Source organism: Micromonospora sp. NPDC048898, from assembly GCF_043198035.1.
Classification (GTDB): domain Bacteria; phylum Actinomycetota; class Actinomycetes; order Mycobacteriales; family Micromonosporaceae; genus Micromonospora.
The window spans coordinates 750,114-806,239 of sequence record NZ_JBICUF010000001.1; the positions used below are offsets into that span (position 1 = coordinate 750,114).

54 protein-coding genes (1 of these 54 only partly in view) are annotated in these 56,126 nt (G+C 72.4%); 21 read left to right on the forward strand and 33 right to left on the reverse strand.

The features are described 5' to 3' along the window. The 3 genes in view from ACGFIQ_RS03515 to hutH are tightly spaced (each overlapping or abutting the next) and all read left to right on the forward strand, a layout consistent with a single transcriptional unit that may run on beyond the window. Positions 1–1,332, forward strand: partial view of a formimidoylglutamate deiminase gene (locus tag ACGFIQ_RS03515; RefSeq protein ID WP_393238547.1) — the 3' portion only. 36 nt of this gene lie to the left of the window's left edge; only the last 1,332 of its 1,368 coding nucleotides appear in the window; its start codon lies beyond the left edge, outside the window; the stop codon is at positions 1,330–1,332. Then, positions 1,329–2,525, forward strand: a complete 1,197-nt coding sequence (hutI, locus tag ACGFIQ_RS03520) for an imidazolonepropionase (protein ID WP_393238551.1) — start codon at positions 1,329–1,331, stop codon at positions 2,523–2,525. The genes ACGFIQ_RS03515 and hutI overlap by 4 nt, the downstream gene beginning before the upstream one ends. Next, positions 2,522–4,060, forward strand: coding sequence for a histidine ammonia-lyase (gene hutH, locus ACGFIQ_RS03525; RefSeq protein WP_393238554.1), 1,539 nt, complete (start codon positions 2,522–2,524; stop codon positions 4,058–4,060). Before hutI ends, hutH begins: the two co-directional genes overlap by 4 nt. Positions 4,061–4,178: 118 nt before the next feature. Here hutH and rdgB read toward each other — a convergent pair whose 3' ends face one another. The 11 genes from rdgB to ACGFIQ_RS03580 all read right to left on the reverse strand — a co-directional run bounded on the left by rdgB (position 4,179) and on the right by ACGFIQ_RS03580 (position 13,487). Further along, positions 4,179–4,796, reverse strand: coding sequence for an RdgB/HAM1 family non-canonical purine NTP pyrophosphatase (rdgB, locus tag ACGFIQ_RS03530; RefSeq protein WP_393238557.1), 618 nt, complete (start codon positions 4,794–4,796; stop codon positions 4,179–4,181). A 106-nt stretch (positions 4,797–4,902) separates the two neighbouring features. After that, a complete protein-coding gene (rph, locus tag ACGFIQ_RS03535) occupies positions 4,903–5,628 on the reverse strand; it encodes a ribonuclease PH (protein ID WP_393238560.1) in 726 nt (241 codons plus the stop codon). A gap of 9 nt (positions 5,629–5,637) precedes the next feature. After that, positions 5,638–6,807, reverse strand: coding sequence for a glycosyltransferase (locus ACGFIQ_RS03540; RefSeq protein ID WP_393238563.1), 1,170 nt, complete (start codon positions 6,805–6,807; stop codon positions 5,638–5,640). Continuing rightward, complete coding sequence (locus ACGFIQ_RS03545) at positions 6,804–7,949, reverse strand: glycosyltransferase family 4 protein (protein WP_393238566.1); 1,146 nt, start codon at positions 7,947–7,949, stop codon at positions 6,804–6,806. Before ACGFIQ_RS03545 ends, ACGFIQ_RS03540 begins: the two co-directional genes overlap by 4 nt. Positions 7,950–8,049: 100 nt before the next feature. After that, entirely contained in the window at positions 8,050–8,793 is a 744-nt protein-coding gene (locus ACGFIQ_RS03550; protein WP_357072165.1) for an MBL fold metallo-hydrolase, read from the reverse strand. Positions 8,794–9,017: 224 nt separating this feature from the next. After that, positions 9,018–9,983 carry a PLP-dependent cysteine synthase family protein gene (locus tag ACGFIQ_RS03555; RefSeq protein WP_393238569.1) on the reverse strand — a complete coding sequence of 322 codons (966 nt, stop codon included), beginning with the start codon at positions 9,981–9,983 and terminating at the stop codon, positions 9,018–9,020. Between the two features lie 11 nt (positions 9,984–9,994). Continuing rightward, positions 9,995–10,387 carry a MoaD family protein gene (locus ACGFIQ_RS03560; RefSeq protein WP_393238572.1) on the reverse strand — a complete coding sequence of 131 codons (393 nt, stop codon included), beginning with the start codon at positions 10,385–10,387 and terminating at the stop codon, positions 9,995–9,997. A 66-nt stretch (positions 10,388–10,453) separates the two neighbouring features. After that, on the reverse strand, positions 10,454–10,942 hold the full coding sequence (locus ACGFIQ_RS03565) for a Mov34/MPN/PAD-1 family protein (protein ID WP_393238575.1): 489 nt from the start codon (positions 10,940–10,942) through the stop codon (positions 10,454–10,456). 52 nt (positions 10,943–10,994) lie between these two features. Continuing rightward, positions 10,995–11,489, reverse strand: a complete 495-nt coding sequence (locus ACGFIQ_RS03570) for a DUF2017 domain-containing protein (protein ID WP_355033101.1) — start codon at positions 11,487–11,489, stop codon at positions 10,995–10,997. A 2-nt stretch (positions 11,490–11,491) separates the two neighbouring features. Next, positions 11,492–11,782, reverse strand: coding sequence for an ATP-dependent Clp protease adapter ClpS (clpS, locus tag ACGFIQ_RS03575; RefSeq protein WP_139583456.1), 291 nt, complete (start codon positions 11,780–11,782; stop codon positions 11,492–11,494). A gap of 148 nt (positions 11,783–11,930) precedes the next feature. Then, on the reverse strand, positions 11,931–13,487 hold the full coding sequence (locus ACGFIQ_RS03580) for a hypothetical protein (protein ID WP_393238579.1): 1,557 nt from the start codon (positions 13,485–13,487) through the stop codon (positions 11,931–11,933). 197 nt (positions 13,488–13,684) lie between these two features. Here ACGFIQ_RS03580 and ACGFIQ_RS03585 point away from each other — a divergent pair, with 197 nt between their 5' ends. Genes ACGFIQ_RS03585 through ACGFIQ_RS03600 form a run of 4 tightly spaced genes read left to right on the forward strand, consistent with a single transcriptional unit; the run spans position 13,685 to position 19,576 of the window. Then, entirely contained in the window at positions 13,685–16,363 is a 2,679-nt protein-coding gene (locus tag ACGFIQ_RS03585) for a LuxR C-terminal-related transcriptional regulator (RefSeq protein WP_393238582.1), read from the forward strand. Between the two features lie 16 nt (positions 16,364–16,379). Beyond that, the gene (locus tag ACGFIQ_RS03590) at positions 16,380–17,666 is read left to right on the forward strand and encodes a nicotinate phosphoribosyltransferase (RefSeq protein WP_393238585.1); all 1,287 of its coding nucleotides are present in this window, start codon (positions 16,380–16,382) and stop codon (positions 17,664–17,666) included. 37 nt (positions 17,667–17,703) lie between these two features. After that, positions 17,704–18,285, forward strand: coding sequence for an isochorismatase family protein (locus ACGFIQ_RS03595; protein WP_393238587.1), 582 nt, complete (start codon positions 17,704–17,706; stop codon positions 18,283–18,285). A 40-nt stretch (positions 18,286–18,325) separates the two neighbouring features. Next, a complete protein-coding gene (locus ACGFIQ_RS03600; RefSeq protein WP_393238590.1) occupies positions 18,326–19,576 on the forward strand; it encodes an MFS transporter in 1,251 nt (416 codons plus the stop codon). Positions 19,577–19,919: 343 nt separating this feature from the next. Here the strand turns inward: ACGFIQ_RS03600 and ctaD are convergent, their stop codons facing one another. Further along, a complete protein-coding gene (gene ctaD, locus ACGFIQ_RS03605) occupies positions 19,920–21,680 on the reverse strand; it encodes a cytochrome c oxidase subunit I (RefSeq protein ID WP_393238593.1) in 1,761 nt (586 codons plus the stop codon). Between the two features lie 130 nt (positions 21,681–21,810). Beyond that, on the reverse strand, positions 21,811–22,917 hold the full coding sequence (locus ACGFIQ_RS03610; protein ID WP_393238596.1) for an FAD-dependent monooxygenase: 1,107 nt from the start codon (positions 22,915–22,917) through the stop codon (positions 21,811–21,813). Between the two features lie 298 nt (positions 22,918–23,215). Here ACGFIQ_RS03610 and ACGFIQ_RS03615 point away from each other — a divergent pair, with 298 nt between their 5' ends. Beyond that, positions 23,216–24,325 (forward strand): cellulose binding domain-containing protein, encoded by a 1,110-nt coding sequence (locus ACGFIQ_RS03615; RefSeq protein ID WP_393238598.1) that lies wholly within the window; start codon positions 23,216–23,218, stop codon positions 24,323–24,325. A gap of 73 nt (positions 24,326–24,398) precedes the next feature. Here ACGFIQ_RS03615 and ACGFIQ_RS03620 read toward each other — a convergent pair whose 3' ends face one another. The 4 genes from ACGFIQ_RS03620 to ACGFIQ_RS03635 form a co-directional block, all read right to left on the reverse strand. Beyond that, complete coding sequence (locus ACGFIQ_RS03620; protein ID WP_393238601.1) at positions 24,399–24,989, reverse strand: hypothetical protein; 591 nt, start codon at positions 24,987–24,989, stop codon at positions 24,399–24,401. Positions 24,990–25,187: 198 nt separating this feature from the next. Beyond that, positions 25,188–26,150: an N-acetylmuramoyl-L-alanine amidase gene (locus tag ACGFIQ_RS03625; protein ID WP_393238604.1), complete on the reverse strand. Its 963-nt coding sequence runs from the start codon at positions 26,148–26,150 to the stop codon at positions 25,188–25,190. Then, entirely contained in the window at positions 26,150–26,302 is a 153-nt protein-coding gene (locus tag ACGFIQ_RS03630) for a hypothetical protein (RefSeq protein WP_393238607.1), read from the reverse strand. The genes ACGFIQ_RS03625 and ACGFIQ_RS03630 overlap by 1 nt, the downstream gene beginning before the upstream one ends. Before the next feature lie 126 nt (positions 26,303–26,428). Beyond that, positions 26,429–27,217 carry an aldo/keto reductase gene (locus tag ACGFIQ_RS03635; protein ID WP_393238610.1) on the reverse strand — a complete coding sequence of 263 codons (789 nt, stop codon included), beginning with the start codon at positions 27,215–27,217 and terminating at the stop codon, positions 26,429–26,431. 94 nt (positions 27,218–27,311) lie between these two features. On the opposite strand from ACGFIQ_RS03635, the gene ACGFIQ_RS03640 reads away from it, so the two are divergent. Together ACGFIQ_RS03640 and ACGFIQ_RS03645 are read left to right on the forward strand one after the other, a co-directional pair. Next, positions 27,312–28,361 (forward strand): DNA polymerase ligase N-terminal domain-containing protein, encoded by a 1,050-nt coding sequence (locus ACGFIQ_RS03640; RefSeq protein WP_393238613.1) that lies wholly within the window; start codon positions 27,312–27,314, stop codon positions 28,359–28,361. A 14-nt stretch (positions 28,362–28,375) separates the two neighbouring features. Then, positions 28,376–29,566 carry a threonine synthase gene (locus tag ACGFIQ_RS03645; protein ID WP_393238616.1) on the forward strand — a complete coding sequence of 397 codons (1,191 nt, stop codon included), beginning with the start codon at positions 28,376–28,378 and terminating at the stop codon, positions 29,564–29,566. Position 29,567: 1 nt separating this feature from the next. On the opposite strand, the gene ACGFIQ_RS03650 is transcribed toward ACGFIQ_RS03645, so the two are convergent. The 3 genes from ACGFIQ_RS03650 to ACGFIQ_RS03660 all read right to left on the reverse strand — a co-directional run bounded on the left by ACGFIQ_RS03650 (position 29,568) and on the right by ACGFIQ_RS03660 (position 32,435). Continuing rightward, positions 29,568–31,367 carry a glycoside hydrolase family 15 protein gene (locus tag ACGFIQ_RS03650; protein WP_393238618.1) on the reverse strand — a complete coding sequence of 600 codons (1,800 nt, stop codon included), beginning with the start codon at positions 31,365–31,367 and terminating at the stop codon, positions 29,568–29,570. Between the two features lie 48 nt (positions 31,368–31,415). Next, the gene (locus ACGFIQ_RS03655) at positions 31,416–31,808 is read right to left on the reverse strand and encodes a cupin domain-containing protein (RefSeq protein ID WP_357557251.1); all 393 of its coding nucleotides are present in this window, start codon (positions 31,806–31,808) and stop codon (positions 31,416–31,418) included. Between the two features lie 345 nt (positions 31,809–32,153). Beyond that, on the reverse strand, positions 32,154–32,435 hold the full coding sequence (locus ACGFIQ_RS03660) for an adhesin (protein ID WP_357072105.1): 282 nt from the start codon (positions 32,433–32,435) through the stop codon (positions 32,154–32,156). Between the two features lie 331 nt (positions 32,436–32,766). Between ACGFIQ_RS03660 and ACGFIQ_RS03665 the strand changes: the two genes are divergently transcribed. Next, positions 32,767–33,483 carry an MIP/aquaporin family protein gene (locus ACGFIQ_RS03665; RefSeq protein WP_393238622.1) on the forward strand — a complete coding sequence of 239 codons (717 nt, stop codon included), beginning with the start codon at positions 32,767–32,769 and terminating at the stop codon, positions 33,481–33,483. Positions 33,484–33,548: 65 nt separating this feature from the next. After that, positions 33,549–35,135 (forward strand): D-alanyl-D-alanine carboxypeptidase/D-alanyl-D-alanine-endopeptidase, encoded by a 1,587-nt coding sequence (gene dacB, locus ACGFIQ_RS03670; RefSeq protein ID WP_393238625.1) that lies wholly within the window; start codon positions 33,549–33,551, stop codon positions 35,133–35,135. A gap of 45 nt (positions 35,136–35,180) precedes the next feature. Here the strand turns inward: dacB and ACGFIQ_RS03675 are convergent, their stop codons facing one another. The 3 genes from ACGFIQ_RS03675 to ACGFIQ_RS03685 form a co-directional block, all read right to left on the reverse strand. Continuing rightward, complete coding sequence (locus tag ACGFIQ_RS03675; protein ID WP_393238628.1) at positions 35,181–35,510, reverse strand: hypothetical protein; 330 nt, start codon at positions 35,508–35,510, stop codon at positions 35,181–35,183. Positions 35,511–35,612: 102 nt separating this feature from the next. Continuing rightward, complete coding sequence (locus ACGFIQ_RS03680) at positions 35,613–36,509, reverse strand: hypothetical protein (RefSeq protein ID WP_393238631.1); 897 nt, start codon at positions 36,507–36,509, stop codon at positions 35,613–35,615. Between the two features lie 199 nt (positions 36,510–36,708). Then, complete coding sequence (locus ACGFIQ_RS03685) at positions 36,709–37,302, reverse strand: pentapeptide repeat-containing protein (RefSeq protein ID WP_393238634.1); 594 nt, start codon at positions 37,300–37,302, stop codon at positions 36,709–36,711. 97 nt (positions 37,303–37,399) lie between these two features. Here ACGFIQ_RS03685 and ACGFIQ_RS03690 point away from each other — a divergent pair, with 97 nt between their 5' ends. Next, entirely contained in the window at positions 37,400–38,632 is a 1,233-nt protein-coding gene (locus tag ACGFIQ_RS03690) for a serine hydrolase domain-containing protein (protein WP_393238637.1), read from the forward strand. A gap of 22 nt (positions 38,633–38,654) precedes the next feature. Here ACGFIQ_RS03690 and ACGFIQ_RS03695 read toward each other — a convergent pair whose 3' ends face one another. Together ACGFIQ_RS03695 and ACGFIQ_RS03700 are read right to left on the reverse strand one after the other, a co-directional pair. Beyond that, positions 38,655–39,119, reverse strand: coding sequence for a PPOX class F420-dependent oxidoreductase (locus ACGFIQ_RS03695; RefSeq protein ID WP_393238640.1), 465 nt, complete (start codon positions 39,117–39,119; stop codon positions 38,655–38,657). A gap of 42 nt (positions 39,120–39,161) precedes the next feature. Continuing rightward, on the reverse strand, positions 39,162–39,800 hold the full coding sequence (locus ACGFIQ_RS03700; protein ID WP_357072223.1) for a DUF6642 family protein: 639 nt from the start codon (positions 39,798–39,800) through the stop codon (positions 39,162–39,164). Positions 39,801–40,113: 313 nt separating this feature from the next. Here ACGFIQ_RS03700 and ACGFIQ_RS03705 point away from each other — a divergent pair, with 313 nt between their 5' ends. Beyond that, the gene (locus ACGFIQ_RS03705; RefSeq protein ID WP_393238643.1) at positions 40,114–40,893 is read left to right on the forward strand and encodes a D-Ala-D-Ala carboxypeptidase family metallohydrolase; all 780 of its coding nucleotides are present in this window, start codon (positions 40,114–40,116) and stop codon (positions 40,891–40,893) included. 87 nt (positions 40,894–40,980) lie between these two features. Here ACGFIQ_RS03705 and ACGFIQ_RS03710 read toward each other — a convergent pair whose 3' ends face one another. The 4 genes from ACGFIQ_RS03710 to ACGFIQ_RS03725 all read right to left on the reverse strand — a co-directional run bounded on the left by ACGFIQ_RS03710 (position 40,981) and on the right by ACGFIQ_RS03725 (position 44,995). Next, a complete protein-coding gene (locus ACGFIQ_RS03710) occupies positions 40,981–41,334 on the reverse strand; it encodes a hypothetical protein (protein ID WP_393238646.1) in 354 nt (117 codons plus the stop codon). A 145-nt stretch (positions 41,335–41,479) separates the two neighbouring features. Further along, complete coding sequence (locus tag ACGFIQ_RS03715) at positions 41,480–42,904, reverse strand: ATP-binding protein (protein ID WP_393238649.1); 1,425 nt, start codon at positions 42,902–42,904, stop codon at positions 41,480–41,482. A gap of 103 nt (positions 42,905–43,007) precedes the next feature. Beyond that, positions 43,008–43,763 carry a response regulator gene (locus tag ACGFIQ_RS03720; protein WP_393240337.1) on the reverse strand — a complete coding sequence of 252 codons (756 nt, stop codon included), beginning with the start codon at positions 43,761–43,763 and terminating at the stop codon, positions 43,008–43,010. Beyond that, entirely contained in the window at positions 43,742–44,995 is a 1,254-nt protein-coding gene (locus ACGFIQ_RS03725; RefSeq protein ID WP_393238652.1) for a sensor histidine kinase, read from the reverse strand. The genes ACGFIQ_RS03720 and ACGFIQ_RS03725 overlap by 22 nt, the downstream gene beginning before the upstream one ends. 132 nt (positions 44,996–45,127) lie before the next feature. On the opposite strand from ACGFIQ_RS03725, the gene ACGFIQ_RS03730 reads away from it, so the two are divergent. Genes ACGFIQ_RS03730 through ACGFIQ_RS03745 form a run of 4 tightly spaced genes read left to right on the forward strand, consistent with a single transcriptional unit; the run spans position 45,128 to position 48,166 of the window. Further along, positions 45,128–46,024, forward strand: a complete 897-nt coding sequence (locus ACGFIQ_RS03730; RefSeq protein ID WP_393238655.1) for an ABC transporter ATP-binding protein — start codon at positions 45,128–45,130, stop codon at positions 46,022–46,024. After that, positions 46,021–46,818: an ABC transporter permease gene (locus ACGFIQ_RS03735; protein WP_393238657.1), complete on the forward strand. Its 798-nt coding sequence runs from the start codon at positions 46,021–46,023 to the stop codon at positions 46,816–46,818. The genes ACGFIQ_RS03730 and ACGFIQ_RS03735 overlap by 4 nt, the downstream gene beginning before the upstream one ends. A gap of 2 nt (positions 46,819–46,820) precedes the next feature. Next, positions 46,821–47,570 (forward strand): hypothetical protein, encoded by a 750-nt coding sequence (locus tag ACGFIQ_RS03740; RefSeq protein WP_393238660.1) that lies wholly within the window; start codon positions 46,821–46,823, stop codon positions 47,568–47,570. A gap of 32 nt (positions 47,571–47,602) precedes the next feature. Beyond that, positions 47,603–48,166 (forward strand): SOUL family heme-binding protein, encoded by a 564-nt coding sequence (locus tag ACGFIQ_RS03745; protein ID WP_393238663.1) that lies wholly within the window; start codon positions 47,603–47,605, stop codon positions 48,164–48,166. 71 nt (positions 48,167–48,237) lie between these two features. On the opposite strand, the gene ACGFIQ_RS03750 is transcribed toward ACGFIQ_RS03745, so the two are convergent. Together ACGFIQ_RS03750 and ACGFIQ_RS03755 are read right to left on the reverse strand one after the other, a co-directional pair. Continuing rightward, positions 48,238–50,667 carry an FtsX-like permease family protein gene (locus ACGFIQ_RS03750; protein ID WP_393238666.1) on the reverse strand — a complete coding sequence of 810 codons (2,430 nt, stop codon included), beginning with the start codon at positions 50,665–50,667 and terminating at the stop codon, positions 48,238–48,240. Next, positions 50,661–51,434 (reverse strand): ABC transporter ATP-binding protein, encoded by a 774-nt coding sequence (locus tag ACGFIQ_RS03755; protein WP_393238669.1) that lies wholly within the window; start codon positions 51,432–51,434, stop codon positions 50,661–50,663. The genes ACGFIQ_RS03750 and ACGFIQ_RS03755 overlap by 7 nt, the downstream gene beginning before the upstream one ends. A gap of 169 nt (positions 51,435–51,603) precedes the next feature. On the opposite strand from ACGFIQ_RS03755, the gene ACGFIQ_RS03760 reads away from it, so the two are divergent. The 3 genes from ACGFIQ_RS03760 to ACGFIQ_RS03770 are packed head-to-tail and all read left to right on the forward strand — an operon-like array spanning position 51,604 to position 53,998. After that, positions 51,604–52,764 carry a sensor histidine kinase gene (locus ACGFIQ_RS03760; protein WP_393238672.1) on the forward strand — a complete coding sequence of 387 codons (1,161 nt, stop codon included), beginning with the start codon at positions 51,604–51,606 and terminating at the stop codon, positions 52,762–52,764. Beyond that, positions 52,761–53,429 (forward strand): response regulator, encoded by a 669-nt coding sequence (locus tag ACGFIQ_RS03765; protein WP_393238675.1) that lies wholly within the window; start codon positions 52,761–52,763, stop codon positions 53,427–53,429. The genes ACGFIQ_RS03760 and ACGFIQ_RS03765 overlap by 4 nt, the downstream gene beginning before the upstream one ends. A 29-nt stretch (positions 53,430–53,458) precedes the next feature. After that, on the forward strand, positions 53,459–53,998 hold the full coding sequence (locus ACGFIQ_RS03770) for a DUF1697 domain-containing protein (protein WP_393238677.1): 540 nt from the start codon (positions 53,459–53,461) through the stop codon (positions 53,996–53,998). A 40-nt stretch (positions 53,999–54,038) separates the two neighbouring features. Here ACGFIQ_RS03770 and ACGFIQ_RS03775 read toward each other — a convergent pair whose 3' ends face one another. Both ACGFIQ_RS03775 and ACGFIQ_RS03780 read right to left on the reverse strand, forming a co-directional pair. Continuing rightward, positions 54,039–55,016, reverse strand: a complete 978-nt coding sequence (locus ACGFIQ_RS03775; protein ID WP_393238680.1) for an MBL fold metallo-hydrolase — start codon at positions 55,014–55,016, stop codon at positions 54,039–54,041. Positions 55,017–55,169: 153 nt separating this feature from the next. After that, the gene (locus tag ACGFIQ_RS03780) at positions 55,170–56,090 is read right to left on the reverse strand and encodes a serine hydrolase (protein WP_393238683.1); all 921 of its coding nucleotides are present in this window, start codon (positions 56,088–56,090) and stop codon (positions 55,170–55,172) included. Between the last annotated feature and the right edge of the window lie 36 nt (positions 56,091–56,126).

Below are 56,126 nucleotides of genomic sequence, written 5' to 3' on the forward strand. Positions count from 1 at the left end.
GCCTGGCTGCCCGAGCACGCCGAACCCACGCCCGACGTGCTGATCGAGGTCGAGGACGGCCGGATCACCGCGGTCACGCCGCTGGCGGGGGCCGGCGGCCCCACCGCCGGAGTGGAGGTGCTGGGGGACGCCACCCGGCTGCCCGGCCTGACGCTGCCGGGCCTGGCCAACGTGCACTCGCACGCCTTCCACCGGGCGCTGCGGGGGCGTACCCACGGCGGGCGGGGTGACTTCTGGACCTGGCGGGACCGGATGTACGCCGTCGCGGACCGGCTGGACCCGGACACCTACCTGGCCCTGGCCCGGGCGGTGTACGCCGAGATGGCGCTCGCCGGGATCACCGCCGTGGGCGAGTTCCACTACCTGCACCACCGGCCCGACGGCGGCGCCTACGCCGACCCGAACGTGCTGGGTGCGGCGCTGGTGGAGGCCGCCGCGCACGCCGGAATCCGACTCACCCTGCTGGACGCCTGTTACCTGACCTCCAGCGTGGACGGTCGACCCCTCGCCGGGCCGCAGCGGCGATTCGGCGACGGCGACACGGCCCGCTGGGCCGAACGGGCGGCGGCGTTCCAGCCGGCGGACCCGCACGTCCGGGTCGGCGCGGCCGTGCACTCGGTGCGGGCGGTCCCGGCCGACCAGCTCCGTACGGTCGCCGACTGGGCCCGGGACCGGCGGGCACCGCTGCACGTGCACCTCTCCGAGCAGCCCGCCGAGAACGACGAGTGCCGGGCCGTGCACGGGCGAACGCCCACCGCGCTGCTCGCCGAGCACGGCGTGCTCGGGCCGGGCACCACCGCCGTGCACGCCACCCATCCGACAAGCGCCGACCTGACCCTGCTCGGTGAGAGCCGGACCGGGGTGTGCCTCTGCCCCACCACCGAGCGGGACCTCGCCGACGGGATCGGCCCGGCCCGGCGGATGGCCGACGCGGGGATCCGGTTGAGCCTGGGCAGCGACAGCCACGCCGTGATCGACCTGTTCGAGGAGGCCCGCGCGGTGGAGTTGGACGAGCGGTTGCGGACCCGCCGGCGCGGCCACTTCGCGCCGCTGGACCTGCTCACGGCGGCCAGCGCCACCGGGCACGCCGCGCTGGGTTGGGACGACGCCGGCCGGATCGCCGTGGGCGCCCGCGCCGACCTGGTGACGGTCCGCCTGGACAGCGCCCGCACCGCCGGCGTACCGCCGGTGGGGGTGTTCTTCGCGGCCACCGCGGGGGACGTCGAGCAGGTGCTCGTGGACGGCCGGGTGGTGGTGGCCGAGGGCCAGCACCTGAGCGTGGACGTGCCGGCCGAGCTGACGGCCGCCATCGAGGCGGTGATACCCGCATGAGCAGTCTGCTTGTCGACGGCATCGGGGAGCTGGTCACCAACGGTGCCGGCGAGGGTCCGCTGGGCATCCACCGCGACGCCGCCGTGCTGATCGAGGAGGGCCGGGTGGCCTGGGTCGGGCCGTCCGCGTCCGCCCCGGCCGCCGACCGGCGGATCGACGCCGGTGGGGCCGCCGTGCTGCCCGGCTTCGTGGACAGCCACGCCCACCTGGTCTTCGCCGGGGACCGGGCCGCCGAGTTCGCCGCCCGGATGGCCGGTGAGCCCTACACCGGCGGCGGCATCCGCACCACGGTCCGCGCGACCCGGGCCGCCACCGACGACGAGTTGCGGGCCACCGTGCGCCGGCTGCGCGGGGAGGCGCTGCGCCAGGGCACCACGACCATGGAGATCAAGAGTGGGTACGGGCTGACCGTCGCCGACGAGGCCCGCTCACTGCGGATCGCCGCCGAGTTCACCGAGGACACCACCTTTCTCGGCGCGCACGTGGTCCCCGCCGAGTACGCCGACCGCCCGAACGACTACGTGGGGCTGGTCTGTGGACCGATGCTGGCCGCCGCCGCACCGCACGCGAAGTGGATCGACGTGTTCTGCGAGCGGGGCGCCTTCGACGTGGACCACGCCCGGGCCATCCTGGCCTGCGGACAGGCCGTCGGGCTCGGTGTGCGGGTGCACGCCAACCAACTCGGCCCCGGACCGGCCGTGCAGCTCGGCGTGGAGCTGGGCGCGGCCAGCGTGGACCACTGCACCTACCTGTCCGACGCCGATGTCGACGCGCTCGCGTCCTCCCTGGTCGACTGCATGTGCCACGAGGGTCCGCACACCACCACCGTCGCGACCCTGCTGCCCGGCGCGGAGTTCTCCACCCGCTCGCCCTATCCGGACGCGCGCCGGCTGCTCGACGCCGGTGTGACTGTCGCGCTGGCCACCGACTGCAACCCCGGCTCGTCGTACACCTCGTCGATGCCGTTCTGTGTGGCCCTGGCGGTCCGTGAGATGCGGATGACCCCGGCGGAGGCGGTCTGGGCCGCCACCGCCGGTGGCGCGCGGGCCCTGCGCCGCGACGACGTCGGTGTGCTCACCCCCGGCGCGCGGGCCGACCTGGTCGTGCTGGACGCCCCCTCCTACCTGCACCTGGCCTACCGGCCCGGTGTCCCCCTGATCCGCCAGGTAATTCGCAACGGAGTAACGCCATGACGACCGTGACCATCCAGCCCACCGGGATCTCCGCCGACGACGTTCTCACGGTGGCCCGTGGCACCGCCACGATCGTCCTCGCCCCGGCCACCATCGAGGCGATGGCGACCAGCCGGGCCATCGTGGACGGCATCGAGTCGTCCGGCCGTCCCGTCTACGGGGTCTCCACCGGGTTCGGCGCGCTGGCCAACACCTTCGTCGCCCCGCAGCGGCGGGCCGAGCTGCAACACGCGCTGATCCGCTCGCACGCCGCCGGGGTGGGCGCGCCGATGCCGCGCGAGGTGGTCCGGGCCATGATGCTGCTGCGGGTCCGGTCCCTGGCCCTGGGTCGCTCCGGGGTCCGGCCGCTGGTCGCCGAGGCCCTTGTCGACCTGCTCAACCACGACATCACCCCGTGGGTGCCGGAGCACGGCTCGCTGGGCGCCTCCGGTGACCTGGCACCGCTGGCGCACTGCGCGCTGGTGCTGCTCGGTGAGGGCTGGGTCCTCGGGCCGGCCGGCGAGCGGCAGGACGCGGCCGACGCGCTGAGCGCCGCCGGGCTCACGCCGATCGAGCTGGCCGCCAAGGAGGGGCTGGCGCTGATCAACGGCACCGACGGCATGCTCGGCATGCTGCTGCTGGCCATCCACGACGCGGCGCACCTGTTCGCCATGGCCGACGTGACTGCCGCGTTGGCCATCGAGGCGATGCTCGGCTCGGAGCGCCCGTTCCTGCCCGAGCTGCACGCCATCCGGCCGCACCCCGGTCAGGCGGCGTCGGCGGCGAACATCCACCGGCTGCTGCAGGACTCCCGGGTGATGGACTCACACCGCGACGACCTGGCGCACGCCGTGCAGGACGCGTACTCGATGCGGTGTGCACCGCAGGTGGCCGGCGCGGCCCGGGACACCCTGGACTTCGTCCGCACGGTCGCGGGCCGGGAATTGGTGTCCGTGGTGGACAACCCGGTCGTGCTGCCGGACGGGCGGGTCGAGTCGACGGGCAACTTCCACGGCGCGCCGCTCGGGTTCGCGGCGGACTTCCTCGCCATCGCCGCCGCCGAGGTGGGCGCGATCGCCGAGCGACGGGTGGACCGGCTGCTCGACGTCACCCGTTCCCGGGAACTGCCGGCGTTCCTGTCCCCCGACGCCGGTGTCAACTCCGGGCTGATGATCGCCCAGTACACGGCGGCGGGGATCGTCGCCGAGAACCGTCGACTGGCCGCCCCCGCCTCGGTGGACTCGTTGCCCACGAGCGGGATGCAGGAGGACCACGTCTCGATGGGCTGGGCGGCGGCCAAGAAGCTGCGTACCGTCCTGGACAACCTCACCAGCCTGCTGGCGGTCGAGTTGCTGGCCGGCGTACGCGGCCTGCAACTGCGCGCCCCACTGGAGCCGTCACCGGCCGGCCGGGCCGCCGTCGCCGCGCTCGGTCCGGCGGCCGGCGAGCCCGGCCCGGACGTGTTCCTCGCCCCGGTGCTGGAGGCGGCCCGCGCCGTCGTCGCCGGGCCCGAGTTGCGCGCCGCCATCGAACGGGAGGTCGGCCCGCTGGGCTGACCTCCGTCGGGTCGCTGTCGCCCGCCGCGGGTCAGGCGGCGGGCGGCAGCACCTCGCGTCGCCCGTCAGACGGCGGGCGGCAGGGCCTCGCGCCCGTCAGGCGGCGGGCGGCAGGGCCTCAGGCTGCGGGCGGCAGGACCTTGGCGACCAGCTTGGCCAGCTCGCGCAGCGCCTTGCCGCGGTGGCTGATCGCGTCCTTCTCCGCCGGAGTCAGCTCGGCGTTGGTCCGGTCCTGTCCGTCGCCCAGGAAGATCGGGTCGTAGCCGAACCCGCCGTCGCCGCGCGGCGCGCGCAGCACCCGCCCGGACTGCCGGCCGTCGACCAGGTGCTCCTTGCCGCCCGGCAGCACCAGCGCCACCGTGCAGACGAACGAGGCCGCCCGCTGCCCGTCCGGCACGTCGCCGATCTGGTCCAGCACCAACTGGAGGTTGGCCCGGTCGTCACCGTGCCGACCGGACCAGCGGGCGCTGAACACCCCAGGCATCCCGTTGAGCGCGTCGACCGCGAGCCCCGAGTCGTCGGCGATGGTCGCCAGGCCGGTCTGCCGGCAACCCTCCCGCGCCTTGATCAGCGCGTTCTCGCCGAAGGTCAGGCCGGTCTCCGGCAGCTCCTCGTACTGCTCGACGTCGTCCAGCCCGAGCAGTGCGATCCGCTGCGTGCCGAGCGCGCCGTCCAGAATCCGCTGGAGTTCGACAAGCTTCTTACGGTTACGGGTGGCGAGCAGGACCTTGTTCATGCTGAATCACCTTTGTTCGCGACTGCGGGGCTCGCAAGCTCACTCCTCGCGCTCACCGCAACACCTTCGTTCGCGACTGCGGGGCTCGCAAGCTCACTCCTCGCGCTCACGCGAGTGCCTTGCGCTGGGCTTCGGCCAACTCCGCGCAACCCGCGACGGCCAGGTCGAGCAGGCTGTCGAGCTGGTCGCGGGCGAACACGCCCGCCTCGCCGGTGCCCTGCACCTCGACGAAGTCACCCGCACCTGTGCACACCACGTTCATGTCCACCTCGGCGGCGACGTCCTCGGTGTAGCAGAGGTCCAGCCGTGCCTCGCCGGCGATGATTCCCACGCTGACCGCCGACACCGACCGGTGCATCACCTTCTCCGGCTTGCCGGCCAACGCCTTGCGGGCGGCGAGCCAGCCCACCGCGTCGTGCAACGCCACGTACGCGCCGGTGATCGCCGCCGTGCGGGTGCCACCGTCGGCCTGGAGCACGTCGCAGTCGAGCACTATCGAGTTCTCGCCGAGCGCCTTGAGGTCGATGCCGGCCCGCAGGCTGCGGCCGATCAGCCGGGAGATCTCGTGGGTACGGCCACCGACCCGACCCTTGACGCTCTCCCGGTCGGAGCGGGTGTTGGTGGCCCGGGGCAGCATCGCGTACTCGGCGGTCACCCAGCCGAGCCCGGAGCCCTTGCGCCAGCGGGGCACCCCCTCGGTGACGCTCGCCGTGCAGAGCACCCGGGTGCCGCCGAACTCGACGAGCACCGAGCCCTCCGGATGGGTGCTCCAGCCTCGGGTCAGGGTCACCGGTCGAAGTTGATTGGGCCCTCGCCCGTCAGGTCGCGCCATCCCTGCACCTTATGCGGTCCGGCGATCCACCTCGCTCGGGGTGCCCCGGGGAACCTCCGCGCCGTGCACCCGGAGGAACCCGGCGACCGCTGCCGGCCAGCCGAACTCCTCGGCCCGTTCCCGAGCGACCCGCCGCCGCTGCGCCGTCGGCCGGTCCGCCAGGCGGGTCACCGCCCCGGCCATCGACTCCCCCGAGCCGTACGCGGCCAGCCCGGCAGCTCCGACCACCTCGGGCAGGGCACTTGCCGCGTTGACGACGACCGGGGTGCCACAGGCCAACGCCTCCAGCCCGGCGAGCCCGAAGGTCTCCACCGGGCCCGGCGCCAGCACGACGTCCGCGCTGGCCAGCAACGCGGCCACCGTGACGCGGTCCGGCAGGAAACCGGTGAACGTGACCGGCAGTCCCGTCGCCCGACGGGCCAACGCGCCGCGCAGCGGGCCGTCGCCGGCCAGCACCAGCACCGCCGGTACGCCCATCCGGCGCAGCTCGGCGAGCGTCTGCACCGCCAACTCCGGCCGCTTCTCCGGCGACAGCCGGGCGCAGTGCACAAGCAACAACTCGCCGGGGTCTGCGTAGCGGGCGCGCAGCCGCGGGTCGGCCCGGTCCGGGTGGAAGGTGTCCAGGTCCACCCCGAGCGGCACCAGGTCCACGTTGTCCGCGCCGATCCGGTCGAACTCCTCGGCCGCCCACCGGGTCGTGCAGACGATCCGGTCGTACGCCCGGCTGGTGGCCCGGTTGAGGCGGTCGGCGGTCGGGCGGCGCAGCGCGTCCGGCACGCCCCACTGGCCGAGCAACCCGGTCAGCGACTCGTGCGACACCATCACCGACGGCACCCCGTGCACCCGCGCCCACCGGCCGGTCCAGCGCAGTGACAACCGGTCGGAGACCTCCAACCGGTCCGGTGCCAGGTCGGCGAGCAGCCGGGCCAGCCGGCGTCGACCGGCGAGCAGCCGGTAACCGCCACTGCCCGGCACCTCCGGGCCGGGCAGTGTGATCACCCGCCCCCACGGGTGCGACTCGTCGGCGGCGGCGCGGCCGGGTATCACCAGCACCGGATCGTGCCCGGCCGCCCGGTAGCCCTCCCCGAGGTGCCGCAAGGCGGTCCGCAGGCCGCCGGAGCGTGCCGTCACGAAGTTGGCGAGCCGCACGATCCGCAGCCCGCCCGCCGCGCCGGTCACGACGCGGCCGGCAGGCCGACGGCGGCGGCCACGGCGCGTACCGCGTGGTAGTGCCCGATCAGCTCGTCGCCGACGGCCGCCCAGCTACGTCGACTGACCGCGACCCGGGCGGCCAACCCGTAGGCCCGCCGCCGATCGGCGTCCCCGGCCAGGTCGGCGACCGCGGCGGCCAGCGCGTCTCCGTCGTTCGGCGGCACCAGCAGCCCGGTCACCCCCTGGTCGACCAGGTCGACCGGGCCACCGCTGGCCGGCGCCACGACCGGCACCCCGGAGGCCAGCGCCTCCTGGATGGTCTGACCGAAGGTCTCGTGCGGGCCGGTGTGCACGAACAGGTCCAGGCTGGCGTAGAGCCGGGCCAGTTCCTCACCGTGCTGTACGCCGAGGAACGTCACCCGGGGCAGGTCCCGGGCCAACTGGCGGCAGGCCGGACCGTCACCGGCCACCACCACCCGCACCCCGGGCAGCCGCGACGTCGCCGCCAGCAGCTCCACCCGCTTCTCCGGGGCGAGCCGCCCGACGTAGCCGATCAGCAGCTCACCGTTGGGTGCCAGCCGCTCCCGCAGCGCCGCACACCGCTTTGCCGGATCGAAGCGGACGGCGTCGACGCCCCGGCGCCACAGCCAGATCCGCTGCACCCCGTTCGCGATCAGGTCGGCGGCGGCGCGGGTGGACGGGGCGAGGGTGCGCTGCGCCGAGTTGTGGATCTCCCGGAGCCGGCGCCAGGCCGCCGCCTCACCCCAGCCCACCCGGTACGCCCGCGCGTACGCCGCCACATCGGTCTGATAGACCGCCACCGTGGGCAGCCGGTGCCGGCTGGCCAGCGTGGCCGCCCGTGCGCCGAGGACGAACGGACTGGCCAGGTGCACCACGTCCGGCTCGGCCGACAGCAGCGCGCCGGTCAACCGGCTGGTGGTCGGCACGCCCAACCGGAAACCCTGATAGCGGGGCAGCGGCACGCTGGGGATGCGCACCACCGGGTACGGCAGCCGGTCGATGCCCCGCCGGCCGGCGCCGGGCGGGGCGGGCGCGATGACCACCGGCTCGTGGCCCTGGTCGAGTAGGTGCTCCGCCGTACGCACCACGGAGTGCGCGACGCCGTTCACATCCGGTGGGAACGACTCGGTCACGATGGCGATCCGCATGCCCACACCGTGCGGGTGGCACGGGTGCGCCAGACAACCGTCTGTTGACCAGGCGGCGAACAGTGCCGCACAACACCGCGGCCCGGCCCGCCCCAGCGGGTCAGATGTCGTAACTCGCGCCGGGCCGAACCACGTCGATCGGCCCGGTGTACGCGCCGGCGGCCGACTCCAGGGTGTGCGCCTCACTCCCCCAGGCGGGCACCAGGTGGGTCAGCAGGAGCCGACCCACCGCTGCCTTGGTCGCCGCCTCACCGGCCTCCCGGCCGGTCAGGTGCAGATCCGGCGGATTGTCCATGCCATCGAGGTAGCTGGCCTCGCAGAGGAAGACGTCGGCGTCCTGGGCCAGCCGCAGCAGCGCCGCGCAGGGCGCGGTGTCCGAGGAGTAGCACAACGACCGGCCGCCGTGCTCCAGCCGCACGCCGTACGTCTCGACGGGATGGTTGACCCGGTCGACGGTGACCGCGAACGGGCCGATCGGGAAGGTGCCCGGCTGGAGGGCGTAGAACTGGTAGACGTCCTCCACTGAGCCGTCGTCGCCGTACGCGGCGCTGAGCCGGTCCGGTGCGCCGGCGGGCGCGTACACCGGCAACGGTGGATAGGGGCCGTCCGGGGCGTACCGGCGCACGACCACGTACAGAACGGCGTCGAACATGTGGTCGCAGTGCAGGTGGGTCAGCAGGATCGCGTCCGGGGCGTGCAGTCCCGCGTACCGCTGGAGGCTGGACAACGAGCCGGAGCCGAAGTCGACAAGGAGCCGGAAGCCGTCAGCTTCGACGAGATAGGCCGAGCAGGGCGACTCGGGGCCGGGAAAACTGCCGGCGCTGCCCAGGACGGTCAGTCGCATCGAGTCGTCTCGCTGTCACTGTCAGTAGCATCCGTGTCGGCCATTGCCTCAGCCATGATCTCTACCGACGCGTACGTCACGCTGCGCAGCCTACGCTGGGGCACCGGGCGGCAAGAATCATCCGCCGGAAGTTGTCACGAACGTGACACACACTCACGGTGCGGGTGGATGCGCTACGGGCCGTCGACGCACGTCGACGGCCCGTAGCGGGAAGACCGGTGCGGTCAGGCCCAGAGCTGCCCTTCCAGGGCGTCCTCGGCATCGGCGAGCGTCCCGCCGTACGCGCCGGTGGACAGGTATTTCCATCCACCGTCGCAGACCACGAAGGCCACGTCGGCCCGCCGACCGTCGCGGACCGCCTCGTGCGCCACCGCCAGCGCGGCATGCAGGATGGCACCCGTGGAGAAGCCGGCGAAGATGCCCTCCACCTCCACGAGTTGGCGGGTACGCAGCACCGCGTCCCGGGTGCCGACCGAGAAGCGCCGGGAGAGCACCGAGGCGTCGTAGAGCTCCGGCACGTAACCCTCGTCGATGTTGCGCAGGCCGTAGACCAACTCGCCGTAGCGCGGTTCGGCGGCCACGACCTGAATGCCCTCGACCTTTTCCCGCAGGTAGCGCCCGGTGCCCATCAGGGTGCCGGTGGTGCCGAGCCCGGCCACGAAGTGCGTGATGTTGGGCAGGTCGTGCAGCAGCTCCGGCCCGGTCGTCTCGTAGTGCGCCCGCGCGTTGGCCTCGTTGCCGTACTGGTAGAGCATCACCCAGTCGGGATGCTCCGCCGAGATCTGCTTGGCGGTGACGACCGCCTGGTTGGAACCACCCGCTGCCGGCGAGAAGATGATCTCGGCACCGTACATCCGGAGCAACTGGACCCGCTCCGTGGAGACGTTCTCCGGCATCACGCAGACCAGCCGGTAGCCGCGGAGCTTGGCCACCATCGCCAACGAGATGCCGGTGTTGCCACTCGTCGGCTCGAGGATGGTGTCACCCGCCCGGAGCCGGCCAGCCTCCTCCGCCGCCCGGACCATGAACAGCGCCGCGCGGTCCTTGATGCTGCCGGTGGGGTTGCGGTCCTCGAGCTTGGCCCAGAGCCGCACCGGCGGGGCACCGTCGGGCACCGCCGGCGAGAGCCGGGGCAGGCCGACCAGCGGCGTGCCCCCACAGGCGTCGAGCAGGCTTTCGTACCGCGCCACGGCGGCCGCCCTCAGCTGGCCGCGACGGCGGCGTGCCCGCTGGCCGCCACTACCGCGGCGCTGTGCGAGCTGATCGCCGCAGCCGCGGCGCTGTGCGAGCTGATCGCCGCAGCCGCGGCGAAGCCGAACGCGCCGCCGGCCACGGCCGGCAGGATGGTGACGCTGTCGCCGTCGGAGAGCTTGGCGTCCAGTGCGCCGAGGAAACGGACGTCCTCGTCGTTCACGTAGACGTTGACGAAACGGTGCAGCGTGCCGGTCTCGGTGATCAGCCGGCCGCGCAGGCCGCCGTGCCGGGAATCCAGGTCGGTGAGCAGATCGGCGAGGGTGTCGCCGGCGCCGTCGACGACCTTGGCGCCGCCGGTGTAGTTGCGCAGGATGGTGGGGATGCGAACCTCAATGGCCATGATGTCGAACTCCTCGATCGGGTGTGCCTACGGTGACGGGACGAGACGAGTGCGGGGGCTGACGGATCAGCGGCCGGAACACTCGTAGTCGACGGTCGCCGGGCTCTGCCCGAACATGTAGGACTGGACGGCATGCGGGTCGACCCCGGCCTCCACGATCTGGACCGGCTCCTCGGCGACCACGCCGTCGACGATCCGGAACGACCGGATCTCCTCCGAGTCGGGCTCGCGGGTCGAGACGAGCAGGTAGTGCGCGCCCGGCTCACCGGCGAAGGAGACATCCGTCCGCGACGGGTACGCCTCGGTGGCGGTGTGCGAGTGGTAGATGACGACGGGCTCCTCGTCCCGGTCGTCCATCTCCCGCCACACGCGCAGGTGCTCCATCGAGTCGAACTCGTAGAAGGTCATCGACCGCGCGGCATTGTCCATCGGGATGTGCCGGGTCGGGGTGTCGCTGCCGACGGGACCGGCGACCACGCCGCACGCCTCGTCGGGGTGATCCCGGCGCGCGTGGGCGACGATCGCGTCGATGATCGACCGGTCGATGCTCAGCACGTGCACCAGCCTAACGCCTGTCGGGCACGGGCCGAAGTGGTGCCGGTCACGCTTAGTCGATCAAGGCGTTGAGCAGCGACTCCTGCAAATATCCGAGGTACGCGTAGACCGAAAGCTGGAACACCCGGCTGGATCCCGGGTCCTCAGCGACCGCGTCGTCCAACTCCTCGCCCAGGTCGGTGCCGTCCTTGATCTCCAGACGGACGCCCATCGCGAGCCGGGCGTCGTTGAGCGCCCGCAGCCACGCCTCGGCCGCCTCGGCGTCCAGCCGCACCTCACCGCCGGCGTCGTCCGGCAGCGCGGCCAGGATCGCCCCCGCCTGATCGATCTTCGCGGTCTTCAGGTCACCCTCGGTGTAGCGGCGGAACTCGGCCGTCCCGGGAGCGTCCTGCGGATAGACCGCCGGGAAGAGCCGACCGACGACCGGGTCGGTGTGGTCGAAGCCGTCGGTGAGCAGGCCAACCACCTCGGAGGCGACCTTGCGCAGCACCCGCACCTCGTCGACGGCGAAGGTGGCGACGTAGCGGCCGGCCTGCCGGCGGAACATGCTCACGACTTGTCCACCGTCGCCCACAGCCCGTACGCGTGCAGCTGCGACGCGTCGTGCTCCATCCGCTCCCGTGCACCTGTGGAGACCACGGCACGGCCCTTGTGGTGCACGTCCAGCATCAACTGCTCGGCCCTCTCCCGGCTGTAGCCGAAAAGCTTCTGGAAGACCCAGGTCACGTACGTCATCAGATTGACCGGGTCGTCCCACACGATCGTCACCCATTGCCGGTCAGCCGCCGGCACCTCGTCAGTGTCCGGCGTCTCGACCGGTGCAACCTGTGGAGCCGCCATACCCCCCATCGTGCCACCGGTTTCCCGGAACCGAGGAACCGGAACGCCGGCCGGGCACGGATCGCCCAGCCCGGACACCCCTGGCCCGCCCCGGAGACCGTCGGACGCGTGCGGCGACGCGGCCCCGGACACGGGGGCGGCCACGCCGTCAGGCGAGCAGGATGCCGTGATCGACTGCATCGGAGAGCACCGCGCCCAGCGAGAGGCGGATCACCTCGAACCGTCGGGAGACCTCCCGGGACAACCCCAACTCGACCTCCCGCACCGCGCGCTGGGACCAGGCCCGCGCCGCGCTGTGGTCGTCGTTGCCGGGGGTACGCCACTGCTGCCAGCACCCGCCGGAGAGCGCCACCGCGACCGGCGGGAGCACCTCGTCGCGGGACGCGGGCGGATAGTTGGCGAGGGCGTCGATCGCCTCTTGGCCGGTCAACGTGGCCACCCCGGCCGTGCTGGTGATCAGGAGCACCTTGTCCAGCTCGTGGCCGGGCCGATCATCGGCCAGGCCGTACTGAACGGCGGTGGCGATCCGCCGCCGCACTCCTTCGACCGGCGGCCCACCGAGCACCCGGGCCGCGGTGTCGGCCAGGATGCCGCGCACCGCGTGGTCGCACTGGGCGGTGGCCAACAGCGACAACGCCGCCATCTCCCGATCCAGGAGGTCCGGTAGGCCCGCGCAACCGACCCCGAACACGATCTCCTGGACGGCCCGCAGGTGGATGTTCGCCAACTCCAGTGCGAGATGCTGACGGATCCGCTGCGCACACGATCGGGTCTGCCGGTCGAGGTGCTCGGACCAGCCGCCCGGATCGGTGGCCACGGCGACCCGGTCGTGCTGGCCCGGCGGCACCGGCGGGTCGGCGCTGGCCCGCCGCAGCCCCTCGTCCGACGACCAACCCACCAACGCCCGCCGCAGGTCGGCGGCGGAGTCGGCGGAGTGGGCGTCGACCGGGAACCACCGCGCGCCGGCCAGTGCCGGCACCGCGGCCAGCAGTGCCGCGCGGTGGGCCGCCACGGTCACCGCGGCCGCGTCCACCTCGGTCGCCCGACCGGCAGCCGGCGGGACGGACGCCCCCGCGTCCTCCGTCGTCGCCATACCGTCGGCCGGCGGGGACCAACCTGCCGCGCCGGGCGTCACCGCGAAGACGACGTGCACCGAGGTCGGTGCGACCTCGGCGAGCAGGTTCAGCTCGGCGGCGGTGAACGCCTGGTCGGCGGCGATCACGAAGAGCAGCGCACCGGCCCGACCCACCGCGTCGAGCAGCACCGGCCTGCCGGCCAGGCCGAACGTGGCGGTGTCCGGTGAGTCGATCAGGGTGAAGTGCCGCAGCAGCGGCTCGGGCACGCTCAGCTCGACCCGCCGGGGTGGACGGGCCAACGCCGGGCCGGCCGCGTTTCGGTCTGCCCCGTAGGAGTGGGGCTGGCGGTATCCGGGCACGAACGCCGCCCGGGTGGGCACCTTGGCGTTGCGTACCAGTAGCCAACTGCCGGCCGGCACGGTGAGCATGACCGGGTCGAGCCCGAGCAGCGTGGCGAGCACGGCGCGTCGCTCGGCACCGGCCGGGCCGACCGCGACCACGCCAAGGGGCTCGTCCGGGGCCGGGCCGGTCACGCCGACCTGGGTGGGCAGCGGACCGCAGCTGGGCAGGTCGACTGGGCCGGCCACGTCGTCGGACGAGTCGACCGAGGGGAGAGGGCCCTGCTTCATCAGGTGGCCTCCCGGGGCAGGCGACCGGATGCCCGGTCGGGTGCGAAATCCGGTGAAGAAACCCGGATGCCGGAAGACTACGTGCGGGTTGGCAACCAGGCGGAACACTTCGGATACTCACCGGTAATTGTGCGACTACTCAACTTCGTTGAGTGACGGTGCGGGCGCGGACGGATTCCGGTCGATATGCTGCGCGAATGAGTCGATGGAAGTTCGTCGGCCGGACCGACGAGCTCAACCGCCTGTTGGCGGCGGTGACCGGCGAGGCTGGTCGTGGGCTCTTCTTCAGCGGCAGCGCCGGGATCGGCAAGAGTCGGCTGCTGCGCGAGGGCCTGAGCACGTTGCCCACCGAACGCTTCGCGATCTGGACCATCGCGGCCAGCGCCACCACCGCGGCGCTGCCGTTCGGCGGGCTGGTGCAGGTCCTCCCCGCCGAGCAGCCCCAGGGCCTCTCCCCCGCCGGCATCCTGCGCTGGGCGCTCAACGTGCTGCAACAGCAGGCGGCTGGTCGACGGATCGTGCTCGCCATCGACGACGCCCACCTGCTCGACCCACCCTCGGCGGCGCTGGTCCATCTGGTCGCCCGCTCGGAGAACGCCGCAGTGGTCGGCACCCTGCGCGACGGCGAGCAGATCCCCCTGCCGATCCGCGCACTCTGGACAGACGATCTGGTCGAGCACGTCGAGCTGACCCCGATGCCGCAGGCGGAGACCGCCGGTCTGTTGGCGGCGATCCTGGGCGGCCCGGTCGACGCCGGCTCCGCCGACCGGCTCGGCCGACTGTCGGCCGGAAACCCGCTGTTGCTGCGGGAGCTGGTGCACGCCGCCAACGGCAGCTCCGAGCTGAAACGCACCTACGGGATCTGGAAGTGGACCGGGCGACTGGAGCTGGCGCCCAACCTGACCGACCTCATCGACACCCGGGTCGGCAAACTCACCGACGGCGTCCGCGCGGTCGTCGAGCTGGTCGCGTTCGGCGAACCACTCGGCCTGTACCTCCTGCGGCAGGCCGCCGACCAGTCGGACGTGGAGACCGCCGAGGAGCGCGGGCTGATCAGCGTGGTCCAGCACGACCGGCGCACCAACGTGCGGCTGGCCCACCCGCTCTACGGCGAGGTGATGCGCCGCCGCTGCCCGGTCAGCCGCACCCGCCGACTTCAGGCCCACCTCGCGGAGCTGCTCGAGCAGGTCGGCAAGCGCCGCCGCGACGACCTGCTGCGGGTCGCGGTGTGGCGCCTCGACTCGGGCACCGCACAGGACCCGGCCCTGTTGGTGGACGCGGCGGTCCAGGCGTTCACCCGCTACGACGTGCCGCTGGCGACCCGGCTGGCACGTGCCGCGTTGCACGCCGGTGGTGGCTCCGACGCGGCGGAGCTGCTGGCCACCATCCTGATGTTCGCCGACCGGCCGGACGAGGCCATCGACGTCCTCGACGCGGTGACCCCCGAGCCCGGCGACGAGTGGCGGCTCTGCCGTTGGCTGACCGTGCGCGGGATGGTCAGCTACTGGGGGCTGAGCCAGGAGTCCACCGTGGAGGAGATCGCGAGCCGCGTCGAGCAGCTCAGCGACTCCGCGGACCGGTCCCGGGTGCACGCCTTCGAGGCGATCATGCGCCTGCACCGACTGGACACGACCACCGCGGTCCGGCTCAGTCAACAGGTGTTGGACCGGCCGGCCGCCGGCGTCGCCGCCCGCGAGCTGGCCCGCTGCACCATCGCGTACGTCCAGGCCGCGCAGGGCCAGCTGACCCGCAGCGGTACGGCGATCGCCCAGGTGCACTCCGCCGTGGCCAACTGGCGCACCGACATGCCGTACCTGCAACTGGCTCTGGAGTTGGCCCGGGGCACCCGGCTCATGTTGACCGGAGACCTGGCCGGGATCGACGCGATAGTGGCCGACGAGTTCGCCGACCTCGCCGGCGCCGGTGACTTCCGGCTCGGCACCGGCTACCTGGCCATCCTCCAGTCGTACGCGGCCCGGTTGCGCGGGCAGAGCGACGCCGCCATCCGGGCCTCGCTGGGTGCCTGCGCGGTGTTGGCCACCAGCCGGGTCTACGCCGGTCTGGCCCAGGCCGAGCGCGCCCAGTCGGCCGCGCTGCGCGGTGACGCCACGCAGGCCGCGGTGGCGATGGCCGAGGCGGACCGCACCCACGCACCCGGCATGGCGGTGCTCTACCCGTGGCTGGAGCAGGCCCGCGGTGCGACGCTCGCCGCGTCGGGTGACCTGCCGGGTGCGGTCAAGCAGCTCAGTGACCTGGTCGACCGGCTGCGCTCGGATGGCTTCGCCGGGCACGAGGTGCACGTCCTGCACGATCTCGTCCGGCTGGATCAGGCCGGCATGCCGGTCGGGCCCACCTGCTCCGATGGTGGCCGGCGCACGGTGGCGCAGCGCCTGGCCGAGCTTTCCGAGCGGGTCGACGGGGTGCTTCCACCGCTGCTGGCCCGGCACGCCCGCGCCGCGGTGACCGACTCCGCCGCGGATCTGCTCGCGGTCGCCGACGACTACGCCGCACTGGAGTTGGCCGTGTATGCCGCCGAGGCCACCGCCCAGGCCGTGCAGCGGTTGCGCCGGCAGCACTCCACGGCGGCCAACGACGCCCGGGAACGCCTGGCGGGCCTGCTCGGCGGTTGCGACCTGATCCGGACGCCAGCGCTGCACGCGGGCGCACCGGTGCTCACCGGACGCGAGTGGCAGGTTGCCCGCCTCGCCGCGCACGGCACACCCAGCCGGGCCATCGCGGAACGGCTCTACCTCTCGGCGCGCACTGTGGAAAACCACCTCCAGCGGATCTACGCCAAGCTCGGCGTGGCCGGCCGAGCCGAACTGGGGGCCGCGCTGCGCGCGATCCCGGGCCACGAGGGCGGCGACGCGGACTGAACCTTAGGCTGGGGGCGTGAGCATCAACCACCCCGCACTGCTGACCGACCACTACGAGCTGACCATGGTCAGTGCGGCACTGAAGGACGGCACCGCCGACCGCCGGTGCGTCTTCGAGGTGTTCAGCCGCCGGCTGCCCAGCGGCCGCCGCTACGGCGTGGTCGCCGGAACGGCCCGGCTGATCGAGCTGATCCGCGACTTCAGGTTCGACCCCACCGAGGTCGACTTCCTGCTGCGGACCGGGGTGGTCGACGACGCGGCCGCGGCCTGGCTCACCGACTACCGCTTCACCGGCGACATCGACGGGTACGCCGAGGGTGAGCTGTTCTTCCCCGGTTCACCGATCCTCACCGTCTCCGGCGGTTTCGCCGAGTGTGTGGTGCTGGAGACACTCGTGCTCTCCGTGCTCAACCACGACAGCGCGGTGGCCGCGGCGGCGGCACGGATGGTGACCGCGGCACGGGGTCGAGCGCTCATCGAGATGGGGTCGCGCCGGGCCCACGAGGAGGCGGCGGTGGCGGCGGCGCGGGCCGCGTACCTGGCCGGCTTCCGGTTCACCTCCAACCTCGCCGCCGGTGCGCGCTACGGCATCCCGACGGCGGGCACGGCGGCGCACGCCTTCACCCTGTTGCACGACGACGAGCGGGCGGCGTTCGCCTCGCAGGTCGCCACGCTGGGCAAGGACACCACGCTGCTTGTCGACACGTACGACATCAGCCAGGGCATCCGCAACGCGATAGCGGTCGCCGGGCCGGAGCTGCGGGCGGTACGGATCGACTCGGGCGACCTCGCGGTGATCGCCCAACAGTCCCGGGAGCTGCTCGACTCGTTGGGCGCCACCGAGACCAAGATCATTGTTTCCGGCGACCTCGACGAGTACTCGATCGCCGCCCTGGCCGCCGAACCGGTGGACATGTACGGCGCCGGCACGGCCGTGGTGACCGGCTCCGGTGCGCCGACCGCCGGGCTGGTCTACAAGCTCGTCGAGGTCGAGGGACGGCCGGTGGTGAAGCGCTCCGAGCACAAGGCCACAATCGGCGGCAGGAAGGTCGCGGTCCGCCGGCACAAGCCGACCGGCACCGCCACCGAGGAGATCATCGTGCCGCAGGGCGTACCGGACCGACAGCCCAACGACCGCATGCTCCAACACTCGTACGTGGTCGCGGGTGAGCCGGAGTCGCTGCCCACCCTCGACCAGTCGCGCGCGCACCTGCGCGAATGCCTGATCTCCATCCCGTGGGAGGGGCTGAAGCTTTCGGCCGGCGACCCGGCGGTGCCGGTCTCCGTCGTGCCCGCCGACTGAGCCCTCCGCTCGATCCGATCTCGAAGGGAGACTCCCGATGGCCAACGCGCTGATCATCGTGGACGTGCAGAACGACTTCTGTGAGGGTGGCTCGCTGGCCGTCGCGGGCGGCGCGGGCGTGGCCGCCGGCATCTCCCGGCTGCTCGCCTCCGAGCCGGACCGCTGGTCGCACGTGGTCGCCACCAAGGACTACCACGTCGACCCGGGTGCGCACTTCGGCGATCCGCCGGATTTCGTGGAGTCCTGGCCGCGGCACTGCGTGGTCGGCACCACCGGCTCGGAGTTCCACCCCGAGCTGCACACCGGTCGGGTCGAGGCGATCTTCCACAAGGGCGAGCACGCGGCGGCGTACTCCGGGTTCGAGGGGCACGCCGACGACGGCGAGTGCCTGGCCGACTGGCTGCGCCGGCACGACGTGGACCGGGTGGACGTGGTCGGCATCGCCACCGACCACTGCGTGCGGGCGACCGCGCTGGACGCGGCCCGGGAGGGGTTCGCCACCACCGTGCTGCTCGAGCTCACCGCGGCCGTCGCCCCGGCGACCACCGACGCGGCACTGCGTGCCATGGATGGCGCCGGGGTGACCCTGCACGGTGAGCCTGTGATCAGGGCCGCATAAGACCGTAAATCGTTGGCCATCGGGCCGCCGCCGGCCGAGGATGTCGCCGGAGGTACGGACCTACGTGAACATGAAACCTTACCGGCAGGCGCTCGCCCTGCCCGGCCTGCGGTCGCTTCTGTTGGTCGCCGTGCTTGCCCGCATCCCGCTCACCGCGACCGGGGTGACGCTGACCTTCCACGTGGTGCTCGACCTCGATCGAGGCTATGGGGCCGCCGGCCTGGTGGGCACGGCCGTCACCGTGGGCGCGGCGATCGGCGGGCCGCTACTGGGCCGACTGGTGGACCGGCGTGGCCTGCGCCCGGTGCTGGTGCTCACCGCCATCGCCGAGGCGATCTTCTGGTCCACCGCGCCCGGCCTGCCGTACCCGCTGCTGCTGCCGGCGGCCTTCGTGGCCGGCTGCCTGGCCCTGCCGATCTTCTCCGTGGTCCGGCAGTCGATCGCCACGCTGGTTCCGGAGGACCAACGCCGCCCCGCGTACGCGCTGGACTCGATGTCTGTGGAACTGTCCTTCATGATCGGCCCGGCGTTGGCAGTGGCCCTGGTCACCGCGATCTCCGCGCAGACCACCATGTACCTGGTCGGCGGCGGAATCGTCGCCGCCGGGATCGCCCTGTGGGTGGTCGACCCGCCGACCCGCGGTGCCGCCGAGGCCACCGGTCCGCAGCGCCGGGTGCCGCGTCGGGAGTGGCTCACGCCGCGACTGCTCGCCGTGCTGGCGCTCAGCGCGGCGGCGACCCTGGTGCTCGGCGGCACCGACGTGGCGGTGGTCGCCGTCCTGCGGGCCAGCGGCGAGGTCAGCTGGACCGGCGTGGTGCTGGCCATCTGGGCGGTCGCCTCGCTGGTCGGCGGTTTCGCCTACGGGGCCGTGCACCGTTCGTTCTCCCCGCTGGCACTGACCGCCGCACTCGCCCTGTGCACCATCCCGGTCGGGTTGGGCGGCGCGCACTGGTGGCTGCTGTGCCTGGCGCTGATCCCGGCCGGCGCTCTCTGTGCGCCGACCATCGCGGCGTCCTCCGACGCGGTCAGCCGCCTGGTCCCGGCCGCCGTCCGCGGTGAGGCCATGGGCCTGCACGGATCGGCGGTCACCGTCGGCATCGCGATCGGCGCGCCGCTCGCCGGTGCGGTCATCGACGCCACCGCGCCGCTCTGGGGCTTCGTGGTCACCGGCGCACTCGGCGCACTTGTCACCCTGGTGGTGCTCCCGATCGAGCTACGCCGCCGCCGCAACGCCGACGCGGACACCCCGCCGCCGCCCGTCGAGGCCGACCTCACCCCCGCCGCCCGCTGACCGGGCCGCCCCGACCGGTCTCCCGCCGACGCGTTGACGGTCGCAGGCGCAGCGAGCTGGTCAGTCCCGGGCGTGCCGCGCGGCGTCGACCAGTCCGGTGTCCGCCGGCATCCGGCCCGCATGCATGGTGAAGAGCGTGATGCCTGTGAGTCATCAAGATGACTCACAGGCATCAGTCACTTCGGGGCACCCAGCCCCACGCCGTTGCGTCAGCGCTGTGGCCGACGGGTCAACCCGCTGCTGACCAACGGGGCGTGTCAATCAACAGTCATCCCGACATGGCGACGGGCGCCGCTCCCGGTGGTTCCGGGGGCGGCGCCCGTCGTACGGCTGGGCTTTCTCGTCAGTGCCGGTCGATGTCGCTTGCGGTGTCCTCGCGGTAGCTGGCACCGCCGTCCGACTCGCTGGTGAGCGGCTTCGAGCCACCCTCCGGCGGGCCGGCCAGGCTCTGGCCGCCGGCAGCCAGCTCCGGGAACTTCTCGTCGAACGCCGGCCGCTCGGAGCGGATGCGGGGCATCCGGTCGAAGTTGCGCAGCGGCGGCGGGCTGCTGGTCGCCCACTCCAGCGAGTTGCCGTGACCCCAGGGGTCGTTCACCTCGACCACCGGGCCGGTCTTGTACGACTTCCAGCAGTTGTAGAGGAACGGCAGCGTGGAGATACCGGTGATGAACGCGCCGATCGTGGAGATCGTGTTCAGCGTGGTGAAGCCGTCGCTGGGCAGGTAGTCGGCGTACCGGCGGGGCATGCCCTCGTTGCCGAGCCAGTGCTGCACCAGGAACGTGGTGTGGAAACCGATCATGGTGAGCCAGAAGTGCACCTTGCCCAGGCGCTCGTCGAGCATCCGGCCGAACATCTTCGGGAACCAGAAGTAGATGCCGGCGAAGACCGCGAACACGATGGTGCCGAAGAGCACGTAGTGGAAGTGCGCCACCACGAAGTACGAGTCCGACACGTGGAAGTCGATCGGCGGGCTGGCCAGCAGCACACCGGTGAGACCACCGAAGAGGAAGGTGACCAGGAAGCCGATCGCCCAGAGCATGGGCGTCTCGAAGCTGACCTGACCCCGCCACATGGTGCCGATCCAGTTGAAGAACTTCATACCGGTCGGCACGGCGATCAGGTAGCTCAGGAAGCTGAAGAACGGCAGCAGCACCTGGCCGGTGGCGAACATGTGGTGCGCCCAGACGCTCATGGAGAGCGCGGCGATCGCGACGGTCGCGGCGACCAGACCCTTGTAGCCGAAGATCGGCTTGCGGGAGAAGACCGGGATGACCTCGCTGATGATGCCGAAGAACGGCAGCGCGACGATGTAGACCTCGGGGTGCCCGAAGAACCAGAACAGGTGCTGCCAGAGCATCGGCCCACCGGTCGCGGCGTCGTACACGTGGGCGCCGAGGATGCGGTCCGCGGCGAGCGCGAAGAGCGCGGCGGCCAGCAGCGGGAAGACCAGGATCACCAGGAGGCTGGTGACCAGGATGTTCCACGTGAAGATCGGCATCCGGAACATGGTCATGCCGGGCGCACGCAGGGTGAGCACCGTGGTGATCATGTTCACCGCGCCGAGGATGGTGCCCAGACCGGAGATGGCCAGACCCATGATCCACATGTTGGCGCCGACGCCGGGCGAGTGCTCGACGCTGCTCAGCGGCGCGTACGCGAACCAGCCGAAGTCGGCGGCGCCACCCGGGGTGATGAAACCGGCGGTCGCCATCGTGCCGCCGAACAGGTACAGCCAGTAGGCGAAGCTGTTCAGGCGGGGGAAGGAGACGTCGGGCGCGCCGATCTGGATCGGCACGATGTAGTTGGCGAAAGCGAACACGATCGGCGTCGCGAAGAACAGCAACATGATCGTGCCGTGCATCGTGAAGAGCTGGTTGTACTGCTCGGGCGACAGGAACTGCAGCCCGGGTCGGGCCAGCTCAGCCCGCATGACCAGGGCCATCAGGCCACCGATCATGAAGAACACGAACGCGGTGACCATATACATGATCCCGATTTGCTTCGCGTCCGTGGTTCGCAGCAGCCGCGCGATGGCCGACCCCTTGACCGGCTCCCGGACCGGCCAGGGCCGGGTCACGACCGGCTTGGGTGCGACGGTGGTCACGAGTGGCCTCCGGTTCTCGGTTGTCCCGCTCGGCACACGCTGGTTATCGGCGGGCCGTCATCCGCAAGGAGGATAGTCCCCGGCAGGTCGCAGCGCCGCGTGGGGTGGCGTGACACGATCTACTACGGGCCTACAGCGGGCCGAGCAGTAGCCGGTAGTGCTCACCGAAGATCCGGCCGCCGCGCCCGCGCAGCAGCGGGTCGCGCAGCGCCGGCGGCACGTCCCTGGTTCGGTTGCGGTCCCGGGTCCGGTCCCGCACCCATCGGGTACGCGGACGACGACGACTCTCGTACGCCACCAGGGCCGCTTCCACGCTGCCGGCGGCGTGCAGCGACTCCGCCAGCACCACCGCGTCCTCCAGCGCCATCGCCGCACCCTGCGACAGTGTGGGCGCGGTGGCGTGGGCGGCGTCCCCGACCAGGAGCACCCTTCCCCGGTGCCAGCGGCCCAACTCGACCTCGTCGGTGATCCCGACGTGCACCCGGTCGAGTGCCGCCAGCACCTCCGGCACCGGGCCGCGGTAGTCGGCGAAGAGGTCGCGCAGCCGGGCCAGCGGGTCGGCGGGCGCCTCCGTGCCGGCCTCGTCGGCGTAGAGGTGCAGTCGCCCGGCGCCGATCGGCACCATGAGGAACCCGGAGCGCTGGCCGAGCAGGGCGGTCCACTCGGTGACGGGCGGGCCGTCGCGCAGCACCGCCCGGTAGACCACCTGACCGACCGGGCGGGGCGGCCCGCCGAGCGCGGCCAGCGCGCGCACCGAGGAACGTGGCCCGTCGGCGCCGATGACCAGGTCGTACTCGGTGGTGGTGCCGTCGGTGAAGGTGACACCGACCGCCCCCGGCAGCAGCTCCAGGGTGCGGACCTCGGCGCCGTGCCGGACGGCGCCGCCGGCGCCGCTGAGCAGCACCCGGTGCAGGTCGGCTCGGGGCAGCGCCCGGCATTCGCCGACGCCGGCCCAGAGGGTGTCCAGGTCGACCTCGCAGAGTCGCGCGCCGGTGGCGTCGAAGAACCGTTGCCGGTGGATCACCTGCCCGAGCGGGCGGACCGGGTGGTGCAGGCCGAGCCGGTGCAGCGCGCGGGCGGCGTTGCCGGGCAGGTAGAGGCCAGCTTCGGTGCACTCCCCCGGTGGCAGCTTCTCCGTGACGTCGGGCCGGAAGCCGGCGAGGCGCAGCGCCCGGGCCACGGCCAGGCCGGCGATGCCCGCGCCGACGACGAGAATGCGCAGGGGGGAGCCACCCATGGTGGTGTACGCCTCCGGAGGGGGAGCGGAACGCGTTGGAGGCAACACGCTACTCGGAGCGATCGACGCACGCCAGGCCCGATCGGCCCGACCGGAGCCGCTCGTCGGCGTGTCGCGGTCGTGAGCCGCTGGCCGTCGACAGCCGTCCGGCGCGGCGGGGCAATCCGCACGATTCCTCACTTTGACGAGTGCGGTTGCGCAGCAGTTTCAGACATGTAAATGTGTCTCTGAGCGTGGGAGCGCTCCCGCACGACCCCACCACATCCGGCGCCCGGCATGCGCCGAGTCAAGGAGCGTCATGAAACGTCAACTTCGGGCCCTGGCCGCCGCCGGCCTGCTGCTCGCCAGTTCGCTGGTAGCGGTGGCGTTCGGCGGCACCGCCTCCGCCGACACCCTGATCTGCGAGCAGTACGGCTCGACCGTGATCCAGGGGCGGTACGTGGTGCAGAACAACCGCTGGGGCACCACCGCCCAGCAGTGCATCAACGCGACCAGCAACGGCTTCGAGATCACCACCCTCAACGGCAGCAGCCCCACCAACGGCGCACCGACGGCGTACCCCTCGGTGTTCCTTGGTTGTCACTACACCAACTGCTCCCCCGGCACGAACCTGCCGATGCAGGTGAGCCAGATCAGCAGCGCCACCAGCAGCATCTCCTACCGCTACGTCGGTGGGGCGACCTACAACGCGTCGTACGACATCTGGCTGGACCCCTCGCCCAAGCGCGACGGGGTGAACCAGATGGAGATCATGATCTGGCTCAACCGGCAGGGTCCGATCCAGCCCATCGGCTCGGTCGTCGGCACCACGAACCTGGCCGGCCGCACCTGGGAGGTCTGGCGGGGCAGCAACGGCTCCAACAACGTCATCTCCTACGTCGCGTCGTCGGCGATCTCCAGCCTGAACTTCAGCGTCCTGGACTTCATCAACGACACCCGCAACCGGGGCGCGATCACCAACTCCTGGTACCTGACCAGCATCCAGGCCGGCTTCGAGCCCTGGCAGGGCGGCGTCGGCCTCGCGGTGACCTCGTTCTCGGCCAACGTCAACGGCGGCGGCCAGCCGCCGACGACCCCGCCGCCGGGCGGCGCCCGGTGCGCGGTGAAGTACACCGCCAACTCGTGGAACAACGGCTTCACCGCCGACGTGCTGATCAGCAACACCGGGTCGAGCGCGATCAACGGTTGGACGCTGAACTACAGCCTGCCCGGCGGGCAGCAGGTCACCAACGCCTGGAACGCCACGGTGAGCCAGAGCGGCTCCTCGGTGACCGCCCGCAACATCAGCCACAACGGGTCCATCGCACCCGGCGGCACGGCCAGCTTCGGCTACCAGGGCACGCTGAGCGGGGCGTACTCGTCCCCGACCAACTTCTCGCTCAACGGGGCAAGCTGCTCCCGGAGCTGAGTGCTCTCGACAGGCTGCGGGGGCGTGACGATTCAGGTCACGCCCCCGCGGCCTCTGTCGGTGCCGGGCTTGCTCAGGCGGCCGGCGGGATGGTCCGCGTCCGGCTCAGTTGGCCGAAGCTGGTCGCCGACTCGTCGTACGTGGCGCCGAAACCGCTGCCCGAGACGGTCGTCCACGCGGACGTGCTGATGTGCACGCTGCCGTCCTCACCCGTCCACCGCTCGCGCTGCAGCGGCTCGTCGAGAGCCACCCAGGTGACCTTGAGGGTGGTGGTTTCCGTGCTTTCCCGCCGCTCGCCGCAGATCTCGTCGCCGTCGACGAAGTCGCAGTGCTGCTGAGACTCCTGGTACGGCACCGTCGCGGTGAGCTTCGCACCCGTCAGCGAGAACGAGAAGCGGGTGACCGGCACGTCGTACGCGCGGCGGGAGACGCTGTCACAGCCGCGCACGCCGTCGGTGACGGCACAGACGCTCTTCTGCCACTGGACGTCGACAACTGTGTCGCCGACCGCTGGCCGGGTCACGTCGACGAACATGCTGCCGTCGCCGTCGAAATGGGCGTGCGCGGACCGGTTGACGGTGTCGGCCTGCGCCGGGCCGGCGACCAGCGTGACCGTGGCGGCGGCAGCGATGCCGGCGGCCAGGACGGTGGAAAAGCGGATCACTGCGCTCCCTTGTTGAGGTGGAGCGACGACCTTAGATCAACCCACCGACATCCGGCACCCGGTTTGATCCACTCGGGTTACAAGAAGTCGGGGCATCATCATGCCTGGGACCCCCCGACTTTCAGAAAGCCGAGTCGATCAAGCCCGGACGGCCACGGGCGGACCCGGACGGCCGAGGTCAGACTCGGACGGCCGAGGTCAGACTCGGGTGAGGCGGACGGCGTCGGCGATGACCAGGCCGGTGGCGTTGCTCCACCGACTCACCGCCACCCGGTTGGCGTCCCCGGCCGGCAGCGTGAACGTGCCCAGGACCCGCCACTGCCCACCGGTCACCCGCTGGTCGACGTACACCGTCTTGTTGCCGGTGCTGGTGGCGACGATGTACGGGGTGGCGCTGTTGTAGCCCGAGTTCGTCGGCCACCAGGCCTCGACCCGGTAGTTGCCGGCCGCCGGCACGTTGAACCGGTACCAGGCGGGGTCGCTGGCGGCGACCGGGTCGGCGTACCGGTAGTCGGCGCCGTACCGCTGGCTGGAGAACGTGGACACGCCCCAGTTGGCGCTGGCGGTGAACCGACCGGCGGTGGTGTTGTCCACCGTGGAGGACCAGGCCGTGCCGCCGGCCATCCGCGCGGCGACGTCGGCCCGCATGACGTTCAGGTCGATGAACGACGGGTCGATCTTGCCGGTGGTGCTGGTCTCCCGGTGGCCCCGGGCGTAGCTGCTGTCCCGGCCGAGCCGGGTGAGCACGGCGGCGGTGGCGGCGAGCGAGGCGTTGTACTGCGCGGCGGTCATCTCCTGGCTGACGCCGTTGTAGTCGATCTCCCACCCGATCATGAGCGTGTTGCCGTCCCCGGCGGGGATCGGCCCGCTGCCGCCGCTGACCCCGGCGTGGTTGCAGCGCCCGGCGGAGATGACGTGGAAGACGCCGTGGTAGTCGACGAGTGCCTGGCACAGCGGGCCGGGCAGGTCGGAGCGGCCGTTGATGCAGATGCCGAGCGCGGGGTGCGGGTTGCTGGCGCTGGAGGTCGAGGCGGTGTGGTGCCAGAGCACCCCGATCGGGTCGAACGAGCCGGGCCGCATCCGGTTGAGCCAGTCGCCCTCGACGACGACCTGGACCCCGGCGGCGCGCAGCACATCGACGAGCCAGGGAATCGTCGCCATCAGGCGTCCCGGAGCAGGTCGGCCAGGCACTCGGCCTCCGGTGCGGCGTTCGCCGGAGCGGGCCGGGCGACGACGGTCAGCGCGGCGGCCACCAGGGCGGGGATGCCGAGCACGCCGCGGCGGCGCAGACGGATGGATGTTGATCGGGCCATGGCGATCCTCCAGCGACGACGGGTGCTGACGCATCGACGAACGTGATGACGGGCACGCTATACCGTTACGAACGTCGATGTCGATACCCTTCAGCGCCGAATGATCCCACGAAGGAAACCGCCGATTCAGACCTCGCCGAGGGCGTCGATGTCGCGCATCTCCTCCGCCGTCAACGCGAAGTGGAAGACGTCGAAGTTGGCGGTGATCCGCTCCGGGGTCACCGACTTCGGGATCGCCACGATCTCGTGGTCGATGTGCCACCGCAGCACCACCTGCGCGGGTGAGACCCCGTGCGCGGCAGCGATCCTGGTCAGCACCGGATCACTGAGGTCGCTTGTCTTGAACGGGCTGTAACCCTCCAACACCACACCCCGGTCCCGGTGCTCGGCGTGCCGCTGCCGGTCGTACAGTGCCGGGCTCCACTCGATCTGGTTGACCGCCGGGTTCTCCTCGGTCGACTGGATCAGCTCGTCGATCTGCGCGGTGCTGTAGTTGCTGACACCGACCGCTCGGACCAGGTTCTCGTCCCGGGCTGCCAGCAGCTCACGCCACAGCGGGATGCTGTCCGACGGCGACGACGGCGGCCAGTGGATCAACCAGAGGTCCACCTGGTCGACGCCGAGCGCCTCCAGGCTGGCCTCCAACGTCGCGCGCTCCTGGCCCGCCCGGTTGGGCGGGAGCTTGGTGGTGACGAAGACGTCCTCCCGGCGCAGCCCGCTCTCCTGCACCGCCCGGCCGACCTCGCGCTCGTTGCCGTACACGGTGGCGGTGTCGACGTGCCGGTAGCCGGTGTCGAGCGCGGCCAGCACCGCGTCGTAACCGGCCTGGCCGGTGGCCTGCCAGGTGCCGAAGCCGAGCAGAGGCATCCGTACGTCGCCCGGGAGCAGGACGGTGGGCTGGTCGGTGAGGTCCATGAGGTCCGTTCTACCCCGCCGAGCCCTCGGCCGCCGAGTGAACCGGACACTCCGGCATCCAGCGCACCGGTCCGGTTTGCCGCAGAATGCCTGTGTGACCGACCGGCTGGAGGAGTACCGGCGACGACGGGACGCGACGCGTACCCCCGAGCCGGTGCCCGAGCGGAGCCCCGCGGCGGCCGGCCCGGACGGCGACACCACGCGCTTCGTCATCCAGCAGCACCGCGCCCGGAGCCTGCACTGGGACCTGCGCCTGGAGCACGAGGGGGTGTTGGCGTCCTGGGCGGTGCCGCGCGGCCTGCCCCGCGACCCGGGTCGCAACCACCTCGCCGTGCACACGGAAGACCACCCGATGGAATACCTCGACTTCTCCGGTGAGATACCCGCGGGCGAGTACGGCGGCGGCCGGATGACGATCCACGACCGGGGCACCTACCGGTGCGAGAAGTGGCGCGACGACGAGGTGATCGTGACGCTCTCCGGTAAGCGGACCACCGGCCGCTACGTCCTCTTCGCCACCGGCGGACGGGACTGGATGGTCCGACGGACCGACCCGGCGCCGCCGGGCTGGACGCCGATGCCCGACCTGGTCCGCCCGATGCACCCCACGGCCGCCGCCGGGCTCCCCCGCGACCGTGCCGCCTGGGGGTACGAGCTGCGTTGGGACGGGGTCCGGGCGCTGGCGTACGTCTCCGGTGGGCGGCTGCGGCTGCTCTCCGAGACCGACGAGGAGATCACCGGCGGGTACCCGTGGCTGCGGGCGATGGCCGAGGCGCTCGCGCCCACCGAGGCCGTACTCGACGGTGTGCTGGTGCGCATCGACGGCGCCGGCCGGGTCCGCCCGATCCGCCCGGCCAGCGGCGGTCGGGTCCCGGCCGGCGCGCAGTACCTGCTCGTCGACCTGCTCTGGCTGGAGGGCGTGAGCAGCGTCGACGTGCCGTACGCGCAACGCCGGGAGCTGCTCGATGGGCTGGCCTTGGCTGGTTCGCACTGGCAGACTCCGCCGTGGTTCCCGGGCGCGGGCGACGAGGCCCTGCGCGCCGGCCGGGAGCAGGGCCTGCCGGGCGTGGTCGCCAAGCGGCTGGACTCGGTGTACGAGCCGGGGCGGCGCAGCCGGCGCTGGTTGAGCATCGACGCGGTCTGACGGCGAGGAGCGACGTGTACCTGACCCATCTGGACTGCCCGCGCTGCGGCAAGGAGTACGCCGCCGACGTGCTGCACAACCTCTGCGAGTGCGGCTCCCCGCTGCTGGCCCGCTACGACCTGCCGGCGGTGGCGGAGGTCCTCACCCCGGAACGCTTCGGACTGCGCCCGGCGGACCTGTGGCGCTACCGGGAGCTCCTGCCGGTCGGGGACCCCCGGCACGTCACGACGCTGGGCGAGGGCTGGACTCCGCTGCTGCGCGCCCCCGCGTACGGCGCCGAGATCGGCATCGCGGACCTGATGGTCAAGGACGAGGGGTTGGTCCCGACCGGCTCGTTCAAGGCGCGCGGCGCGGCGGTCGGCGTGAGCCGGGCCCGCGAGCTGGGCGTACGGCGGATCGCGATGCCCACCAACGGCAACGCCGGGTCGGCCTGGGCCACGTACGCCGCGCGGGCCGGGATGGGCGCGACGATCGTCATGCCGCTGGAGGCCCCGGGCATCTGCCGGCGCGAGTGCGTCGCCGCGGGGGCCGACCTGCGCCTGATCGACGGGCTGATCAGCGACGCCGGCCGGTGGGTCGCCGAGCTGGTCGCGGAGTCGGACGGGGCGATCTTCGACGCCGGCACGCTGCGCGAGCCCTACCGGTTGGAGGGCAAGAAGACGATGGGGTACGAGATCGTCGAGCAGCTCGGCTGGCAGACGCCCGACGTGATCATCTACCCGACCGGCGGCGGTGTCGGGCTGATCGGCATCCACAAGGCACTGCACGAGCTGCGTGAGCTGGGCTGGGTCGGCGACAAGCTGCCCCGGCTGGTGGCGGTGCAGTCGACCGGCTGCGCCCCGATCGTGCGGGCGTTCGCCGCCGGTGAGGACCGGGCGCAGCCGTGGGCGGACGCGCACACGGTGGCGTTCGGCATCACCGTGCCGGCCCCGCTGGGCGACGAGTTGATCCTGGCGGCGCTGCGCGAGTCCTCCGGCACCGCCGTCGCCGTCGACGACGCGGACATCCTGGCCGACCTCCGGGACTTCGCGGCCCGCGAGGGGCTGCTGCTCTGCCCCGAGGGGGCCGCCTGCCTCACGGCGGCACGGCAACTGCGCGCCGGCGGGTGGATCCGGGCCGGCGAGCGGGTGGTGGTGCTCAACACCGGTGCCGGGCTGAAGTATCCGGACACTGTCGATGTGTCCGGCGTACCCGTGGTGGGGTGACTCAGTAGCTGTCCGGCTTGGTCAACCGCCACGCCGCGTTGATCAGCCCGACGTGCGAGAGCGCCTGCGGGGTGTTGCCGAGCTGCTCCCCGGTGGCCAGGTCGACCTGCTCACTGAACAGCCCCACGTCGTTGGCGTACCCCACCACCCGCTCGAACAGCGCCTCGGCCCGCGGTGTCTCGCCCGCCATGACCAGGCACTCCACCAACCAGAACGAGCACAGCAGAAACCCGCCCGGGTCGGTCGACCACCGTCGGACCAACCCGCCGTCCGTGCCCAACTCCCGCTCGACCATCGCCATCGTCGACCGCATCCGCGGGTCGGTCGCGGGCAGGAAGTGCGCCACGGGCAGGGTCAGCGCCGAGGCGTCCAGCTCCGCCGAACCAAAGGCACCGGTGAACGCCCCGATCCGCTCGTTCCAGCCCTCGCGCAGCACGGTCTCGCGGATCTCGTCGCGTACGCCGGCCCAACGGCGCGGGTCGGCCCTCTCCCCGAGCCGGTCGGCGAGACCCACTGCCCGGTCCAGCGTCAGCCAGCAGATCACCTTGGACGACAGGTAGTGACGCTCCTCGTCCCGGGTCTCCCACATGCCTCGGTCCGGCAGGTGCCACGTCGCCGCCACCTGCTCGGTCAACCCGAGCACCATCTCGCGCAGCTCGCCCTCGAACGGCGCGCCGAGATAGTCGCGCAGCCGCCACACCGCCGACATCACCTCACCCGGCACGTCGAGCTGCCGCTGCCGCCACGCGTCGTTGCCGATCCGGACCGGCCTGCTGTCGCGGTATCCGCGCAGCTGGTGGCAGTGGTGCTCGGAGAGGTCACGCTCGCCCTCCAGCCCGAAGAGCACCGGCACCGGTTGGTCGCCGATCCGGCCGATCGAGCGCGACGCCCAGGCGAACAGCCGGGACGCCTCGTCGGGGCAGGCCGCCACCCACAGCGCCCGCATGGTCAACGAGAAGTCCCGCAGCCAGGAGTAGCGGTAGTCGTAGTTGCGGTCGCCGCCGATCCGCTCCGGCAGCGACGTGGTCAGCGCGGCGGCGACCGCGCCGCTGCGGGCGTACGTGAGGCCGGTCAGGACCGTCGCGCTCTGCCGGACGAGATCGGGATACCGGCCGGAGTACGTGTGCACGTCCCGGTACGCGTCCCACGCCTGACTCGTCTCGGCGAGCGCGGCCACCGGGTCCAGTCGGGCCGGTGGGTCGCCGTAGGCGGCACCGTACGCCACGTCCATCCCGACCACCTGACCGGTGGACACCTCGAACTCGTGCGTCACCCGGTCCCGGCCCGCGCGCAGGCGCAGGCCCGGCGCGTGCAGCACCAGCACCACCGGGCCGGCGCCGGCCAGCACCCCGCCGTCCGGCTGCTCGTGCAGGTACGGCGTGAGCAGGCCGTACTCCGGTCGGGGCGCGAAATCCAGGCCCATCCGGACCCGCCCGGACAGCCCCTCGACCACCCGGATCAGCACGGCGGGCGAGTTCATCCCCAGCTCGTGGGCGCGGGCGCCGACCTCGGCGGCGAGCGCGTCGGTGACGGCCACGCTGCCGTGCGGCGTGTGGTGCACCGTGCGCAGCACCAACGTGCCCGGCCGGTACGCGCGCTCCACCCGGTGCCCCGGGCCACCGGCGCCGACCGGGGCGAGCCGGAAGTGCCCGGCGGTCGGGTCGAGCAGCCGCCCGAACACGGAGGCCCCGTCGAACCGGTGCGGGCACCACCAGTCGATCGAGCCGTCTTTGCCGACGAGCGCACCCGAACGGGAGTCCGAGAGGAATCCGTAGTCGGAGATCGCCGGCTGCTGCTCCATCCGCCGGGGGTACCCGCATCGGCCCGGATCAGACCGCTGCCAGGGCGGTCACGAGGTCGGTGGCTCGTCCTTGCCGGCCGCCTCCGCCGCGTCGGCCTCCTCCTTGGTCCGGTGCACGGCCTTGTCGGCGTGCTCCGGCGGGCCGTAGACGGTGTACAGCACCAGCGGGTTGGGGCCGGTGTTGACGAAGTTGTGCTTGGTCCCGGCCGGCACGACCACCAGGTCACCGGAGACGACCTTCCGCTTCGAGCCGGCCACCCGGGCCTCACCGACGCCACTGACGAAGGTGAGGATCTGGTCGACGTCCTCGTGCACCTCTTCGCCGATTTCCCCACCCTCGGGGATGGTCATGACGACCAACTGGGTGTGCTCACCGGTCCACAGCACCCGCCGGAAATCCGGGCTCTTCTCGGCTTCGGTCGCGATCGTGAAATGCTCCATGACCAGGCTCATACCCCGTCCGGCAGCGTGCCACGCCGGGAATGACGGATGCCACCGCAGACGCCGGTGGCCTGCGCCGCGGCACGTCGGGACTCGCGAATGATGGAATTCGTCACGGTCGGCGGGTTTGGATCCCAGCAGACCGGGGATCGTCACACCGGACCGGCACCAACAGCCGGTCGAGCCAGGTCCCCGCCGGCGTACCGCCGCACGGCTGCGATGGTGGGAGACGGCCAGAGCGCGGCGACGTTCCGACCACTGTCGAAGCGGCGCCGCGCGCTCGTGTCCGACCCCCTTCGGCGACCGAAAGTGCAAGATCGGCGAGGCCGCGACGGGCGGACGGGCCTACTGCCGCTCGGTGAAGCCGAACTGGATGACGCCCTCGTCGTCGACTGTGGCGTCCACCGAGGCGTCGCCGAGCAACTCGGCGGCATCCTCGTCCAGGAATATCCGGGCGCCCTGATTGTCGATCACCCGGTCGCCCTGCACCGGCTCGGGCACCAACTCCACGCTCAGCGAGCCGGCCTCGGTGTCGGCGGCGATGCGTACGCCGCCGTCCTGGGCGACGTCCTGCTGGTTGGCGAGGTCACGGATGACGAGCACGGCGTTGTCGGTCATGGTGAGCATGTGTGGGACTCCTCGTGGATTCTCGGCTCGCGGTCGGCATGGTGCGGTGCCCGGACCGGACGGTCGGCTCGCGGACGAGCGCACGTGTGCGGCGGCAGGAGGGCGAACGGTCGTCGCCGTCGCATCGAATCGGGGCAGCTGAGGGCCCCTGCACTCCCACCGTGCCCGCTGGCCGGGCATCCGTCAAATAGAGCCGGGTCAGTCGACAACGGGGGCCGGCGCACCTGTGTGATCCGGCCGAACGGGGGTAGCCAACCCCGGACCGCCGCCCGCGTCGCTCGCAGATGGCCATTCCGACAACAGCCACCTGACCTGCATTTACGCTCGATTCATGAGCGACTTCCGTCGGTACGCGGCAGAGTTCCTCGGCACCCTGTTGCTGGTCCTCTTCGGCGTCGGTAGTGCCGTCGCCGCACGGGTCCAGGGCGGCGTGGTGGTGGTCGCCCTCGCCTTCGGGTTCGTGATGGTCGCTCTCGTCTACACGATCGGCCCACTGTCCGGGAGCCACGTCAACCCGGCGGTGACGCTGGGTGTGCTGCTCTCCGGAAAGATCTCGGTGCTCGGCGCGGTGGCGTACTGGATCGCGCAGTTCGTCGGCGCGACAGTGGCCGCCTTCGTGCTGTGGGCGCTGACCCGCTGGGGTGACGTCGCGGACCAGACGGCCGCGCTGGGCACGAACGGCTACGGCGCGCACATCAACCGGGGCGGCGCGGCGGTGCTGGAGCTCATCCTGACCTTCCTCTTCGTGCTCGTCGTCCTGGTGGTGACAAGTCGTAGCGAGAATCCCGGCACCGCCGGTCTGGCCATCGGGCTGGCTCTCGCCGCGACCCAACTGGTGGGCGTGACGCTGACCGGGGCCGCGGTCAACCCGGCCCGCGCGTTCGGCCCGGCGGTCTTCGAGGGTGGCGTGGCCCTGCGGCAGCTCTGGGTGTTCATCGTCTTCCCGTTGCTCGGTGGGGCGCTCGCCGCACTTGTCGCACCCATGGTGATGGGGGCGCAGCGGCACTACTGGGGTGGGCACGAAAAGTCGGTCGGCCGGCCCACGTAGCCGGTTGGCAAGAACCTGCACCCGAGGCCCTTCTCCGGCGGATACCTTCATGACAGCATCAGCGCATGCATCGCCGTCACTGTGCCCGGGCCCTCGCGCTGCTCACGCTCGTCGCCGCCGCGGCCACCGCCGGAGCGCCCGGTGCCACGGCCGAGTCGCCCACCCCGGCGACGACCCGACTGAACGCCACCATCGACACGATCCTCGCCGACGCCCGGCTTGCCGGCGCGCAGACGTCGGTGGTCGTGGTCGACACCAGCACCGGCGAGACGCTCTACGACCGCAACGGTGACCGCCGACTGATCCCGGCCTCCAACACCAAGCTGCTGACCTCGACGGCGGCCCTCGAGATGCTCGGCCCGGGGCACCGCTTCACCACCGACGTCCGCAGCACCGGCACGCGCCGCGCGGGCCTGCTCTCCGGCAACCTCTACCTTCGCGGCGGCGGCGATCCGACGATGCTCGCCGAGGACTACGACGCGCTCGCCGCGCAGGTCGCCGCCAACGGCGTACGGGTGGTGACCGGCAACCTGGTCGCCGACGACACCCGCTACGACCGCACCCGACTCGGCCCCGACTGGACGTGGGACGACGAGCCCTACTACTACGCCGCCCAGGTCTCCGCGCTTACCGTCGCGCCGAACACCGACTACGACGCGGGCACCGTGATCGTGCACGTCGCGCCGGCCGCCCGGGCCGGCGCCGCACCGACGGTCAGCACCACCCCGCCCACCGCGTACGTCCGCGTCGACAACCGCGCGGAGACTGTCGCCGAGGGCGGGACCTCGATCACGATCGAGCGCGAACACGGCAGCAACACCGTCGTGGTGACCGGGCAGATCGCCGTCGGCGACGAGCCCGCCAGCGACTGGGTGACCGTCTGGGAGCCCACCGGCTACGCGGCCGACGTGTTCCGGGCGGCGTTGCAGAGGCACGGCGTCCGGGTGCTCGGTCGGACCGTGCTCGGCCAGCCCACCCCGGAGACGGCCGACCCGGTGGCGCAGCACGAGTCGATGAGCCTGGGTGAGCTGATGACGCCGTTCCTCAAGCTCTCCAACAACGGGCACGCCGAGGTGTTGACCAAGGAGATCGGCCGGGTCGTCTCCGGGTCGGGCACCTGGACGGCCGGAGTGACCGCGATCAGCGAGTACGTGGCCGACGCCGGCATGGACACCGGAAAGCTGCGCCAGCGCGACGGCTCCGGGCTGTCCCGGCGCAACCTGGTCCCCGCGACGGAGTTCGTCGACCTGCTGAACGCCGTCCGCGCCGAACCGTGGTTCACCACCTGGTATTCGGCGCTGCCGATCGCCGGGCAACCCGAGCGGCTCGTCGGCGGCACCCTGCGCAGCCGGATGGCCGGCACCCCGGCGGCGGGCAACGTGCACGCCAAGACCGGCAGCCTGACCGGCGTCTCCGGGCTCTCCGGCTACGTCACCAGCGCCGACGGTCGGCTGCTGGCGTTCTCCATCCTGCTCAACAACTACCTGACGGCGTCGGTCAAGTCGCTGGAGGACCAGATCGCCGTGGCGCTGGCGGGATACCGCGAGAGCGGCGCGACCACGACGGCACGGGTGGCACCACCGGCGGTGCCGGAGACCCCCCGGACCCCGGAGGGCGTCGAGTGCTCCTGGGTCAAGCCGATCACCTGCTGAGCGGCGGCCGGGAGGCGCACCGGCGCCTCCCGGCCGGACGTGCGCTCAGGCCGGACGGTCCGGTGGGGGGACCACCGCCGTCGGGTCACCGCGCTCGATCAGCGCGGCGATGTCGGCCGCCCGCAGCCCGCGCAGTGCGAGCACCCGGGTGCCCCAGCGGTGCAGGCGGCACGGGTGCGGGCTGGCGTCGTTGCGGCAGACCACTCCCCCGGACCACAGTTGGGGGGCGTGCACCACCACCGCCCGCACCGCGAACTGGGTGTCCTCGCCGGTCACGTACGGCGGCAGGGGAATGTCGCGGAGCACCTCCCCGGACGTTTCATCGGCACCGGACGTAACGGCGCGACGGACGCGGTGGGCGGTCCTGCTGCTCATCTCCGCTGCCTCCACACTGGATAGTCGGATGGGGACAGCAGAAAGTTACGACCTCCTCGACGGTACGCGACGGACAAACTGTCCCGCTGTGCGACCGGTCGGTCAGCGAACCGCCACGGCCTGGAGGCCGACGTTGCCGCAGTGCGGGGTGAAGACCTTCTCGACGGTCCAGGTCAGCAGCAGTCGGGCGCTCTTCGGCACGGAGAACCGGATGGTGAACTGCGCGCTCTGACTGGTGTACGGATCTTCGAGCACGGCGGTGCGGGCGGGCCCACCGGTGGACAGGCGCGCCTCCAGGCGACCCCGCGCCATCCAGATGCCGCCGTAGAGCTGGACCGTGCGCGGCTCGCCGCTGCCGGCGACGGCGAGGGTGAACCCGTTGCCGGCACCGCAGGTGTAGACGCCGTTGGCAGTACCGCTCGTCGACCGTTGCGACGAGCCGTCGGACCAGCGGACGTACTCCTGGTTGCCGTCCCAGCCGACCCGGGTGCCGGCGCCACCCGCGTCGACGATCTCCCCGGAGCCGGAGCGCTTGCGAACCGTCGAGGTGCCGCCGCGCTCACCCCAGTGCACCCAGTCCCGGGTGCCCACGGCGGTGAGGTCGACCTCGGCGGGCATCTCTGCCCGGGTCACCGACAGCACCGGGGACCCCGGCGACGCGGGCGACACGGGCGGTGCGGCGGGAGCGCTGGTTGCGGGTGTCGGGTCGGGCGCGGGTGGGCGCTGGCGCGGACGCAGGCCCGGCATCGCCGGCCCCGCTTCGCCGGTGCGCCCGTCGGTGCCCGGGCGCGCCGCGGAACGGGCGACACCGGCGGGCGCGTCGCCCGACTGGTCGTCGCCGGGCTCCGGGTCCGACCGGCTGGCGAGGTACGAGACCAACACCACAAGGCAGACGAGTACGGCAGCCCCCTCCACCGCCCAGCGCCGCCGCTGTCGGGCACGGGCCACCCGGCGCAGCGCGGTGCGGGTCTGTGCCCGCGTGCGGTCCTCGTCCGCCACCGACCCCTCCACCTCCACCGCCCGGCCGCCATCGCCCACCGTGGACCGGACCGTCCACTGTAAGCCGTTTCACGTTTATACCGGTGTGGACGACACGCTAGATCCGGACCGCCGGACGTGTCCAGCCCACGAGCGAACGCCGTCGATCGAACCGGGCCCGCCCGGACCGGGACGGCGGGACCGCGATCACCTTCTGGGGTCAGCCGATCCGGAAGCCGAGCAGTTGCGCGATGACGATGGCCTGCTCGGCGTCGACGATGGCACCGGCCCGCTCGACGACCGTCGGGTCGAGCGCGGTGAGGTCGCTGCCGCGCAGGTCGGCCCCGCCGAGCCGGACGTTGAGCAACTGCGCGCCGGACAGGTCGACCCCGGTGACCGTGGCACCTGTGAGATTGGCCCTGGTCAGGTCCGCCTCGCGCATCCGCACCCCGGTCAGCCGGACACCCCGCAGGTCGGCACCGGGCAGCGCGACGAACGACCAGTCGCCGCCGTCCACCGTCATCGGCCGCATGTCGCACTCGACGAAGGTGCTGCCGACCAGCTTGCAGCCGGAGAACTCGGCCTCGAAGAAGTTGCACCGCCGGAAGACGCAACGGGTGAAGGCGGAGTCGACGTGCCGGGAGGCGTTGAACCGCACGTTGCCGAACGTGCACCCGGTGAAGACCACGCCCCGGCTCACCGCCTCCGTCAGGTCCACGTCGAAGAATTCGCAACCCGCGAAGTGCCTGTCGACCAGCTCCTCGCCGTACCAGTCCTCGTTGCGGAAGGTCACATCCTCGGTCAACTCCGGCATCCGGTCAGGCTAGTGGTCACCACCGACAGCCGACGGCCGGCGTCGCTGGTGGCGGCCCCCTTCCGGTGCCGGCGTACCGACTAGTAGGTTCGGCGGCGTGAGTGTGGCGCGAAGCACGGACCCGGATCAGATCGGTTTCGACCCGGCGCGGTTGGCGCGGATCGACGAGCACTTCGGCAGGTACGTCGACGACGGCCGGCTGGCCGGCTGGCAGGTGGTGGTCACCCGTCGTGGCGAGGTGGCGCACTCCTCGACGTACGGGCTGGCCGACCGGGAGTCGGGCGCACCGGTCGAGGCCGACACGCTGTGGCGGATCTACTCGATGACCAAGCCGGTCACCTCGGTCGCGGCGATGATGCTGTGGGAGGAGGGCCGGTTCGAGCTGACCGACGAGATCAGCCGCTGGCTGCCGGAGTTCGCCGACCTGCGGGTCTACTCCAAGGGGTCGACGCTCAAGCCGTACACCGTGCCGGCGGTCGAGCCGATCCGGGTCTGGCACCTGCTCACCCACACCGCCGGGTTGACGTACGGCTTCCTACAGACCTCGGTGGTCGACGGGCTCTACCGGGCCGCCGGCTACGACCTGCACCCGCCGGAGGATGTCGACCTCGCCGGTGCCTGTGCGGCCTTCGGCGAGTTGCCGCTGCTGTTCCAACCCGGTTCCGCCTGGGGCTACTCCGTCGCCACCGACGTGCTCGGCCGGCTCGTCGAGGTGATCTCCGGGCAGGGCCTCGACGCGTTCTTCGCCGACCGGATCTTCGGCCCGCTGGGCATGACCGACACCCGCTGGTGGGTGGACGGCGACGAGGCCGACCGACTGGCGGCGCTGTACGCACCGGACCCGCGTACCGGCCGGGCCGTCCGGTACGACAGCCTCGGCGCACTCGCGTACCGCAAGCCGACCCTGTTCTCCGGCGGAGGCGGTCTCATCTCCAGCGCCGCCGACTACCACCGCTTCACCCAACTGCTGCTGCGCGGTGGGGAGCTGGACGGGGTGCGGCTGCTCGGGCCGCGCACGGTGCGGTTCATGACCCGCAACCACCTACCGGGCGGCCAGGACCTGGGCACCCTGTCCACCGGCGGTTTCGCCGAGACGACCCTGGACGGGATCGGGTTCGGCCTCGGGTTCGCGGTGGTGGACGACCCGATCCCCAGTCGGTTGCCGAGCAGCGTCGGCGAGTTCTACTGGGGTGGGGTGGCCAGCACCGCCTTCTGGGTGGACCCGGCCGAGGAGGTCACCGCGCTGCTGTTCGCCCAGCTGATGCCGTCGAGCACCCATCCGCTGCGCTCCCAGCTGCGCCAACTCGTCTACTCGGCCCTGGTCGACTGACCGGCACCGCCGAGGGCCGCCCTCAGTCGGCGAGGCGGGCCGGGAAGCCGCCGGTGGCGATCGGACCCCACGCGTCGATGGTGACCCGGATCAGTGACTTGCCCTGGCGCACCATCGCCGCCCGGTAGTCGTCCCAGTCCGGGTGCTCGCCGGAGATGCTGCGGAAGTAGTCCACGAGCGGCTCCAGCGCCTCGGGCAGGTCGAGCACCTCGGCGGTGCCGTCGATCTGCACCCAGGGGCCGTTCCAGTCGTCGCTGAGCACGCACGCCGACACCCGGGGGTCGCGGCGGATGTTCGTCACCTTGGCCCGCTCGGGGTAGGTGGAGACCACCAGCCGGCCCAGCCCGTCGACCCCCGCGGAGACCGGGGACGACTGCGGGCGGCCGTCCGCCCGGGTGGTCATCAGCACGACGCGGTGTCGCGGCCGGAGGAAGTCGAGCAGGCTGTCCCGGTCGACCCGGGTGTTCCGTGCGATGCTGCGCGCCATTCCCCGTTCCTACCAGGGTGGCGGCGACGCGGCGGCGGCGGGTCAGCGCGGTCGGGCCGCGGAGCGGTGCACCGCCTGGGTGGGCACCCGGGGGCGGCTGGACGGACGCCAGGCCCGCCCGTTGGCATAGATCACCCGAAAGCCGAGGTACGCGGCGAGCGGCGCCCAGTGGGCGGAGCCCATCCGCAGCTCGGCGGCGTTGTGTCGCTGGCCGTTGGCGAGCACGTCGAGCAGGACGGTCTCGAAGGCCGCCGACTCGACCCAGTCGACCTCTCGACTGAAACCGCAGATCAGCGCGGCTCCGGTGACCTCCAGGAACTCGCGCAACACCGCGTCCGAGGCCCGCAGCACCGAGCAGCTGCCGAAATAGAGTCGCCGCCCCTCCGCACGGCCGGCCATCAGATCGGCCACCTCGTTCAACTCCACGGACTGCCAGTCGGTGAGACAGAGCCGGCTCGGCTCTCCGTGCATGGCGAAGAAGCCGACCCGGTGGTCGGCATACTGCTTGAGCAGCCAGCGGTCCAGGAAGTAGAACAACTCGTCACGGGTGGCCGCGTCCTTGTGGATGAAGCGGATCTTGCCCAGTCGCTCCAGCAACTCGAGGGTGGGCAACACGGAGCCACGCTCGTTGAGGTCGCGGTGCCACTGACCCTCGACACAGAAGACGCCACCGCGTGCCACGTGCACCTCCGCCATCCCGCCGCCCGGCCTGACGTTACCGCCCACCTGTGACAAGGGAACATCACCCTCGGTCCGACTGATTGCGACGTTCGGTGCGCTTGGTGGTGGTTGACCGGCGTGGCACCGATCGGTGTTCGATGACTGTTTGGCAAATCAGCCTAATTCCCAGCCAACACCCAGGGACAACAGTTTGTGAGGACGATTCTCGTTAATCACCTCCAACCGCACCGATAAGTGTCAGGGTGGAAATCGCGGGACTTCTCGGTCGATGTCCTGGTGCCACCCCATTCGCTCTCCTATCGGGAGGACTTCTGTGCGCGTAAACACCTTGAAGCGGGTCGCCGTCGCATTCGCCCTGGCGCTGCCCGGGGCAGCAATCGCCACGGTGGTCGCCGCACCAGCGGCACACGCGGACGGCTGTTACACCTGGACCCGCAACCTGTACCAGGGACGCTCGGGCAACGACGTCCGCCAGTTGCAGATCCGGGTCGCCGGCTGGGCCGGCTACCGGGACATCGTGGAGAACGACGGCCAGTACGGGCCGAAGACCGCCGCCGCGGTCAAGCGGTTCCAGCAGGCGTACGGGCTGCGTGCCGACGGCGTCGCCGGCCCGCAGACCTACGCCAAGCTGTACCAACTACAGGACAACGACTGCACGCCCGCGCACTTCAGCCACGGCGAACTGGACAACGGGTGCGGCGGGTCCGGATACGGCGGCGGCCCGCTCTCGGCGGAACAGACCCGGCAGAACGCGCTGCGCACCATGTGGAAGCTGGAGGCGCTCCGCAAGAGCCTCGGCGACAAACCCCTCGACGTGTCCAGCGGCTTCCGCAGCCACGCCTGCAACAACCAGGTCGGTGGCGCGTCCGACAGCCAGCACCTGTACGGCAACGCGGCCGACGTCACCGCGCGCTCGTCCTCGCTGTGCCAGATCGCCCGCGGTGCCCGCAACAACGGCTTCAGCGGGATCTACGGGCCGGGCTACCCCGACCACGACGACCACGTGCACGTTGACTCACGCCGGGAGAACAACAGCGACCAGAGCTCGAACACGACGAGTTGGTCCGCGCCGGACTGCGGCGTCGGCAACTGAGCCGTCCGCCCATTGCGACGTCGGCCCGACGCGGAGGGGAATCTTCGCGTCGGGCCGGCGTCGTGTCGCCCCAGGTCGGGCGGGGACTCAGCTCGCCCGGGGCCAGCGCGGCGCGGTGACGGGGGGCGTCACCGGCCGGCCAACAGCGGCGGACCGTGCCCCCGGCGAGACGACCCGCGCGGCCTGCTGCCGCGACGGCCCGGTCGCCGTGAAGGGGAAGGGCACGTGCACGAACGGGTTGCCGTGCCGGATCACCGCCTCGATCTGCCGCTCGTTGAGCCCGTGTGTCTCCAACACCCGTCGCCCCCAGCGGTGCAGGCGGCACGGGTAGGAGGCACCGTCGTTGCGGCACAGCGGCCCGGTGGGCCACTCCTCGGCGGTGTGCACGACCACCGCCCGGACCGCGAGCCGGACGTCCTCCGGGGTCAGCGGTGCCGGCATTGGCACCTCTCCCAGTACCTGATCGATGGGATCCGTCGACTGCTCACCAACTCGCACGGCAGGCCTCCCGCAGCTCGGCAGCGGTACGGCGGACTCACCGCACCGACATCCTCGGCCATGGGTACGGCTGGCGCCTGACGAAAGTTCAATTCCGGTACGCGTCAAGCAGATCCTCCGGCGACAGAACGTGTAGCCCGTCGACGGCGGTGCCGCTGCGCGCCACGGCAAGGGTGGGTACCGACTCGTCGGCACCAGGCAGCTGGGACCGGTGCAGGAGCAGCCGGCCAAGGTCGTGCGCGTCGAACGGCCGGCTCTCCTGCCATTTGATCGACCCCACGAAGGTGATGCGCCGCGCGACGGGCTCCCGGTCAGCGCCGACTATGTCGATCTCCGGATCGTTCGTCCGGGTCCAGTAGCCACCGACCGTCGCTGCCTCTGCCGGCAGGTGCTCGCTGGGTAGCCGGCGCAGTGCCTCGCGAACGACAGGTTCGATGGCCCGCCCTCGCCAGGACGTCCAGGACCGGAGGATCCGGGCCAGGGTCAGATCACCCCGCCCGCGTTCGATCTCGGAGAGGTGCGGCCCCAGGAACGACAGCCAGAAGCGCAGGTACGGATCAGCCACCGCGTACCGGGTTTCCCGCGACGGCCTGGTGGACAGCGGAACGGTGACCTCCACGGCCCGCTTCTGCGTCAGCAGGCGCAGGGCGCGGTTGAGGGACGCCTGCGGAAGATCCCCCGCCGCGCGGGAGATCAGCGAGAAGGTCCGCTCACCGGAGCCGATGGCCCGCAGCACCAGGCCCGCCTGGGACTGGGGCGGGAACTCCGCAGCCAGCGCCCGTTCGCCGCTGACCAACAGGGCCGAGGTCGGATCCCGTACGGCGTCGGCCAGATAGTCGTGCACCGACACGCCGGTCGGCCACTCGTCGAGGATCAACGGCAAACCACCGGACACCAGGTAGGCGTCGAACGCGTCGGCGGCGGACAGGTCCAACATGTCGCGAACGTCGGCCGGGCTCAACGGCGGGATGACCATCTCGGTGGCCCGCTGGTGGAACGGCCGGCCGTAGTCGTTCAGGGCCTCCATCATCGCCAGGTCCGATCCGACACAGATCAGCAGGACCGGCCGTCGGGAAAGCTCACGATCGAAGATCTTCTGCAGTGTCCCCTCGAAGCCCGGGTCACCCGCGATGAGGTACGGCATCTCATCGAGGACGACGACGCTCGGCCGGTCGGCCGGCAGCGCGGCGGCGAGCAGGCTCAGCGCGGCATCCCACGTCTGTGGTTGCTGCTCGCGAAGTAGCTGTGCGTCCGGCAGCGTCGAGGCTGCCGCCTCCTCCACGAAGAGAGCGAGGTCGGCGGCGATGCTCGGCTGCGCGGAGGCGGTGAAGAAGAGGTACGGCACCTCGGCCCGCTCCACGAACTCCTCGACCAGTCGGGACTTGCCCACCCGTCGGCGACCGCGCATGAGGAGTGCGCGACCTGGGCGGCCAGCTCTGCCGCCCCGTTGCACCCGAGCGAGCATGCCGCTCAGGAGCTTGAGTTCACGGTCCCGTCCGACAAAGCCGTCCATGACCACTCCTGACACAACCAAAAATGAAACAACCAAGAATGAGTGTAACCTCATCTGTGTTGTCGCGATCGACAGACGGCCCTCGGCGCGACCTTCGGCGAGCTCAGACCAGGCCGGCGTCGTGCACGAGCAGGGCCACCTGGACCCGGTTGTTCAGGTCCAGTCGGGTCAGCAGCCGGGAGACGTACGCCTTCACCGTCGCCACACTCATGAACAACTCCCCCGCGATCTCCGCGTTGGTCTGACCCCGCCCCAGCGCGACAGCCACCTGCCGTTCCCGCTCACTGAGCCCGGTGAGCAGCCGCAGTGCCCGCTCCCGGCGCGGGTCGGGACCGGCTGGTCCGCCAGTGGCGGCGGTCACGTGGGCGATCAGCTTCCGGGTCACCGTCGGGGAGAGCGTCGCCTCGCCGGCCGCCACCCGTCGTACGGCGTGCACGATCTCCGCCGGCGGGGTGTCCTTGAGCAGGAAACCGGCCGCCCCGGCGCGCAGCGCCCGCAGCACCTGCTCGTCGGCGTCGAAGGTGGTGAGCACCAGCACCTCCGGCGGGTGCGGCTGGGCGCGCAGCGCCTCGGTGGCGGTCAACCCGTCCACCCGTGGCATCCGGATGTCCATCAGCACCACGTCCGGGGCGTACGCGGCGACCGCGGCGGGCACCTCGCCGCCGTCGGCTGCCTCGCCGACCACTGTCAGGTCCGGCAGGCCGCCGAGGATCATCGAGAGGCCGGCCCGGACCAGGGCGTCGTCGTCCACGATCAACACGCGCACCGACGGCACCGCCGACCCCGGCGCCGACGGCCCGGCCACGCCCGAGGGTCCGGTAACACCCGAGGGCCCGGTCACGCCGGCCACGGCAGCCAGGCGGCCAGCCGGAAGTCGCCCGCGTCGTCCCGGCCGTAGGCCAGCCGGCCGCCGGCAAGCGTGACACGCTCGCTGATGCCCACCAGGCCGGTGCCGGCGCCCGGCAGCGTGCCCCCGGGCGGCGCGCCGACCGGCCACCGGTTGCCGACTGCCACGGTCAGACCAGCGCCCGGCCCGCCGGCCACGTCCACGGTGACCGCCGCGCCGGCCGCGTGCTTGCGGGCGTTGGTCAGCCCCTCCTGCACGATCCGGTACGCGGCCCGGCCCAGCGCCGCCGGCACCTCCCCCGACCGGTCGACGATGTCGCTGACGTTGACGTTGACGCCGGCCGAGCGTGATTCGGCGATCAGGGCCGGCAGGTCGGCGAGGGTCGGCTGGGGCGGCTCCGGGGCGTCGACGTCGTGGTCGCCCTCGGCGCGGAGCACCCCGATCACCTCCCGCAGGTCCTGGAGGGCGGCGTGTGCGCTGCCCCGGATCACCCCGGCGGCGCGGGCCACCTCGTCGGCCGGCGCGTCCGGGCGGAACTCCAACGCCCCGGCGTGCAGGCTGAGCAGCGAGATCCGGTGGGCCAGCACGTCGTGCATCTCCCGGGCGATGCGGGTGCGTTCGAGGTGGCGGGCCTGGCTGACGCGGAGCTGCTGCTCGGCCTCGGCCCGCTCGGCCCGCTCGCGCAGCGACACGATCAACTGCCGACGGGCGCGGACGAACATCCCCCAGGCCAGCACCGCGAAACTGAGCACCACGCCCCAGGACGCGGTCTCCCAGTACGACATGTTCGGGTCCGGACGCACCCAACTGAAGACCAGGTTGGTGACGAGGCCGGCGCCGGTGACCGCGATCGCGACGGCCGTCCGTCGGTGCACCACCAGGGTGAAGTAGAAGATCAGCAGCGGAATGGCGGCGGCCAACGCGAACATGGTCAGCGGTGTCGTGGCCACGACCAGCCCGAGCGGCCACCGTCGGCGCACCCAGAGCAGACCGCAGCAGACCAGACCGAGCAGCGCGTCCACGCCGGTCATCCAGTCGTACGGCAGCGGGATCGCCATCGCCGGATCCGGCGACAGGGCGTCCGCGGTGACGAACAGCACCCAGAGCAGGCCAGCCAGGAACGCGAGGCTGTCCACGAGCCAGTCACGGGTGGTGCGGCGCGGACGCCTACGCCCCTGGTCGGCCGGCACCACCAGCTCCCCCGGCAGCAGCCAGGGGTGCTCCGGGACGGCGAGGCTGGTCACCGCCCCATGCTAGGCAGCCGACGGGCACCACGACCAGCTACCAAAGTCGAGACCCGAACGTCGACCAAGGTCGACGGGGCACCGACCGGTGGCCGCAGCGGTTGGCCGGGCGGCGCGGGCAGGCTCATCGGCATGATCACGGTAGAGAACCTCACCAAGCGATACGGGCCACACCCGGCTGTGGACGACGTGTCGTTCCAGTGCGAGCCGGGCACCGTCACCGGCTTCCTCGGCCCCAACGGCGCCGGCAAGTCCACCACCATGCGGATGATCTGCGGGCTCACCGCCCCGACCGCCGGCCGCGCCACCGTCTCCGGTCACCCGTACCGGGAGCTGCCCAACCCGGGGCGGGAGGTCGGGGTGCTGCTGGACGCCTCCGCCCAGCACGCCGGGCGTACCGGCCGCGAGGCGTTGACGCTGTCCGCGTACACCATGGGTTTGAGCCGGCGCGAGGTCGCCGCGAAGCTCGACCTGGTCGGGTTGAACGCGGTGGCGGCGAAGCGTCGGGTGCGGGCGTACTCGTTGGGCATGCGCCAGCGGCTCGGCCTGGCGCAGGCGCTGCTCGGCGACCCCCGGGTGCTGATCCTGGACGAGCCGGCGAACGGCCTGGACCCGGAGGGGATCTTCTGGATGCGCGGCCTGCTGCGCGACTTCGCCGACCGGGGCGGCACGGTGCTGCTCTCCTCCCACCTGCTGCGTGAGGTGGAGGCGGTCGCGGACCGGCTGGTGGTGATCGGGGGCGGCCGGATCGTGGCCCAGGGCAACAAGAACGAGCTGCTGGCCGGCGGCGGCACGGTGGTCCGGGCCCGCGACGACGCGGCGCTGCGCCGGGCACTGGAGAAGGCCGGCCTGAGCCCCGCCGACAGCTCCGAGGGGCTGCTCGTGCAGGCCGACGCCGAGGCGGTCGGCCAGGCCGCCGCCGATGCCGGCGTCGCGCTGGCCGAGCTGCGGCCCGCCAGCGGCGGTGGCCTCGAACAGCTCTTCCTCACCCTGACCGCCGGCGAATCCACCAAGGAGGCCGTCCGATGACCATCACCACCGCGCCCGCCGCCGGCGCCGTCGCGCCCCGGCAGCACACTCCGGTACGCCGTCCGTCGCTGCTCCGGCTCTCCGCCGTGGAGGTGCGCAAGCTCGTCGACACCCGCGCCGGGCGTTGGCTGGTGATCACCATCGGCCTGGTCACCGCCGGGATCGTCACCCTGCAACTGATCTACTCGAAGGAGGCCGACCAGACCTTCCCCAACTTCTTCGTCCCGTCGCTGCTGCCGGTGTCGGTGCTGCTGCCGGTGCTCGGCATCCTGTCGATCACCAGCGAGTGGTCGCAGCGGACGGCCCTCACCACGTACGCCCTGGTGCCCCGCCGGGAACTGGTGGTCGTCGCTAAACTGATCGCCGTGATGCTGACCGCGCTCGCCTCGGTGCTGGCCAGCCTCGTCTTCGCCGCCGTCGGCACGCTCGTGGCCTCGGCCACCGGTGGCGCGGGCACCTGGCAGTTCGACTGGTCGCTGCTGCTGAACGCGGTGATCCTCCAGGTCACCGGCGTGCTGACGGGTGCCGCCTTCGGTCTGCTGCTGCTCAACCCGCCGCTGGCGATCGTCGGCTATTTCCTGCTGCCGACCATCTGGGGGGTGCTCGGCGAGATGGTCAAGCCCCTGCGTGGCCCGTCCGAGTGGTTGGACACCAGCAAGACCATGGAGCCGTTGTTCAGCAGCGACGCCGTCACCGGCGGGCAGTGGGGGCGGATCGTGGTGTCCCTGCTGTTGTGGATGGTCCTCCCGCTGGCCGCTGGTCTGTTCCGGACGCTGCGCCGCGAGGTGTCCTGACCATGGACGTGTCCGGCTACCGACCACGCACCGTCGTCAGCGGCGGCGCGACCGAGCTGATCGTCATGTGGGGTGGCTTCCCGCTGGTCGGCGCGGGCCTCGGCTGGCTCCTCGCGGCGACGACCGGTTGGCTCGCCCGCCTGCCCTGGGTGCCGTTCGGTGACCTGGTTGAGTGGCTGGACCGGCTGCCCGAGCCGCAGGCCACCGCCGGCACGGTCGCGGTGGGCGTCCTGGCCGGCCTGGTCGTCGCCGGGATCGGCACCGCCGAACGGCTGATCGTCACCGTCGACGCGGCGCAGGTCCGGTTGCGCCGCTCCGACCAGGACCGGGCCGTCGCACGGGCCGACGCCCGGGTGGTCTTCCTCGCCGACAAGCACCTGGTGCTGCTCGACGGCGACGACGCGGAACTGGTCCGGGAGTCCACGGACCTGCCGGCCGCCAAACTGGCGGAGGCGTTCCGCACGCACGGCTGGAGCTGGGCGGACGACGACCCCCACCGCTCGGCGTACCGGCTGTGGGTGCCCGACCTGCCCGGTCTGCCCGCCGGCGCGGACGCGCTGCTGCGCGCACGGGTTCGGGCGATCGAGCGGGACCGCCGCGACGACGCCCGGGAGCTGCGCCGCGAGCTGGGCCAACTCGGGGTGGTGCTGCGCGACGAGAGCAAGCGGCAGTACTGGCGGCTGACCGCGCGGGCCGTCGCCGGTGGGTCCGAGCCGTCGACTTCGGCCGAGCGGGAGCCGGACGGGCGGTAGCGTCTGTCCCAGCAGACCCTGGGAGACACGCGATGACCGAACAGCAGCCGTACCGGGTGGTGTCCCGACACCCCGGCTTCGAGCTGCGTCGGTACCCGGCCCACCTGGTGGCCGAAATGCAGATCCAGGCGTCCTTCACCCGGGCGCCGATCGAGGCGTTCCGGCCGCTGGCCGCGTACATCGGTGGCGCCAACCGGGCCCGGCACCCGATCGGGACGGGCGCGCCGCCGCTGCCCGCGGCCAGCGGCTCGGAGAAGATCGCGATGATCGTTCCGGTGGTCCAGGTGGAGGGTGAGCGGCCGGGGGCGTACCTGATCCAGTTCGTGATGCCGGTCGCCCACACCGCCGCCACCCTCCCCGAGCCGGTCGACCCGAGGGTGCGGACCCGCGAGGTGCCGGCGCACCTGGCGGCGGCGATGCGGTTCTCCGGGCGGTGGACGGAGCGGGCGTTCAGTCAACGGGCCACCGTGCTCGGCCGCTCGGTCACCGCGGCCGGGCTGCAACCCACAGGCGCGATCCGGTACGCGCGCTACGACCTGCCGTGGACGCCGTGGTTCCTGCGCCGCAACGAGGTCGTGCTGCCGGTCGTCGAGTGAGTTAGGGGCCTCGGCGCTCGGCCGGGCCATCGCGAGCCCGGCCGGACCGCCCGTGCGGGGTGGGGACACGGTCATCCGGCGAGGCCGACCGGTGACCGCCCGGGGCGGTGCCGCAGGAGCCGCCACGTCGGCAGGATGCTCGCCAGCGCGGCGAGCAGCAGGCACAACCCCAGTACGCCGACGATCACCGACCACGGCACCACCAGGTCGACGGCAGCACCGACCTGCTCGGCGAGGCCGGCGCGGATGCTGAGCAGACCGACGAAGGCGACGCCACCACCGAGCAGCGCCCCGATCAGCACCACCAGGGCGGACTCGGCGGTGACCAGCCAGATGGCCTGCCGCCGGGTCGCCCCGGCCAACCGGATCAGCCGCAGGTCCGCGGCCCGGCCGGCGGCGGCCAGCAGCACCGTGTTGGCCACCGCGATGGCACCGTAGCCGGCCGACACACCGATCAGCAGCAGCGTGAAGAGCCAGACGAGGCGGTCCTCGGCGGCGTCCGCCTCGGCCGCCCAGGTGGCGACGTCGACGACCCGCGCGCCGGCCGGCGGATCGATCCGGTCCCGGACGAACACCGTGGACGTCAGCGCCGACGGGTCGTGCGTGCGCACCACCGCCCGGGGCAGCAGCAGATCACCGGGGAGCGAGTCGTCGGTGACCACGGCGACGACGCGCAGCGACACAGGTGTTCCGTCGGCGAAGACCACCGCGTACGGCTCGGACGGCCGCAGGTTCGCCGAGGCGGTCACCACCACCGTGTCGTCGCCGCGCAGGTCGTCGAGCGAGCCGGCGACGACGGTGAGCGCCCGGTTCGCGGCGGTGAAGCCGGCCGGATCCACACCGAGCGCGGTCAGTGGCCGGTCGGCCGGCCCGCTGCCGGGGTCGGTGCGGAAGACAGTGGTCGGCAGGAGGGCGGTGCCGCCGGTCGCGGCGACCGCCTGGTCCGACAGACCGGGCGCCCGGTCCGGCACCACGATCCAGCCGGCGTTCACGTTGTCCGCCCGGCCTGCCGCGTACGCGGCGGTGGTGGTCCGCACCATCCCGGACACCAGCACCGCGAAGGCGACGGTGAGCAGCACCGGGGCGGCCGTGGACGCGGTCCGCCGGGTCGCGGTCAACGCGCCGCCGCGAACGAGCATCCCGATGGCGCCACCGGAGCGCCGCACCGGGGAACGCAGCAGTCGCACCACCGGGCCGACCACCGCCGGGGAGAGCACTGTGGCACCGGCCACCAGGGCCATCACCGCGTACAGGGCGTACTGCGCCGCGACTCGGGCCTCGTCGGCGGTCGCCGTGCCGACGCTGAGCGCGACCCCCGCCGCGACGAGAAGCGCGCCGGTGACGATCCGCAGACGCCCCATCGGCCGCTGCTCCACCGCCGCCGCACGCAACGCCTCCATCGGTCGGACCCGCGCCGCCCGGCGCGACGCCGACCAGACGGCCAGCAGCGCGATCACCGGACCGGCGAGGAGTGAGAATGCGACAGGCCAGGCTTCGTAGCGGACCCGGAAGGTCGACGGTTCGTAGCCGACGTCGACGAGCAGCCGGCCCAGTACCGGGGCCAGCACCGCACCCACCAGCAGGCCGACGAGCCCGGCCGAGGCGCCGACGACGAGCGCCTCGGCGTACACCGCGCGGCGGACCTGGCGTGCGGTGGCGCCGACGGCGCGCAGCAGGCCCAGCTCACGGCGGCGCTGCGCGACGGTGAACGCGAAGGTGGAGGCGACCACGAACACCGTGACGAAGCCGGCGAGGGCAGCCGTGGCGGTGAGCACCTGCATCCCGATCCAGCGGGTACGGGCGTCGTCGCGGGGTTCCAGCGCGCCCCGCGCGTCGCCGGTCAGCACCCGTCCGTCCGCGCCGACGACACCACCGGCCGCCGCGGCGACCCGGTCCGGCTCGGCTCCCGGTGCGAGCACCAACCCGATGGCCCGGACGCCGGGGGCGAGCGCGGCGGCGACCTCGTCCGCGACATGGACGCCGGGCGCGTCGACCAGACCGGTGACCGTGTACGGCGCCGGACCCGCCGCGGTGAGCAGCGTGACCGGTGCGCCGGTCGGCAGCCCGAGCGCACTGTCGACGACCACCTCGCCGGCTGTGCGGGGTGGCTCGCCGGCCGTGGGGCGCAGTCCGCCGAGCTGGGCGCTGGACCAGCCGTGCCCCTGGTGGGCGTCCTCCCGTCGGGTGTCGGCGGCCGGGGGACGGCCGTCGACGAGCGGCTGGGCGTAGAAGGTCCGGTCCGGCACCGCCGCCGCCACACCGGGCAGAGCGCCCAGCCGGCCGACGAGATCCGCGGCGGTGGCGGCGGACCAGGGCCGGGTCGGCGCGAAGTTGTCTGCCGACGTGCCCGCCTCGGGGCTCTGCACCACCACGGCCGCCCGCGCCAGCCGATCCGGCACCTGCGGGCGGCCGGAGGCGAGCAGCAGGGTGGCGACCGAGACGAGCATGACCCCGACGGCGACGGCCACGAACGCGCTGGCCGAGCGCCGGATGCTCAGCACGACGACTCCGCGGGCGTCGTCACCTGGGAGGACGGGCGCGTCTCCCGCGCGGCGATCCGCGCGGCGACGGCAGTGGCGGTGATCCCGCCGGTCAGCTCGTCGACGACGCGGCCGTCGGCGAGGAGGAGAACCCGATCGGCGTACGCGGCGGCGGTGGGATCGTGGGTCACCATCACCACGGTCTGCCCGTGGTCGTCGACGAGCCCCCGCAGCAGCCGGAGCACCTGCCGCGACGCGGCGCTGTCCAGTGCCCCGGTCGGCTCGTCGGCGAAGACCACCGCCGGCCGGGTGATCAGCGCGCGGGCCACGGCGACGCGCTGCTGCTCGCCGCCGGACAGCTCACTCGGCCGGTGCCCGGCCCGGTCGGCCAGGCCCACCGCGTCCAGCGCGGCGGTCACGTCGCGGGCCGGAGGGCGGCGGCCGGCCAGGCGCAACGGCAACTCGACGTTCTGCGCGGCGGTCAGCGTGGTCACCATGTTGAACGCCTGGAACACGAAGCCGATCCGATCGCGCCGCAACCGGGTCAATTCGTTGTCACCGAGGTCGTTCAGGCGGGTGCCGTCGATCGTGACGGTCCCCTCGGTCGGGCTGTCCAGCCCCGCCGCGCAGTGCAGCAGTGTGGACTTTCCCGAGCCCGAGGGGCCCATCACCGCCGTGAACGTGCCGCTCGCGAAGCTGGTGCTCACGCCGTCGAGCGCCGTCACCCGCCGGGTTCCGGTGCCGTACACCGCGCGCAGACCCGTCAGGGTCACCGTGTCTGTGGTCATGACCGCCACGGTGCCGGTTGCGGCAGGTGTCGCGCGTCGTGCCGCAGCTGACACTTTCCGACCCTCCCCCGGGTGGAGGTGCGAGCCCGCAACCGCCGGTACGTCGTCCTGCGGGATGACCGCCCACGGGTGGACGCGGTCGATCCGGCCGGCCGATACCGTCTGGGGCGTGACCGCTCTCCTGCTGACCCGGCGGCTGCGGCCGGTGGACCTCTACCTCGTGGACGCCGTGCTCGCCCTGGCGGTCGGCGGGTTCCTCTGCCCGTACGCGGCGCTGGAGTCGCCACTGCACGGTGGCGTACGCGAGCCGCTCTGGGTGTCCGTGCTCGTCGGGATGACCCTCGGGCTGCCGCTGGCCGTCCGGCGGCGGTGGCCGATCGCCGTCGCGCTCGTGATCAGCGCCGGCACCACCGGGGCGCTGGTCACCGGGGTGATTCCCAACTTCGCCGCCGCCGCGCCGGCATTCGCCATCGGCCTGTCCTTCTACACGGTCGCCACGTTGACGGCCACCCGCCGGTCGGTGCTCAGCGCGGCCGGTTGTCTCGCCCTGGTCAGCGTCGGCCTGGTGCTGACCGCCGGTGACCTGTGGTCGCGTACCGGGGCGGTGGTCTACGCGACAGTCATGATCGCGCCAGCCTGGTTGATCGGCTGGCTGCTGCGGGAGCGTCGCGCCCTCGCCACCCGGCAGAGCGACCACCTGGTCCGCCAGGCCGCCACGGAGGAACGACTGCGGGTGGCACGGGAGCTGCACGACGTGGTCGCGCACACGCTGAGCCTCATCGTGGTGAAGGCGGCCGTCGCCAACCACGTCGCCGAGGCCGATCCCCGGGAGGCGGGGGCCGCCCTGCGGGTGATCGAGGAGACCAGCCGCAACGCGCTGACCGACGTCCGCCGGGTGCTCGGTGTCCTGCGCGAGGGCACCACCCCGTACGCGCCGACGCCCGGCCTGGACGAGCTGCCGGCGCTGGCCCGGCAGGCGGCGATCGGGGGCGTCGACGTGCGGCTCGACGTGCGACGGGAGGAAGCCGTCGGCGCGGTGCCCGAGTCGGTGGGCCTCGCCGTCTACCGGATCGTGCAGGAGGCGGTGACGAACGTGGTGAAGCACGCCGCGCCGGCCGCCTGCCAGGCGATGGTGACTGTCTCGCCCGCCGAGGTGCGGGTGGAGGTGATCGACGACGGCCGGCGGCCGGTCCTGGTCGGCGGGGAGGGCCACGGCCTGATCGGCATGCGGGAGCGGGTGGCGTTGCACGGTGGGGAGTTCCGCGCCGGGCCGCGCTCCGACGGGGGCTTCGCGGTGACGGCCCGCCTGCCCTACCGGGTGGCCGCGTGATCCGGGTGCTGATCGCCGACGACCAGGCGCTGCTGCGCGGCAGCTTCCGGTTGCTCGTCGACCTGACCCCGGACTGCACCACTGTTGGCGAGGCGGGCACCGGCGTGGAGGCCGTCGCGCTGGCCGAAGAGCACCGGCCGGACGTGGTGCTGATGGACGTACGGATGCCGGAGATGGACGGCATCGAGGCGACCCGACGGATCTGCGCCAGCCCGGCGACGGGCGACACCCGGGTCGTCATCCTGACCACGTTCGACCTGGACGAGTACGTCTACGGTGCGCTGCGCGCCGGAGCCAGCGGCTTCCTGCTGAAGGACACCCCACCGGCGGACCTGCTGACCGGGATCCGGGTGGTCGCCGCCGGGGAGGGGCTGCTCGCGCCGACGGTGACCCGCCGGCTGATCGACGAGTTCGCCCGGCGGGCCGAGCCGGCCCGGCCGTTGCCGCGCCAACTGGACGGGGTGACCGAGCGGGAACGGGAGGTGCTCGCGCTGATCGCCCGCGGCCTGTCCAACGCGGAGCTGGCCGCGCACCTCAACCTCAGCCCGGCCACCGTCAAGACGCACGTCGGGCGGCTGCTGACCAAGCTGGCGGTGCGGGACCGGGCGCAACTGGTCATCGTCGCCTACGAGACGGGCCTGGTGGGGCCGGGCAGCCTACGCTGAGCCGGTCGGTCACGAACCCTGGAGGAGCCTTGACCCGCTACGTCGCCCTGCTGCGCGGGGTCAACGTCGGCACCACCCGGCTGGCGATGGCCGACCTGCGTCGGATCGTCACCGACCTCGGGCACGAGGACGTCCGGACGTACCTGCAGAGCGGCAACGTGGCCTTCGGCAGCACGGTGCGCGACGCGGAGAAGCTGGCCGCCGGGATCGAGCGGGCGCTCACCGACGAGCTGGCGTTGACCGTGCCGGTGCTGGTGCGCAGCGGCCGGGAGTTGGCGGCGATCGCTGGCGGCAACCCGTACGCCGACCGGGAGGACGACCCGACCAGGTTGCTGGTGGCGTTCCTCGCGACCGAGCCGCGGAAATCCACTGTGGACGCGCTGGCCGTGCCCGGCGGCGAGAACGTGTCGTTCACGGTGACCGGTCGGGAGGTCTTCCTGCACTTCGTCGACGGCGGTTACGGGCGGTCGAAGTTCACGAACGCGTACCTGGAGAAGAAGCTCGGCGTGGTGGCCACCACCCGCAACTGGAAGTCGGTGCGCGCCCTGGCCGAGTTGGCCCCCGCCTGACGGGTGGGGGTCGCGGCCCCGCGACCCCCACCGACACCGGTCAGAAGTGGTACGCGGTCTCGTACTCGGGCACCAGCACCCGGCTGCGCGGCGAGATCCGGCGCACCGCGGCGATCATGTCGTTCAACCGGGTGCGGTCGGCCGGCGCGACGACCGGCGGGTTCCGCAACGGGGTCTCGAAGTTGTCGTAGTGCACCGGCACGATGACCTTCGGGTAGTCGAGGCCGGCCAGCAGCCGAGGCAGATAGTCGCCGGTGGTGGTGGCGCTCTGCATGGCCACCATCGCCACGTCGGGCGCCAGCCCGGTGAGGTTGCGTTCGGCGACGTCGCTGGCCCCGGTGAAGTAGACCGCCGGCCCGCCGTCGACCCGCAGCAGGTAACCCAGCGTGTCGCCCTCCGGCAGGTCCGCGATGGTCGCCGGCTGCGGCGGCTGGGCCACCCGCACCCCCGGAAAGGCCACCGAGTACGACGGGTTGCGGCTGTGCAGCGAGCCGACCACCTCGACGCTGTGGTCGCCGAAGTCCAGCACCTCCCCACCCTTGACCGCGCTGAGCTGCGTCGACGGCACCCCGTAGGCCAACCCCAGGTGGTACGCGGTGAGCGTGCCGAACACCCGCGCGCCGGTGCGCGTGGCGATGTGGGGCACGTCCATGAAGTGGTCCCAGTGCGTGTGCGTGACAAGCACCGTCGTGGCCCGGTCGACACGCGTGTCGATCACGTCGGTGCGCACGGTCAACGGGGTGTCCGTCCGGAACGCGCCGGTGAACAGCCCGGTGTTGATCCGGCTGAGGAACGGGTCGACGAGAACGGTCCGGTCGGCGATGTCGACGCGCCAGCCGGCCGTACCCCACCAGCGGAAGCTGACCGCGCCCCGGCGCCGGGCGGTCGGCGTGGGTGCGGCGGCCGGCGACGCGGCCTGGGCCGGGGTGGCGGAGCCGGCGGCGAGGCCACCGGCGGAGACAAGTGCGGTGGTGGCGGCGGCGTCGCGCAGGAAGCGACGGCGGTCGAGACTGGGCATGCGGAGTTACTCCCCGTGGTCGGGCGATCGGTCGACCCGAGCCAACCAGCGCCACCATGCCCCGGTCCAAGACGAAAGGCCGTCGGCTCCGATACGGCAGCGCATATCGGAGCAGCCCAGCGGCGGTGCGCGGACGCGCGAGAGGTCACGAAATCAGTCGCCGCGCAGCGCCTCGACGGCCGTGCGGGCGGCCTCTCCCATCGCCAGGTCCACGTCCATGCGGCGCGGGGCCAACCGGTCGGCGCGGGCGAAGACGGCGATCGCGTACCGGCCGCCGTCGGGGTATTCGGCGACCCCGGCCTCCAGGTGCAGGCCGGGCAGGGTGCCGGTCTTGCCGGAGACCCGGACGCCGGGCGGGAAGCCGGCGGCCAGCCGGGTCCAGAAGATCTGCCGGGCCATCCAGGTGCGGACCATCGCGCACGCCGCCGCCGGCCCGGCCTCGTCCCGCCAGATCAGCGTGAGCAGCCGGGTGATCTCCCGGGCGGTGCTGGAGGTGGTGCGCGCGGGGTCGAAGACCCGCATGGCCCGGACCCGGTCCGCCGGCAACGTGGGGAAGATCCGGGCGAACTCCGCCTCGGTACGCGCGCCCACGTCGGTGAGCATCATCTCGACCAGGTCCCGGGGGCCGCCGAGGACGCGGGTACGGGTCAGCCCCAGCTCGGCGGCGAGCATCGGCAGCAGATCCGGACCGACCCGGCGCAGCAACAGGTCGGCGGCCGTGTTGTCGGTGACCGACATGGCGAAGTACGCGAGGTCGCGCAGCGACACCTCGGCGTCGTCGGTGCAACCGGCCAGGCCCCACCCGCCGAGGCGGTCGGCGGCGGTGACCAGGACCCGTTCGGTCGGGTCGAGTTGACCGGCCTCGACCTGCCGGGCGAACTCCAACACCAGCAGGATCTTGAAGATCGAGGCGATCACCACCTGCTCGTCGGCCCGCACCCCGACCTCCGGACCGCCGCCGCCGAGACCGCCACCGTCGACGGTCAGGTCCACGGCGTCCAGGTCGACGGCGTGCAGGCTGGCCGTCACCCCGACGGCGGTGAAGATGGCCTCGATGCGCTCGTTGACGTCCACGCCGGCACGGTATCCAGCGGCACCCGGCCGGTGCTG

Excerpts from the sequence above, each read along its gene's own strand:
- ACGFIQ_RS03665 (WP_393238622.1), top strand. The coding sequence starts at position 32,767 with ATGAGCGACTTCCGTCGGTACGCGGCAGAGTTCCTCGGCACCCTGTTG.
- hutH (WP_393238554.1), top strand. The coding sequence starts at position 2,522 with ATGACGACCGTGACCATCCAGCCCACCGGGATCTCCGCCGACGACGTT.
- ACGFIQ_RS03735 (WP_393238657.1), top strand. The coding sequence starts at position 46,021 with ATGACCATCACCACCGCGCCCGCCGCCGGCGCCGTCGCGCCCCGGCAG.
- ACGFIQ_RS03730 (WP_393238655.1), top strand. The coding sequence starts at position 45,128 with ATGATCACGGTAGAGAACCTCACCAAGCGATACGGGCCACACCCGGCT.
- ACGFIQ_RS03745 (WP_393238663.1), top strand. The coding sequence starts at position 47,603 with ATGACCGAACAGCAGCCGTACCGGGTGGTGTCCCGACACCCCGGCTTC.
- ACGFIQ_RS03625 (WP_393238604.1), bottom strand. The coding sequence starts at position 26,150 with ATGGCGACGATTCCCTGGCTCGTCGATGTGCTGCGCGCCGCCGGGGTC.
- ACGFIQ_RS03595 (WP_393238587.1), top strand. The coding sequence starts at position 17,704 with ATGGCCAACGCGCTGATCATCGTGGACGTGCAGAACGACTTCTGTGAG.
- ACGFIQ_RS03685 (WP_393238634.1), bottom strand. The coding sequence starts at position 37,302 with ATGCCGGAGTTGACCGAGGATGTGACCTTCCGCAACGAGGACTGGTAC.
- ACGFIQ_RS03610 (WP_393238596.1), bottom strand. The coding sequence starts at position 22,917 with ATGGGTGGCTCCCCCCTGCGCATTCTCGTCGTCGGCGCGGGCATCGCC.
- ACGFIQ_RS03660 (WP_357072105.1), bottom strand. The coding sequence starts at position 32,435 with ATGCTCACCATGACCGACAACGCCGTGCTCGTCATCCGTGACCTCGCC.
- ACGFIQ_RS03635 (WP_393238610.1), bottom strand. The coding sequence starts at position 27,217 with ATGGACCTCACCGACCAGCCCACCGTCCTGCTCCCGGGCGACGTACGG.
- rph (WP_393238560.1), bottom strand. The coding sequence starts at position 5,628 with ATGGCGCGACCTGACGGGCGAGGGCCCAATCAACTTCGACCGGTGACC.
- ACGFIQ_RS03600 (WP_393238590.1), top strand. The coding sequence starts at position 18,326 with ATGTCGCCGGAGGTACGGACCTACGTGAACATGAAACCTTACCGGCAG.
- ACGFIQ_RS03775 (WP_393238680.1), bottom strand. The coding sequence starts at position 55,016 with ATGCCCAGTCTCGACCGCCGTCGCTTCCTGCGCGACGCCGCCGCCACC.
- ACGFIQ_RS03710 (WP_393238646.1), bottom strand. The coding sequence starts at position 41,334 with ATGCCGGCACCGCTGACCCCGGAGGACGTCCGGCTCGCGGTCCGGGCG.
- hutI (WP_393238551.1), top strand. The coding sequence starts at position 1,329 with ATGAGCAGTCTGCTTGTCGACGGCATCGGGGAGCTGGTCACCAACGGT.
- ACGFIQ_RS03715 (WP_393238649.1), bottom strand. The coding sequence starts at position 42,904 with ATGGACGGCTTTGTCGGACGGGACCGTGAACTCAAGCTCCTGAGCGGC.
- clpS (WP_139583456.1), bottom strand. The coding sequence starts at position 11,782 with ATGGCGGCTCCACAGGTTGCACCGGTCGAGACGCCGGACACTGACGAG.
- ACGFIQ_RS03580 (WP_393238579.1), bottom strand. The coding sequence starts at position 13,487 with ATGAAGCAGGGCCCTCTCCCCTCGGTCGACTCGTCCGACGACGTGGCC.
- ACGFIQ_RS03615 (WP_393238598.1), top strand. The coding sequence starts at position 23,216 with ATGAAACGTCAACTTCGGGCCCTGGCCGCCGCCGGCCTGCTGCTCGCC.
- ACGFIQ_RS03695 (WP_393238640.1), bottom strand. The coding sequence starts at position 39,119 with ATGGCGCGCAGCATCGCACGGAACACCCGGGTCGACCGGGACAGCCTG.
- ACGFIQ_RS03755 (WP_393238669.1), bottom strand. The coding sequence starts at position 51,434 with ATGACCACAGACACGGTGACCCTGACGGGTCTGCGCGCGGTGTACGGC.
- ACGFIQ_RS03630 (WP_393238607.1), bottom strand. The coding sequence starts at position 26,302 with ATGGCCCGATCAACATCCATCCGTCTGCGCCGCCGCGGCGTGCTCGGC.
- ACGFIQ_RS03740 (WP_393238660.1), top strand. The coding sequence starts at position 46,821 with ATGGACGTGTCCGGCTACCGACCACGCACCGTCGTCAGCGGCGGCGCG.
- ACGFIQ_RS03570 (WP_355033101.1), bottom strand. The coding sequence starts at position 11,489 with ATGTTCCGCCGGCAGGCCGGCCGCTACGTCGCCACCTTCGCCGTCGAC.
- ACGFIQ_RS03545 (WP_393238566.1), bottom strand. The coding sequence starts at position 7,949 with ATGCGGATCGCCATCGTGACCGAGTCGTTCCCACCGGATGTGAACGGC.
- ACGFIQ_RS03650 (WP_393238618.1), bottom strand. The coding sequence starts at position 31,367 with ATGGAGCAGCAGCCGGCGATCTCCGACTACGGATTCCTCTCGGACTCC.
- ACGFIQ_RS03675 (WP_393238628.1), bottom strand. The coding sequence starts at position 35,510 with ATGAGCAGCAGGACCGCCCACCGCGTCCGTCGCGCCGTTACGTCCGGT.
- ACGFIQ_RS03655 (WP_357557251.1), bottom strand. The coding sequence starts at position 31,808 with ATGGAGCATTTCACGATCGCGACCGAAGCCGAGAAGAGCCCGGATTTC.
- ACGFIQ_RS03585 (WP_393238582.1), top strand. The coding sequence starts at position 13,685 with ATGAGTCGATGGAAGTTCGTCGGCCGGACCGACGAGCTCAACCGCCTG.
- rdgB (WP_393238557.1), bottom strand. The coding sequence starts at position 4,796 with ATGAACAAGGTCCTGCTCGCCACCCGTAACCGTAAGAAGCTTGTCGAA.
- ACGFIQ_RS03550 (WP_357072165.1), bottom strand. The coding sequence starts at position 8,793 with ATGCGACTGACCGTCCTGGGCAGCGCCGGCAGTTTTCCCGGCCCCGAG.
- dacB (WP_393238625.1), top strand. The coding sequence starts at position 33,549 with ATGCATCGCCGTCACTGTGCCCGGGCCCTCGCGCTGCTCACGCTCGTC.
- ACGFIQ_RS03560 (WP_393238572.1), bottom strand. The coding sequence starts at position 10,387 with ATGGCCATTGAGGTTCGCATCCCCACCATCCTGCGCAACTACACCGGC.